At 30.7% G+C, this 57,671-nt stretch carries 51 protein-coding genes, 1 other RNA gene and 3 pseudogenes (2 of these 55 cut by a window edge); 44 read left to right on the top strand and 11 right to left on the bottom strand.

From position 1 onward, the window contains the following. The 6 genes from EP747_RS04815 to ssrS all read left to right on the top strand — a co-directional run. Positions 1 to 793: the 3' portion of a carboxypeptidase M32 gene (locus EP747_RS04815; protein WP_129688749.1), read on the top strand. Its footprint begins 737 nt before the window's first position; only the last 793 of its 1,530 coding nucleotides appear in the window; the start codon falls outside the window, past its left edge; its stop codon occupies positions 791 to 793. A 294-nt stretch (positions 794 to 1,087) separates the two neighbouring features. Continuing rightward, complete coding sequence (locus EP747_RS04820; protein WP_129688750.1) at positions 1,088 to 2,179, top strand: type III polyketide synthase; 1,092 nt, start codon at positions 1,088 to 1,090, stop codon at positions 2,177 to 2,179. Continuing rightward, positions 2,179 to 2,682 carry an isoprenylcysteine carboxyl methyltransferase family protein gene (locus EP747_RS04825; protein WP_235832744.1) on the top strand — a complete coding sequence of 168 codons (504 nt, stop codon included), beginning with the start codon at positions 2,179 to 2,181 and terminating at the stop codon, positions 2,680 to 2,682. The genes EP747_RS04820 and EP747_RS04825 overlap by 1 nt, the downstream gene beginning before the upstream one ends. A gap of 288 nt (positions 2,683 to 2,970) precedes the next feature. Next, complete coding sequence (locus EP747_RS04830) at positions 2,971 to 6,567, top strand: dynamin family protein (RefSeq protein ID WP_129688752.1); 3,597 nt, start codon at positions 2,971 to 2,973, stop codon at positions 6,565 to 6,567. 21 nt (positions 6,568 to 6,588) lie between these two features. Beyond that, a complete protein-coding gene (locus tag EP747_RS04835; RefSeq protein WP_235832745.1) occupies positions 6,589 to 7,425 on the top strand; it encodes a sulfurtransferase in 837 nt (278 codons plus the stop codon). A gap of 46 nt (positions 7,426 to 7,471) precedes the next feature. Then, positions 7,472 to 7,654: non-coding RNA, 6S RNA (ssrS, locus tag EP747_RS04840), on the top strand. 6 nt (positions 7,655 to 7,660) lie between these two features. Here ssrS and EP747_RS04845 read toward each other — a convergent pair. Then, complete coding sequence (locus EP747_RS04845; RefSeq protein ID WP_165346844.1) at positions 7,661 to 8,596, bottom strand: DMT family transporter; 936 nt, start codon at positions 8,594 to 8,596, stop codon at positions 7,661 to 7,663. Between the two features lie 16 nt (positions 8,597 to 8,612). Then, entirely contained in the window at positions 8,613 to 8,993 is a 381-nt protein-coding gene (locus tag EP747_RS04850) for a reverse transcriptase-like protein (RefSeq protein WP_129688754.1), read from the bottom strand. Positions 8,994 to 9,126: 133 nt separating this feature from the next. Here EP747_RS04850 and EP747_RS04855 point away from each other — a divergent pair, with 133 nt between their 5' ends. Then, positions 9,127 to 9,783 carry a reverse transcriptase-like protein gene (locus EP747_RS04855; protein WP_129688755.1) on the top strand — a complete coding sequence of 219 codons (657 nt, stop codon included), beginning with the start codon at positions 9,127 to 9,129 and terminating at the stop codon, positions 9,781 to 9,783. Positions 9,784 to 9,800: 17 nt separating this feature from the next. Further along, the gene (locus tag EP747_RS04860) at positions 9,801 to 9,986 is read left to right on the top strand and encodes a zinc-finger domain-containing protein (protein WP_069031958.1); all 186 of its coding nucleotides are present in this window, start codon (positions 9,801 to 9,803) and stop codon (positions 9,984 to 9,986) included. A 584-nt stretch (positions 9,987 to 10,570) separates the two neighbouring features. Here the strand turns inward: EP747_RS04860 and EP747_RS04865 are convergent. Both EP747_RS04865 and cspD read right to left on the bottom strand, forming a co-directional pair. Further along, a complete protein-coding gene (locus EP747_RS04865) occupies positions 10,571 to 10,816 on the bottom strand; it encodes a DUF2564 family protein (protein ID WP_129688756.1) in 246 nt (81 codons plus the stop codon). A 163-nt stretch (positions 10,817 to 10,979) separates the two neighbouring features. Then, the gene (gene cspD, locus EP747_RS04870) at positions 10,980 to 11,177 is read right to left on the bottom strand and encodes a cold-shock protein CspD (RefSeq protein WP_056466512.1); all 198 of its coding nucleotides are present in this window, start codon (positions 11,175 to 11,177) and stop codon (positions 10,980 to 10,982) included. 303 nt (positions 11,178 to 11,480) lie between these two features. Here cspD and EP747_RS04875 point away from each other — a divergent pair, with 303 nt between their 5' ends. The 4 genes from EP747_RS04875 to EP747_RS04890 all read left to right on the top strand — a co-directional run bounded on the left by EP747_RS04875 (position 11,481) and on the right by EP747_RS04890 (position 15,015). Next, on the top strand, positions 11,481 to 11,705 hold the full coding sequence (locus EP747_RS04875) for a hypothetical protein (RefSeq protein ID WP_129688757.1): 225 nt from the start codon (positions 11,481 to 11,483) through the stop codon (positions 11,703 to 11,705). Between the two features lie 164 nt (positions 11,706 to 11,869). Next, complete coding sequence (locus EP747_RS04880; RefSeq protein WP_129688758.1) at positions 11,870 to 14,035, top strand: DNA topoisomerase III; 2,166 nt, start codon at positions 11,870 to 11,872, stop codon at positions 14,033 to 14,035. A gap of 81 nt (positions 14,036 to 14,116) precedes the next feature. Continuing rightward, positions 14,117 to 14,494, top strand: coding sequence for a hypothetical protein (locus EP747_RS04885; protein ID WP_129688759.1), 378 nt, complete (start codon positions 14,117 to 14,119; stop codon positions 14,492 to 14,494). Positions 14,495 to 14,646: 152 nt separating this feature from the next. Continuing rightward, positions 14,647 to 15,015 (top strand): DUF3979 family protein, encoded by a 369-nt coding sequence (locus EP747_RS04890; protein WP_165346846.1) that lies wholly within the window; start codon positions 14,647 to 14,649, stop codon positions 15,013 to 15,015. On the opposite strand, the gene EP747_RS04895 is transcribed toward EP747_RS04890, so the two are convergent. Continuing rightward, entirely contained in the window at positions 15,012 to 16,061 is a 1,050-nt protein-coding gene (locus tag EP747_RS04895) for a hypothetical protein (protein ID WP_129688761.1), read from the bottom strand. The genes EP747_RS04890 and EP747_RS04895 overlap by 4 nt on opposite strands. A 198-nt stretch (positions 16,062 to 16,259) precedes the next feature. Between EP747_RS04895 and EP747_RS04900 the strand changes: the two genes are divergently transcribed. Beyond that, a complete protein-coding gene (locus tag EP747_RS04900) occupies positions 16,260 to 17,543 on the top strand; it encodes an MDR family MFS transporter (RefSeq protein ID WP_129688762.1) in 1,284 nt (427 codons plus the stop codon). A 47-nt stretch (positions 17,544 to 17,590) separates the two neighbouring features. Here EP747_RS04900 and EP747_RS04905 read toward each other — a convergent pair whose 3' ends face one another. After that, a complete protein-coding gene (locus EP747_RS04905) occupies positions 17,591 to 18,529 on the bottom strand; it encodes a metal ABC transporter substrate-binding protein (RefSeq protein WP_235832746.1) in 939 nt (312 codons plus the stop codon). 317 nt (positions 18,530 to 18,846) lie between these two features. After that, positions 18,847 to 19,581 (bottom strand): CDP-diacylglycerol--serine O-phosphatidyltransferase, encoded by a 735-nt coding sequence (gene pssA, locus EP747_RS04910; RefSeq protein ID WP_129688763.1) that lies wholly within the window; start codon positions 19,579 to 19,581, stop codon positions 18,847 to 18,849. Positions 19,582 to 19,967: 386 nt separating this feature from the next. Here pssA and EP747_RS04915 point away from each other — a divergent pair, with 386 nt between their 5' ends. Next, the gene (locus EP747_RS04915; RefSeq protein WP_129688764.1) at positions 19,968 to 21,599 is read left to right on the top strand and encodes a peptide ABC transporter substrate-binding protein; all 1,632 of its coding nucleotides are present in this window, start codon (positions 19,968 to 19,970) and stop codon (positions 21,597 to 21,599) included. A gap of 138 nt (positions 21,600 to 21,737) precedes the next feature. Here the strand turns inward: EP747_RS04915 and EP747_RS24145 are convergent, their stop codons facing one another. Beyond that, positions 21,738 to 21,893: a hypothetical protein gene (locus EP747_RS24145; RefSeq protein WP_165346848.1), complete on the bottom strand. Its 156-nt coding sequence runs from the start codon at positions 21,891 to 21,893 to the stop codon at positions 21,738 to 21,740. A gap of 670 nt (positions 21,894 to 22,563) precedes the next feature. Between EP747_RS24145 and EP747_RS04920 the strand changes: the two genes are divergently transcribed. The 10 genes from EP747_RS04920 (at position 22,564) to EP747_RS04965 (ending at position 31,621) form a co-directional block, all read left to right on the top strand. Then, the gene (locus EP747_RS04920; RefSeq protein ID WP_129688765.1) at positions 22,564 to 24,198 is read left to right on the top strand and encodes a peptide ABC transporter substrate-binding protein; all 1,635 of its coding nucleotides are present in this window, start codon (positions 22,564 to 22,566) and stop codon (positions 24,196 to 24,198) included. A gap of 158 nt (positions 24,199 to 24,356) precedes the next feature. Continuing rightward, positions 24,357 to 24,959: a DedA family protein gene (locus tag EP747_RS04925; RefSeq protein WP_235832762.1), complete on the top strand. Its 603-nt coding sequence runs from the start codon at positions 24,357 to 24,359 to the stop codon at positions 24,957 to 24,959. Positions 24,960 to 25,028: 69 nt separating this feature from the next. Then, on the top strand, positions 25,029 to 25,214 hold the full coding sequence (locus tag EP747_RS04930; RefSeq protein ID WP_129688766.1) for a hypothetical protein: 186 nt from the start codon (positions 25,029 to 25,031) through the stop codon (positions 25,212 to 25,214). Between the two features lie 187 nt (positions 25,215 to 25,401). Then, positions 25,402 to 26,343, top strand: coding sequence for a magnesium transporter CorA family protein (locus tag EP747_RS04935; protein ID WP_129688767.1), 942 nt, complete (start codon positions 25,402 to 25,404; stop codon positions 26,341 to 26,343). Positions 26,344 to 26,412: 69 nt separating this feature from the next. Further along, positions 26,413 to 27,294 carry a permease gene (locus tag EP747_RS04940; RefSeq protein ID WP_129688768.1) on the top strand — a complete coding sequence of 294 codons (882 nt, stop codon included), beginning with the start codon at positions 26,413 to 26,415 and terminating at the stop codon, positions 27,292 to 27,294. 12 nt (positions 27,295 to 27,306) lie between these two features. Further along, positions 27,307 to 28,203, top strand: a complete 897-nt coding sequence (locus EP747_RS04945; protein ID WP_129688769.1) for a TIGR03943 family putative permease subunit — start codon at positions 27,307 to 27,309, stop codon at positions 28,201 to 28,203. A gap of 217 nt (positions 28,204 to 28,420) precedes the next feature. Beyond that, positions 28,421 to 28,771, top strand: coding sequence for a hypothetical protein (locus tag EP747_RS04950; protein WP_129688770.1), 351 nt, complete (start codon positions 28,421 to 28,423; stop codon positions 28,769 to 28,771). 246 nt (positions 28,772 to 29,017) lie between these two features. Further along, positions 29,018 to 30,145: a stage II sporulation protein P gene (spoIIP, locus tag EP747_RS04955; RefSeq protein ID WP_235832747.1), complete on the top strand. Its 1,128-nt coding sequence runs from the start codon at positions 29,018 to 29,020 to the stop codon at positions 30,143 to 30,145. A 176-nt stretch (positions 30,146 to 30,321) separates the two neighbouring features. Then, a complete protein-coding gene (locus EP747_RS04960) occupies positions 30,322 to 30,705 on the top strand; it encodes a DUF3888 domain-containing protein (protein ID WP_129688771.1) in 384 nt (127 codons plus the stop codon). Positions 30,706 to 30,850: 145 nt separating this feature from the next. Beyond that, positions 30,851 to 31,621 carry an oxalate:formate antiporter gene (locus EP747_RS04965; protein WP_129688772.1) on the top strand — a complete coding sequence of 257 codons (771 nt, stop codon included), beginning with the start codon at positions 30,851 to 30,853 and terminating at the stop codon, positions 31,619 to 31,621. Between the two features lie 131 nt (positions 31,622 to 31,752). Here the strand turns inward: EP747_RS04965 and EP747_RS04970 are convergent, their stop codons facing one another. After that, complete coding sequence (locus tag EP747_RS04970; protein ID WP_097979382.1) at positions 31,753 to 32,106, bottom strand: permease; 354 nt, start codon at positions 32,104 to 32,106, stop codon at positions 31,753 to 31,755. A gap of 183 nt (positions 32,107 to 32,289) precedes the next feature. Between EP747_RS04970 and EP747_RS04975 the strand changes: the two are divergent. From EP747_RS04975 to EP747_RS04995, 5 genes and pseudogenes are all read left to right on the top strand, one after another. After that, positions 32,290 to 33,970, top strand: a pseudogene (locus EP747_RS04975) (formate--tetrahydrofolate ligase). 105 nt (positions 33,971 to 34,075) lie between these two features. After that, complete coding sequence (locus EP747_RS04980) at positions 34,076 to 36,310, top strand: ABC transporter ATP-binding protein (protein WP_129688773.1); 2,235 nt, start codon at positions 34,076 to 34,078, stop codon at positions 36,308 to 36,310. Beyond that, the gene (locus EP747_RS04985) at positions 36,307 to 38,181 is read left to right on the top strand and encodes an ABC transporter ATP-binding protein (RefSeq protein ID WP_129688774.1); all 1,875 of its coding nucleotides are present in this window, start codon (positions 36,307 to 36,309) and stop codon (positions 38,179 to 38,181) included. Before EP747_RS04980 ends, EP747_RS04985 begins: the two co-directional genes overlap by 4 nt. A 125-nt stretch (positions 38,182 to 38,306) precedes the next feature. Next, complete coding sequence (locus tag EP747_RS04990; protein ID WP_129688775.1) at positions 38,307 to 38,834, top strand: hypothetical protein; 528 nt, start codon at positions 38,307 to 38,309, stop codon at positions 38,832 to 38,834. Beyond that, a complete protein-coding gene (locus tag EP747_RS04995; protein ID WP_129688776.1) occupies positions 38,835 to 40,067 on the top strand; it encodes a DEAD/DEAH box helicase in 1,233 nt (410 codons plus the stop codon). A gap of 581 nt (positions 40,068 to 40,648) precedes the next feature. Here EP747_RS04995 and EP747_RS05005 read toward each other — a convergent pair. Then, complete coding sequence (locus EP747_RS05005) at positions 40,649 to 41,593, bottom strand: MBL fold metallo-hydrolase (RefSeq protein WP_129688777.1); 945 nt, start codon at positions 41,591 to 41,593, stop codon at positions 40,649 to 40,651. A 168-nt stretch (positions 41,594 to 41,761) separates the two neighbouring features. Here EP747_RS05005 and EP747_RS05010 point away from each other — a divergent pair, with 168 nt between their 5' ends. After that, positions 41,762 to 42,244 carry a glutathione peroxidase gene (locus tag EP747_RS05010; RefSeq protein WP_129688778.1) on the top strand — a complete coding sequence of 161 codons (483 nt, stop codon included), beginning with the start codon at positions 41,762 to 41,764 and terminating at the stop codon, positions 42,242 to 42,244. 160 nt (positions 42,245 to 42,404) lie between these two features. Here EP747_RS05010 and EP747_RS05015 read toward each other — a convergent pair whose 3' ends face one another. Beyond that, positions 42,405 to 44,633 carry an alpha-galactosidase gene (locus tag EP747_RS05015; protein ID WP_129688779.1) on the bottom strand — a complete coding sequence of 743 codons (2,229 nt, stop codon included), beginning with the start codon at positions 44,631 to 44,633 and terminating at the stop codon, positions 42,405 to 42,407. 340 nt (positions 44,634 to 44,973) lie between these two features. On the opposite strand from EP747_RS05015, the gene EP747_RS05020 reads away from it, so the two are divergent. The 14 genes and pseudogenes from EP747_RS05020 to EP747_RS05085 all read left to right on the top strand — a co-directional run. After that, positions 44,974 to 46,659 carry a DUF6044 family protein gene (locus EP747_RS05020; protein ID WP_129688780.1) on the top strand — a complete coding sequence of 562 codons (1,686 nt, stop codon included), beginning with the start codon at positions 44,974 to 44,976 and terminating at the stop codon, positions 46,657 to 46,659. A 25-nt stretch (positions 46,660 to 46,684) separates the two neighbouring features. Beyond that, positions 46,685 to 47,668 carry a glycosyltransferase family 2 protein gene (locus EP747_RS05025; RefSeq protein ID WP_129688781.1) on the top strand — a complete coding sequence of 328 codons (984 nt, stop codon included), beginning with the start codon at positions 46,685 to 46,687 and terminating at the stop codon, positions 47,666 to 47,668. Next, complete coding sequence (locus EP747_RS05030; protein ID WP_129688782.1) at positions 47,665 to 48,096, top strand: GtrA family protein; 432 nt, start codon at positions 47,665 to 47,667, stop codon at positions 48,094 to 48,096. Before EP747_RS05025 ends, EP747_RS05030 begins: the two co-directional genes overlap by 4 nt. 5 nt (positions 48,097 to 48,101) lie before the next feature. Further along, on the top strand, positions 48,102 to 49,112 hold the full coding sequence (galE, locus tag EP747_RS05035; protein WP_129688783.1) for a UDP-glucose 4-epimerase GalE: 1,011 nt from the start codon (positions 48,102 to 48,104) through the stop codon (positions 49,110 to 49,112). 669 nt (positions 49,113 to 49,781) lie between these two features. Next, positions 49,782 to 50,429, top strand: a complete 648-nt coding sequence (locus EP747_RS05040) for an HD domain-containing protein (RefSeq protein WP_129688784.1) — start codon at positions 49,782 to 49,784, stop codon at positions 50,427 to 50,429. Beyond that, complete coding sequence (locus tag EP747_RS05045; RefSeq protein WP_129688785.1) at positions 50,426 to 52,315, top strand: ABC-F family ATP-binding cassette domain-containing protein; 1,890 nt, start codon at positions 50,426 to 50,428, stop codon at positions 52,313 to 52,315. Before EP747_RS05040 ends, EP747_RS05045 begins: the two co-directional genes overlap by 4 nt. A gap of 164 nt (positions 52,316 to 52,479) precedes the next feature. Continuing rightward, positions 52,480 to 52,869, top strand: coding sequence for a single-stranded DNA-binding protein (locus EP747_RS05050; RefSeq protein ID WP_165346850.1), 390 nt, complete (start codon positions 52,480 to 52,482; stop codon positions 52,867 to 52,869). 55 nt (positions 52,870 to 52,924) lie between these two features. After that, a complete protein-coding gene (locus tag EP747_RS05055; protein WP_129688787.1) occupies positions 52,925 to 54,079 on the top strand; it encodes a conserved virulence factor C family protein in 1,155 nt (384 codons plus the stop codon). Further along, positions 54,079 to 54,507, top strand: coding sequence for a BrxA/BrxB family bacilliredoxin (locus EP747_RS05060; protein ID WP_129688788.1), 429 nt, complete (start codon positions 54,079 to 54,081; stop codon positions 54,505 to 54,507). Before EP747_RS05055 ends, EP747_RS05060 begins: the two co-directional genes overlap by 1 nt. 41 nt (positions 54,508 to 54,548) lie before the next feature. Beyond that, on the top strand, positions 54,549 to 55,358 hold the full coding sequence (locus EP747_RS05065) for a class I SAM-dependent methyltransferase (protein WP_129688789.1): 810 nt from the start codon (positions 54,549 to 54,551) through the stop codon (positions 55,356 to 55,358). Between the two features lie 9 nt (positions 55,359 to 55,367). Beyond that, a pseudogene (gene thyA / locus EP747_RS05070) lies at positions 55,368 to 55,865 on the top strand (thymidylate synthase); the annotation flags it as partial. Between the two features lie 293 nt (positions 55,866 to 56,158). Then, a pseudogene (thyA, locus tag EP747_RS05075) lies at positions 56,159 to 56,455 on the top strand (thymidylate synthase); the annotation flags it as partial. After that, positions 56,452 to 56,934 carry a dihydrofolate reductase gene (locus EP747_RS05080; protein ID WP_129688790.1) on the top strand — a complete coding sequence of 161 codons (483 nt, stop codon included), beginning with the start codon at positions 56,452 to 56,454 and terminating at the stop codon, positions 56,932 to 56,934. The pseudogene thyA (EP747_RS05075) and the gene EP747_RS05080, both read left to right, overlap by 4 nt. Before the next feature lie 110 nt (positions 56,935 to 57,044). Then, positions 57,045 to 57,671 carry the 5' portion of an FMN-dependent NADH-azoreductase gene (locus EP747_RS05085; RefSeq protein ID WP_129688791.1) on the top strand. It continues 30 nt past the right edge of the window, so the window shows 627 of its 657 coding nt (coding positions 1–627); its start codon is at positions 57,045 to 57,047; its stop codon lies beyond the right edge, outside the window.

Here is a 57,671-nt window from a genome sequence, read left to right on the forward strand (position 1 = left end):
TGTTCGAGTAACAACGAAATATCATGAAAATAATTTTGAAAAAGCCATTTTTAGTACAATTCATGAATGTGGTCATGCACTATATGAGCAAAACATATCCAAAGATTTAGAAGGTTTACCGATCGCTCAAGGAGCGTCCTTAGGTATTCATGAATCTCAGTCACTTTTATATGAAAAGATTATTGGTCAAAGCTATGAATTCTGGAAATCAAATTATCCAAAGTTAAAAGAGCAACTTAATGGAGTGTTAGATAATGTTACTTTAGATGAATTTTATAAAGTGATAAATAATAGTAAGCCTTCATTTATTCGTATTGAAGCTGATGAATTAACTTATCCTTTACACGTAATGATTCGTTATGAAATTGAAAAGGATTTATTAGACAGCAAAATTCAAGTTACTGATCTTCCTTCAATTTGGAATCAAAAAATGGAGGAGTATCTAGGGATAATTCCTGAAACTGATCGAGAAGGTGTTTTACAGGACGTACATTGGTCAATGGGGCATTTTGGATACTTTCCAACTTATGCATTAGGTGCAATGTATGCTGCCCAAATTAAAGCAACAATGGAAACAGAATTACCAAATTTTAATGAATTAGTTGAAACGAATGATTTTCAAACAATTCTTGATTGGTTAAAAGTGAATATTCATCAATATGGTGCAATGAAGGAACCGCAACAAATTTTGAAAGATGTTACTGGTGAAGAATTAAATGTGAAATATTTTGTTGATTATTTAGAATCAAAATATACAAAATTGTATGAGTTGGAAGAAGTAAATAAATCATAATAGTGAATTAGAAGGGTTTATTTTTAGAATCGTTTTAATGGAAATAATTGCGAATGTAGATTTGAGTAAAATGAGATATACTAAAACTGCACAACAGAAAGAAAACTCCTTTGAAACGCTTAGACAATTCTTATTATTTGTTCATGGTCCATGAATGAATAGTGAATTGTCTTTTTTTGTTTAAAAATTTTGTTGCTAAAGTGTCATTTTATTTCCACTCCAGGATTTTTCATATATTAAAGAATAATTTTCCAATTTTATACAAAAAGTAAGGACTATAAGGAGTGGGAAATTATGCCTTTAATTTTATCTGTTGGGAAAGCTGTACCAAAATATAAAATCGATCAGGAAAATGTAGTACCTTTTATTCGAGATCTTTTTTTGAAAAGATACCCTTCAATCGATCGCTTATTATCTGTATTTCAAAATGGTGAGATTCAAAGTCGATATATTTCTAAAGAGCTTTCTTGGTATAGTGAAGAGCATAGCTTTGAGCAAAAAAATCAGGCTTACACTGAAATCTCGATTGAATTATCAATAGAAGCTATTAAAAATTGTTTGACAAGTAATGAATTTTTATCTTCAGAAGTTCAATATGAAAACATTGATGGAATTATTTTTGTCTCTTCAACTGGTATTTCCACCCCTACAATTGATGCTCATATAGCAAATATCCTGCCATTTAATTCTTCAATTAAAAGAATACCTATATGGGGCTTAGGATGTGCAGGTGGTGCTAGTGGTATTTCTAGAGCATTTGATTATTGTAAAGCCCATCCAAAGTCAAATATTTTACTAGTTGCAGTTGAATTATGCAGTTTAACATTTCAAAAAGAAGATCTTTCCAAAAGTAATATAATAGGAACTTCATTATTTGCTGATGGAGCAGCAGCGGTTCTAGTTATTGGCGATGAGAGTGATTTGAAAAATCGAACGATACATAAATCTTTACCGTCAATTGAACAAACTAATTCAACTCTAATGCCAAATTCACTAGACGTAATGGGATGGGATGTTCGGAATGATGGTTTATTTGTCATTTTTTCAAGAGATATACCATCGATCGTTAAAAGTTGGTTACAACCAATTGTTTCAAATTTTTTAATGGAAAATGAACTAACAATAAGAGATATAACTCACTTCATTGCTCATCCTGGTGGGAAAAAAGTATTGGATGCATATATCGAATCTTTAGATCTTTCCGAAGCGAATATCGGAATTTCCTTAAATATTTTAAAATCATATGGAAATATGTCATCTTGTACTGTTTTATTTGTGTTATGTGAGTTTATGAAGTTAGGAAAAACGAATGAGTACGGTCTTCTTTGTGCTTTAGGACCAGGATTTAGTTCAGAGTTATCATTGTTAAAGTGGGTAGAATGCTAATGTTAAAGATTATTTTTTTATTCATCATCATACAAAGAGTGATTGAGCTAGGTATAGCAAAGAATAATGAAAAAAAATTAAAGATGCGGGGTGCACTTGAATTTGGCCAAGAGCATTATAAATTTTTTATCATCTTACATAGCATGTTTTTTATTTCAATTCTAATTGAGAATTATTTCATTCAATATATAGAAAATGGATTTTTTACATTTCTCCTAATCGTTTTTATCATATTACAATTAGCAAGGGTATGGGTTATTTCAACGTTAGGGGAAAGATGGAATACAAAAATTATTATTTTACCTAATGAAAGATTAGTAAAACGTGGGTTTTATAAATATATCAAGCATCCAAATTACATAATCGTTACAATTGAATTATTAGTAATACCAATTATGTTTCATGCGTATATTACAACTGTAATCTTTTCTGTTTGTAATTTAATTTTATTAAAAGTAAGAATCCGAGAGGAAAATAAAGCGCTTTTACAATCAATCGAATAGTTATTGACAAATGGAAAATAACTGATTATGATTAATGTAGAATGAAAATCATTATCAACTTCGAAAGGTTGTGCGTCAAATGGTTCTTGGATTTGTGTCAGCTACAATTCTTTTATACTTTTTATTAACTAAATATGTACTTAAACAAGTTCAAAACTAGGTGATGTTACCTAGTTTTTTTTATTTTATATGCATATGCCTATACATTCTTCTTCCAAATTAATATATATGGGGATAAAATAATGCTAGGGAAATTATTTGAGTATGAAATGAAATGGGGAAATCACGTTGCAAAACACTAAGATTAACAGAGGGGAATTACTGAATAAGGTTTCTTCAGGTATCAATTTACTTTCTGAACAAGGAAATTCGAAGGAATTATTTCAATTAAAAAAATTAGCATACAAAATACAAAATATGGAAAGTTATTACGTATTTTGTGGACATTTTTCTGCTGGTAAGTCATCTTTACTTAATGATCTTTTACAAGTAGAAAAACTACCTACAAGCCCAATTCCTACAAGTGCAAACGTTGTAAAATTAAAAAATGGCGAAAGTAAAATGTTAATTACCCTTAAAGATGGTGAAATGTACCAGATTCAAGAGGATATTCAAGTAGATGAACTAAAAAAGTTAGCTTCTGATAGTGGTTCAATTATTGAGCTTGAGTGGGCACAAGAAATATTTAAAATTCCAGCTGGATCAGTTTTAATTGATACTCCAGGAATTGATTCAACAGATATGGATCATTTAGAAGCGACAAATTCAGTCATTCATCTAGCGGATAGTATTTTTTATTTAATGGATTATCAACATGTTCATTCGAAAACAAATATCGATTTTATTCATAATTTAGTTGAAAAAAATAATAAAGTTTGTTTAGTTATTACATGTATTGATAAACACGATGAAACAGAATTAACGTTCGAACAGTTTAAACATGGTGTAATTGGAAACTTGAAAAAACAAGGATTAGGTAACTTACAAGTTTTTTATATTTCTACAAGAGAAAAATCTGTAGATAATAACGAATATATCCAGTTCATTAATTATTTAAATGATTTATACAGTCATCAAGATGTAGTGCAAATTGAAAATGACTATGCAAGCTTTTTAACAATTATGAACGAACAAATACAACAACTTGAGAACGATTACATTGATCTCGATCAAAATGCTGATGAGATTAGATCGGAATATAATTCTTTAAATAATGAAATTGAAGTTATTGAAACATCAGTTTCTTCATTTGAGGAAAATTGTTTGCAGTCTACACAACATGTTCTTACTAATTCTAACATTACACCATTTGAGATGAGAGAATTAGCATCAAAATATTTAGAATCAGAAAAAGCATTGCAAAATAAAGGATTATTTCAATCAAGAAAAAAACTTGAAAATGCTGTACATGAATCTAAAAGTCAATTTATTCACAAAGTACAAGAATTAACAAATAAACAAATTGAGTATTTTGTAAAAGAAGCAGCAATTCGAACTGTAAAACAAATTGAAAATAATAAAATTGATAGCAGTGACTTTGATAAAATCTTAGAGCCTAATTTGAGTGAAGAGGTAATTTGTCCAAAGCCATCCCATTTGATTGATACAGGTGGAAATTATTTATTACAGTATACGAAGGAAGTAAGTGAAGGAATTAAGGCGGTATATCGTAAAAGTATTTCTGAATTTATTTACACACTTTCTAAGGAACTTAAGGTACAAAATGAATCAACTATTCTAAAATTAAAAAATCAAAAGAATGATTTGCAATCAAAAATTGATGGATTTGATGAATTAGAGTTTAATAATCAAAAAATTTCACATATGGTTTCGGAAATTAAGACGATTTTAAATAATCATCAAGAATTAAATCAAGAGCTAGCGGAAATTAAGCCTACTTTAATATCAGTAAGTGAATTAATTAATCATAAAATTTTAACTGTTCAAGCACCGGAAATAAAAGAAGAACTTATTACTGACATTGAACAAACTAATTCCAAAAAGTATTCAAATGAAGAAATTCAAGCTAAATATGAAGTCGCTGATTTTATATTAAACGAATTAACTTCAAATAAATTTATCCAGCGTAAAATCGGTATTCTAAAAGAAAAAAGAGAACAAATAAAATCAAACGAATATACAATTGCATTATTTGGAGCGTTTAGTTCTGGTAAAACATCATATATAAATACTTTACTAGGCGATCGTGTATTACCTGTTTCTCCACACCCAACAACAGCGGCAATTTGTAAGATTAAACGATCGACAGTTGAATCTGGTAATAAAAAAGCTGATGTGAGTTATAAATCAGAGGAATCTTTAAAAGAAGAGTTTCTTGATTTCTTCAAAAAATGGGGTGTGGAAGCAAATGAAAAAGAGTGGTTTAGTACACTTCAAAATTTAATTAAGAAACAAAAGGATAAAATCCCTACTGATGCTTTCGTATATGCAGAAAGCGTATGTCAAAATTATGAAGAAATGAGAAGTTTACTAGGTACAATTAAGCGATATGACTTAAGTGAGTATGTAAGTGTTATAAGTGAAGAAAATAGAGCATGTTTTGTAAAAGAAAGTACAGTTTATTTCGATTGTGAGATCACGTTAAGCGGGATTGTATTAGTGGATACGCCAGGGGGAAATAGTATCCATTCAAGACATACTGAACTAGCATTCGACTATTTGAAAAAAGCTGATTTAATTTTATATGTTGCACATTATCAACATGCCTTTACACGTCAAGATGAGTCTTTCTTAATGCAAATCGGACGAATGAGAGAAAGCTTTGATAGTGATAAAGTTTACTTTGTGCTAAATGCTTCAGATTTGGCAAAGGATCAAAACGAAATTGTAATCGTGCAAAATTTCTTTATTAACCAATTAACGAAACTAGGAGTTCGTTTCCCATCTGTTTTTGCTATTTCAAGTATGCTTCAGATGAAGGGCTATGGTGATTCAGAGTTAAACTTAGAAATCCAGAATAATTATAAGAAATTAAATACAAAAATCCAAAATTTCTTCCAATTTGAAATTGCGAATGAAGTCTTTAAAACATTTATTAATGACCTATTAACAATTGAAAAAATCTTACGTGATACGATTAATCGATTTGAAAGAATAAAACGTGAAAAAGATCAATTCTTCAACGAACTTGAGCATATTCAGAAAAAAGTTAAAGAAGCGATTAGAAATGCAGAACCGACTAATTTACCAAGAGCATTTATGAAAGAAAACGAGCAATTAATTTTCTTTATCGAAAAGCGTATCGAATTAAGGATGCGAGATTTATTCCCTTATTTCTTTAATCCAAGTATTTTCAATAATACAACGAAAAATATTAAACAATTATTTGTAACTAAAATTCGTGAATTTATTTATGAAGTATTGGAAGAGATTTTAAAGGAATTAAGAGTAACAGGATTTAGATTAGAGAAGTTTTTAACGAATGAAATATTAATGTCGCAAGATCGAGTAATTGATGAAATACATTCTATTCAATCTGAATTTATCGTTCAAAAAAGCGAAATTAATGAGATCTTACCTGTTTCGATAAAAAATCCTGATCAATTTATTAATGTAGATCGATTTGAAAGTTTAAAGAATTACTTTAAAAATCCAAAAAGCTTTTTTGTTGAAAACATGAAAGAAACTATGATTGATGAATGCATTAACGAATTGAGAACACCATTAAAAGAGTATTTAGCAAATATGAATAGCTTATTTGCAGAGCATTATCACATTCAATATGTTGAAGCATTAAATTCTGTATTGCAAAACTGCAGCAATCAAATCGAAAATGATGTTCAACAAACAATTAAAGCAACTGAAAACTTAAATGAAGTAGTAGTAGATGAAAAAGTATTAAACTTATTTAAAAAATTAATTTAATATGAGGGTGGACAATTAAAATTGAAAAATATTATTGATGTAAACATTGCAAAAAAATTGCGCTTAAATAAAAATGTTGTATTTTTAGATTGTCGATTTCAATTGTCAAATCCTGAATATGGTTTAAGTGAGTATCAGAAAAATCATATTCCGCTTTCGCGTTATGTTGATTTAAATAATGATTTATCTAGTCCGGTACAAAAGCATGGAGGCAGACATCCGTTTCCTAACTTAAATGATTTTGGAAATCTTTTAGGGGAACTAGGGATCGATCATGATACGATTGTAATTTGTTATGACGATGGTACGAATGATAATGCTTCAAGATGTTGGTTTTTATGTAATTTAGTAGGGCATCAGTTTACTTTTGTTTTAAATGGTGGTTATAAAAAATGGTTGGAAAACGATTTTGAAGTAACTACTAAAATTGAAGAAGTAATACCTAAAAAATTCGAGATTAAAGTACAAGAGTATATGATTAGTTCGATGGATGAAGTTAAGAAGAATAGTAAAAATGAGGATTTCAATTTAATTGATTCTAGAGAATCTATTCGATATATTGGCGAATTTGAACCAATTGACCGAATTGCTGGCCACATACCTGGAGCAAAAAATTCATTTTGGAAAGATGTTTTAAATGAAACAGGGGAATTTAAAACAAAAGAAGAATTACAATCTCTCTTTAAACCATTTAAAAATGACAATGAAACTGTTGTTTATTGTGGTTCAGGTGTCACTGGTTGTGTTAATTATTTAGGATTAGTTGAAGCTGGGTATACGAATGTAAAACTCTATCCAGGAAGTTTTAGTGACTGGATTTCTTATGAAGAAAATATTGTGAGTAAGAAAAAATTATAAGTTGCAAAATAGTTTTAGTTGGTATAGAATGAGATTACAAATTAAACAAAACCTGCTGTGTGCGTTGTCAGTTTATGTCTTAAACCAATGATTTGTATACCGGAAGACCGATATTTAAGTAACAACATCGTGCCTACATATAGGAGGATGAGCGTTACTTGTGAGGACATCCACCTTGGAGTTCGGTTTACTTAGACATAAAAGGAATAACGGCATTTGCGGGGAAAAAAACCATTCACATTTTGTGAATGGTTTTTTCTTCTTTATATAATTGTTTTATACTTTTCTTCTTTCTAAGTTGAATTACGATTGTAGAAATTAATATTAAGCTGCAACCGAATAAACCGATTTCTTGTAGTCTTTCTCCACCATAATAATATCCAGTAATCGCTGCAAAAACTGGCTCAGTTGCGAGAATAATTCCTACTTCTGTCGCACTTATTGTACGTTGGGCAAACATTTGGATAAAGAAAGCTGCTGCGGTACAAAAAATTGCAGTAAATAGTATCGAATAAACAAAAAATTTATTTGTCCACAATTCTTGATTGAAAATGACCTGCCAATCTTCAAAGATTAAAGCAAATGTCCAAGAGGTTAAACCTACAAAAGTTATTTGTACAGTTGCTAGTTGTAGTGAATTATAACTAGGTGAGTAGATCGTTGAATAAATAATATGAAGAGCAAACGCAATCGCACTGAAAAAGGAAATAATATCACCAAAATTAAACTTGGAATTTGTTGAGAGAGTTAATAAAAATAATCCGATGAATGCAATAATTGCACATAAATTTTCCCGTAAAGTAGGTTTTTTCTTATATTTAAAGAATAAAAGAAAAGGAACAATCGCTACACTAATACCTATTATAAAACCCGATTTGGATATAGAAGTGTAATGTAATCCAAATGTTTGAAATACAAAACCTAGAAATAAAAATAATCCTATAACGATTCCAGGGAAAATAAAACCCGCTTTTCCGCGATATCTTTTCTTATTTTTTTGATTTAATAAAGTTTGAACTGTAAATAATACAATTGCTGCTACAATAAATCGTAATGCATTAAAAGTAAATGGTTGGACAAACTTAAGTGTTTCTTTAACAATGAAAAGCGAAGAACCCCAAATGAAGGACACAAAGAGTAAAGAAGAAAATGCGATTAATTTATTTTTCATATCGTCCATTCCTTTTTTATTTTATGGCTTTTCGAGCAAGTTCATCAGCAACCTTATTTGCGCTTGATGGAATCCATTTAATAAAGAAAAGATCAAGTTGATTAATCAACTTAATTGATTTCTCTAATAAAGGAATAAACAAATCGTTTTTCGAATATTTCTTATCAATACTTTCTTCAACGATTTTTGAATCTGTACGGAATGAAACAATTGTTAAATTATTTTTGACACAATAATCTAACGCAAGTAGCAATGCTTGAAACTCAGCTTCATGATTAGACATCGTATCTAATGGAATACTTAAAAAAACAGGTTCTTTAATTCCTTTTATGAAAATACCTGCACCTGAGGGGCCAGGATTTCCTTTGGAAGCTCCGTCAATATAAACTTCAATCATAGTAAACCTCCAACACTTATATAAGTACCATTTTAGTATATATTCAAAAAAATGAAAACTTAAAATATGAAATGAAGTAATTTATATTCAACCATAGGCTATTCTAAAATAAACAATCGAAGAGGTGTGTCGGATGAAGCTAAAGATCAGTTGGAAGTATCAAACCAAAAAGAAATATCAAATTACACTTGAAACTGAATGGTTAGAAATAAAAGAAGCACTACTTTTAGCGGAAGATTTTGAAAGTACAGGTAGAACAAGAGAAATCATCTTTTTAGATCAATTCGACACAGAGTGGACTAAAAAACAAGTAATAAAGTACTTAAAAGAACTCGAAGAAGAACCACATAATATTTCAATTTTTTTTGACGGTGGATTTGATCTATCAACATCTATATCAGGAATAGGTGTATGCTTATACTTTAGTCAAAATGGTAAAAACTATCGAAAAAGGTTTAATGAAAAATTAGATGGGTTATTGACAAATAATGAAGCCGAATTTGCTGCTATTGAAAATGCAATCCTACTATTAGAGGAAATGAATATTACCGGACAAACGATTATAATTAAAGGAGATTCACAAGTTGTCATTAATCAATTAAATGGAGATTGGCCTTGTTATGAAGAACAACATGAACGATTTATAAATCGAATTGAAAGAAAATGTAAAAACTTAAAATTAACTTTACAATTAGAACTTATTAAACGTAATGATAATAAAGAAGCCCATAATCTAGCAACGCAAGCACTTAAAGGGAATAAGATAATAAGTACGATTGAAGTTACATGAAGAGGTGAAATGAAAGTATGGAACGTAAAGAAATCTTGGATGAAATAGATACTTTAATAAAGACTTATTGTGATGGCTGTTTTGTCTATAAACATTTTAGAAAAGACCATAGCCAAAAATTTGCTCAATCATTTTGTATTAATAAATGCACAATTGGAGAAAAAATAAAAACGATCGGTAAGCAATTAACTTCTGACTGTTAACTCTAAAACATTAAAAGTAAACTAACAAAAAAAACTAACAAAAAAAGAACCAGAACCCCAATACCTAAGTAACTACCTAATAATTAATGTTTACGTAGTTTTACTATTAAATATTGACTACGTTTTAATTCAAAAAAAAAGAAGGTACTAATGACAGTACCTTCTTTTTCATGCTGTTGAAAAACAACCTTGTCAAATAATTACCAAATTTTCGTAAAGGAGTTTAGTGAGGTTGATTTCCACTACGGGATGCTCGCTTTCCATGGGGCGAGACCTGAGCCTCCTCGTCACGTTCGTTCCTGTGGGGTCTCAGCCTTCCCGCATATCCCATAGGAGTCGAGCATCCCTCCATTCCAATCAACTTTTTCATCAAAAAAATGGTTACACTAAAAACCTAATTTAATATCCTTTACTTAGAGTACCATAAAAGCTTGCTAATCAGTTTGTAGGTGAATTAAGATCGAACATAAATTATTATAATAATCATTTGAACTTGTTTTTCTAAAAATTAGCTCTTAAATATTTTTATTTCAACACTATGAAAAAGAAGGTACTAATGAAAGTACCTTCTTTTTCATTATATCTTATATCTGAGCTTCTCTTATTTGTTGCTCAACTTGCATTAAGTCTTCTTCTTGTTTCTTTAAAAATTCATCATCTAAATCAGTAGCAAGGTTCTTCATTTTTTCAAGCTGTTCTCTTGCTTGATTAACTGCAGTTGTTGCATCTGTTAATTGTTGCTCGTCCATGCTCATTGTTGCATAGCCTACAAGCTTTTGAGCAGCTTTAACTTTCATTTCTACATCCTCAAAATTATTAAAGTTCGACATAAACACCCTCCTTATTTCACTTCATAGTATTCCCAAATAAAATAGGAATCATGAAAAGCGAGAGGATTTTTTTGTTTAAGATCACTGAATAATTTTTATTATGAGCTCTTAGAAAAAATAAAAAAGGACTGATAAATCAGTCCTTTATGTAGTCAAGTTTATTTTATAGCTTTACTACGTTAGCAGCTTGAGGTCCACGGTTACCTTCAACAATGTCAAAAGAAACTTCAGCACCTTCTTCTAAAGATTTGAATCCGTCAGTTTGGATTGCTGAGAAATGTACGAATACATCGTCTCCACCTTCAACTTCGATGAATCCGAAACCTTTTTCATTGTTGAACCATTTTACTTTTCCTTGCATTTTTCTTTTCCTCCTAAAACATTGCACATGAAGCGCGAAAGAATTTCCATTTATTAATAATTTTAATAATAAATGTTGAAATTAATATACAACTATTAAGAATATAAGTCAAGTAAGCGCTTAATATCAAAATATACATTCAATTGACTTAAAAATTTCATAAATAAAATAAAAATTAAAATCTATTTGTGAAATTATTCACAAATAGAAAAGTACATGATATACTACAACCATAGTAAGTGATTTAAATTACTATTAAGAATCAATCTTGATTTCACTTCAAAAAGAGACGGAGAGATGAAAATGATTCATTGTGAATGGATTGACTTTAAAATTGAAAATGACTTAATAACAGAGGAAAAATTTGAAGAAATGATGAATGATACATTTCAAGCAATGATGGTTGATGAAAATAACTTTCCTCAATATATTTGGACAGCTAACTATGTTGTCATTGTAACAAAACGAATTAAAATATTAGAAGAAGTAGAATATATTCAAATACCACGTAATCCAGGATGTAGTTAAAGCTTCTAACCAAGAAGAGAAGAAAGGCAGTTCAAGAGAATGAATTCTTTTGGCACTGCCTTTTTCTGTTTCTTCCTGCTTTCCCTACCATTACATAAGTTATATAATAACTATATCTAATAAATAAAGTGATTCAAAAATTAGTTTAAATTGTGAGGAAGAAAATGAAATTAATTATTGCCGAAAAGCCTGATCAAGGTTTAAAGCTTGCAGCCCCTTTTAAGTTCCAAAAGAAAAAAGGGTTCTTAGTCATTCAACCTAACGAGTTTTTTCCAAAAGGTGCTTATTTAACTTGGGCTATTGGGCATTTATGTGAGTTATTATCACCTGAAGAATATGATGAAAAATGGAAAAAGTGGTCATTAAATACTTTACCAATTATACCTAATCGCTTTGGACATAAAGTATCAAAAGGAAAATGGGATCAATTTTCAATTATAAAGAATTTAGTCCACCTAGATGAAGTTAATGAAATAATTCTTGCAGGTGACTGTGAACGTGAAGGAGAACATATCGTTCGCCTTATTTTAAATTTAGCTGGAAATAAAAAACCAATGAGAAGGCTTTGGATTTCGTCATTAACAGAAAATGCCGTTAAAAAAGGATTTAGTCAACTATTGGATGAAAGTGAAACAAAAAGCTTATTCTTTGAGGCGTATAGCCGAGCATGTGCTGATTGGTTAGTTGGAATGAATGCATCAAGAGTATATTCATTACATTTACAAAAAAAAGGAATCCAGGATGTATTTTCTTTAGGAAGAGTTCAAACACCAACATTAGCTCTTATTGTCAAAAGAGAACTTGAGATTGAAAGTTTTAATTCCGAACCTTATTGGGAGGTTTTTGCTACATTTCAGTTTGATAAGCAAAAGTTTTTTGGGAAATGGCATAACGAATCAGAATCTAAAATTATGTCAAAGGAATTAGCTGAAAAAATTGCTGGCTTTTGTGAAAATAAAAACGTAAAAATTACTGATATTGAGCAAGAAAGAAAAGAGTTTCAATCACCTTTTCTATATAATTTATCGGCACTCCAAGCTGATGCAAACAGTAAATATAAATTTTCACCACAAAAAACACTCGAGATTGCACAAAAGCTTTATGTCAAAGGGAATATTTCATACCCACGTTCGGACTCAAGTTTTATTACGAAAGAAGAAGCAATGATGCTCCCAGATATATTGAAGAAATTTGAAAATATTGAGCAATTTTCAAAATTTTTTCCTCTGCCAAATCAATCTATATTAAATAATAGTCGTTTCGTTAATGAGAAAAAGGTCACTGATCACTATGCAATTATTCCTACTGAGCAAGTACCAAATATCCATAAAATGAATGATGAGGAATTGAAAATTTATGAACTAATTGTAAATCGTTTAATTAGTGCACATTATCCTAATTCAATTTTTGACTATACAACAATTCATACATTAGTAGACGGGCGAGCGACTTTTATTTCAAAAGGGAAAACAATGGTTCAAGAAGGTTGGCGTAAAGTCATTTTCGAAAAATCAAAAGAAAAAAATACAGAAGAACAAAATCTACCCGTTGTTGAAACTGGGCAAGAAGGAATTGTTAAAAAAGTAGAGGTAAAAGAAAAGAAAACTCAAGCACCTAAAAGATATACAGAAGGACAATTAATAACATTAATGAAATCTGCCGGAAAACATATTGATAATCCGGAATTAACGAAAATACTAAATAAAACTGAAGGATTAGGTACAGAGGCAACAAGGGCTGGTATTATAGGTACTTTAAAAAATAGAAAATATATTGAAGTTAAGAAAAATCAAGTATTCGCGACGGATAAAGGAAAGCTTATTATTTATGCTCTGGGGGAAAATATTTTAACATCACCTGATATGACTGCAAAATGGGAGCAGAGATTAGGTGAAATTGGAGAAGGAAAAGCAAGTAGTCTTGAGTTTATGGAACAAACCAAAAAATTAACTGAAAAAATAATTCTTGATGCATATGAAAATGAGAAGATATGGAATTTTTCTGAGTTTAAAATTGAAGAGATGCAAAATTCAAAGTTTGGTCCGAAGAAAAAATCATCTAGTGTTGGAAAATGCATTAAATGCGATGGTAAAATGATTGATAAAGGATCATTTTATGGGTGTGATCAATTCCAAAAAACAAAATGTGATGTTACAATTTCAAAAAAAATATTAGGAAAAACAATTACTAAGGCGTTAATGAAGCAATTATTAAACGGTGAGACTACAGAAGTTATAAAAGGATTTTCAAAGGATGGCAAAGAATTTGAAGCTTCTTTAAAATTTAATGAATCAGGGAAGATTATGTTTATTCAAAATTCCATTAAATAAAGTGAGACGTAATGTAATTTAACTAGTCAATTCTATTTTTTATTGCATATACTTATATACAATGATAATAGGAGGATTAAAGTGAAGGAATTCTATAGCAATGAACAAGTTTTTCTAACTGGTGGAATTGTTCCTTCCGTTTATTCATTATGTATAGATTGTAATCGGAAAATTGTACATGTTCTTGACTTGGATCGAGTAGGCACCAGGCCGGTATGTGTATCATTTTCTAACAGTTTTGCAGAGAATATTTTTGAACAAATAAGCTTATCAACGTTAGGAAGTTACTTAGAATACCAATACTTAATTTATACTACAGAAGGTATTGTAACAAAATGGAAAAATAACGAACTGGTAGCGTTAACTAATTTAGATGAATGTAAACCGGAATTCATTAGTTTAATGAAAGAAAGAAGAAATACATGGGCTAAATATAAAGCTTTATACAATCGAAAATAAATAAAAAGGATTACTCTTTGTTATAAGGGTAATCCTTTTTCAATTTGTGAATAAATTCCGCCTAAACAAGATCTTTTGAACCTGCATATTCCTGTCTTTTCATGTCTTTATTTGTTAAACTATCAACATATCATAAATTAGAAGGTGACAAAATGATTTGTTTTTTAGAAAATACCTTTCAAATAAAATTAGAAAAAAATGATAAAGGTGATTATCCGATTATTGTGACTGACGAAGGAATCTTTAGTGAGATGTGTCTGAAAGATAAACCAAGCACGTATGTTAAGTTTGTTATAAATGAATACGATGAGTTAACGATTGATTGGTATATCGAAAATGAGAATCGCTTCTCAGTAAAAAGCCTACAAATTCATCAAATGATATTAATAAACGATCCTGATGAGAATTCAATTCAATTTGTATTAGAACGTTGGCAAAGTAGGATGTTTAAGATTCAATGGAAGCCAAAGTTACACATTGAATTTGGATTATATTATGAAGTTTGCGATGATTGCGATTAAGATGATTTTTTAGGTTTTAGTAAGGTTAGGATTACAAGAAAACTAATCCAACCGATAAGTGGATAAAGGAATGTTAGTAATGGTCCATAGCCAATAATGCTAATAAACAGGCAGCATATTAATAATAAGATAACGACAAGATTTGTATTTAATCGTATATATGAATTAATTTGTCTTGACATTCCATATATGTTTCCAACTAATGTGGTAAAAATTTCAGCTAATATAACCATTAGGAAAAAGTAATAGAAAATTGGATGGATTTTTTTGATTACTTCAACCATAGGAATTTCATATTGTTGAAAATTAGTTACACCTGAAACGTTCAGATGAATTAGTAATAAAATAGTGCCTAATATTAAACCGCCTAATACTCCGCCTTGAATAATTGAAGACTTTTCTTTACACTCAGAACCAATAGGAACTAAAACAGCCTGGGCTAATGCCATATTTAAACAAACATAGGTTATTGGTTTTGTAAACACTGTATAGTTAAGCGTATTAATAGAAGGTAAAATATGATCTAATGTTATTTCATGCATTGTAAATGGTAAATGTGAGTTGATGAAAACAGCGACGATAAAAGCACACATAATTGGGACTACTGTATTATTTAGACTGAATAAACCACTTGTCCCTTTTCTTAAAACGATAAAAGTCAAAATGATAAAAAATAATGAACCGATAAAAGAATCAAAATGTAAGTAATTTTTAAATACAGCTCCAGCACCAGACAACATGACACTTGTAACGCCAATTAAAACAAAGAATAATAGCCCATTAATAATATTTCCTCCGATTTCTCCAAATAATAGTACATTAAATTGCTGAGCAGAATTTAATTTATATGTATGAGCAATTGTCATAATTTTAGTTCCAAACCAACAAAATAATATAGTGGCAAAAAGAATCCCCATTGCACCATATACCCCATTAATTGAAAAGAACTCTACAATTTCTTTACCCGTAGCAAAACCTGCTCCAATAACAGTTCCGACATATGTAAAGGCTATATTACGAGCTTCTTTACTAAAGTTGAATTTCATAGGAAGTCCTCCTAAATGTAGTACTAAATTGTATGATGCATTTTAGGGAAATAGACATGCTCCCTTAGTAAAAGTTTATAAACTGATCAAAATGCATTTATTCTTATACATTTCTTAGAAGAAGGAAGTACCAGATAAAATTCAATTTACGCATTTTTTTAATTATGATAAAGTGAGAAGGTTAGGGGGACGGACATCATGAATATACTTAAATGGAATTTTAATATGAAGATCAGGCTTGTTGCTGAGTTTTTCTTCGGATTATTCTTTTGGATGTATTTACCATTTTTAGCAATTTATTTTGCTGAAGAATTAGGTAAAGTGACAGCAGGGATCTTACTTATGTGCTCTCAAGCTGTTGGAGTATTTGCAAATTTAATCGGTGGATATTTGGCTGATACGTATGGCCGAAAAAGAATGATGGTTATATCAGCTTTTATACAAGCTGGAGGAATGATATTGCTAACAATTGCAAATTCACCAATTTTAAATTCTCCATGGCTAACTTTTTTAGGGTTTGCAATTATTAGTGTCACAGGAATGCTATATAATCCAGCAAGTTCGGCTATGGTAGCAGATACAGTTGAAGATAAAGATGAAAGAAACTTAGTCTTCGCTGTTTTTTATACGATGATAAATATTAATGTTGTGATCGGGCCAATTATAGGTGGGATTTTATTTTTTAAAGCAAGATTTTTATTATTTGCTACATCCTCATTGATCTTTCTAATTGTCGCATTTATGATTCTACTATTAATAAAGGAGTCATTACCAAACTCTGTAAGACAAGAAAAAGAAGCTTCTATCTCAAAAGTTTTAATTAAACAAGTAAAGAATTATCGTATTATTTTTACTGATAAGGTTTTTTTCTTATTTGTTGCAGCTGGTATATTAATCTCTCAAACTTTTACTCAATTAGATTTATTACTAGCGGTTTATATAAAAGAAAGTATTCCCGTTCAAACATTATTTAGTTTTGGCGAGTTTACTTTAAAGACAAATAGTGAAACATTATTTAGCTGGGTCATAGCCGAAAACGGTTTAATTGTCGCATTATTTACAGTTTTAATAACGAAATTTGCAAATAAATTTAATGAAAGATTTTTATTTTTTGCATCATCTGTTTGTTATGCTTTATCTATGTTATTGTTTGGATTCACGCTATCAGCCTATGTTATTTTTATTGCAATGGCACTCTTTACTTTAGGTGAGATATTAGTTGTAGGAAATCAGAACTCGTTTATTGCAAAAATTGCTCCTGAAAATCAACGTGGACAGTATTTTGCAGCAGCAGGTTTAAGATGGTCACTTGGACGAACTATTGCACCATTAACGATTCCACTAGCTGGGCTGATTGGATATAAATGGACATTTAGTATAATTACACTACTAGCTTTGATCGGAGCTTATTTATTTGAAGTGATGTTTAAAGAGATCAAGAGAAAATCTGAACGGATTTCTGATAATATGAAGGTAGGATAAATAGTAGTAAAAAGAGGACCCAAAAAATTGGGTCCTCTTTTTAACGGTTATTTATTATTTAATGTCTTATCTAGCGTGTCTATATTTTCTTGCATTAAGTCGAAATAATCTTTATGATTCTTTAAATCATCTTCTGAAATAGTTGCTAGGTGGTTAAGTCTTAAGATTTCAGCGTGAGTTTCATTTTTTACAACAGATGCTACTTTTGGTGTAGCAAACGTTTCGAACAAAATATATTTGACATGATGTTCTTTAACAAAATCAACAACTTTCTTTAAATCCTTCTGTGATGGCTCTTGAGAAGGGGAAAGTCCTGTGATTGGGATTTGTTCAATTCCGTAATGTTGTTCCAAATATCCATAAGCTGCATGTGAAACGACAATATCCTTACGTGCAGAATGTAAAACTAAATTTCTTAATTCATTATCAAGTTCATCAAATTGATTTTCAATTTTATCAAAATTTGCTTCGAAGTACTGTTTGTTTTTTGGCATTAATTTAATTAATTCATCCTTAATATTTTGAGCTTCAATTTTTGCTCGCGATGGATCTAACCAAACGTGTGGGTCAACGTCATGATGGTCTTCATCTTCCTCAATTTCTTCTTCGTTTGACTTTATTAATTCTATATTTTTAGTTGCTTCTAAGATCGCAACATTATTATTTTTAAGTGTATCTTTGATTTTATCTGCAAAAGGTTCCATACCTGCACCATTGTAAACAAATAAATCTGAGTTTGCGATTTTTACAATTTGTTTAGAAGTTGGTTCAAAATCATGAGTATCAACACCAGTAGGGTATATGGAATGAACATCAACGTATTTACCACCAATTTTTTCAGCAAAATCTTGTAAGGGATAAATGGTTGTATAAATCGTCAGTTTATTTTTGTTTTTAGTACTTTGCTGATGCGTGTCTTTATTGCAAGCTGACAGAACTGCACTTGTTAATAGCAAAGTCGTAATTGCTAATTTTTTAAATTTCATTTTTTTCTCTCCCTAAAAAATTTAATCATTTTAGTATTTTGTAATGAGGTTGTTAATAAACGAAAAAGGTTAAAATATTTTAATTAATTCGTAATCATTCCTTTTTATGTTTTAAAAAAAATGTAAGATAATTTTTATCTAACAATTAGGTACAAAAATATATATATAATATTCAAAATCGTAATAAATACGATTTAATCCTTTGTCATTATAGAACAGTAATTATTAATGTGCAAGAAAAATGAGATTTAAAAGGATTATTATATAAAAAAAAGTATGCTTTGATGAAAAAACAATGCATCAAAACATACTTTTTATTAAGACTTTCTTTTTAAACGAAATTTACGAGGTTTCTTATTTTCATCACTAGATTGCTTCTTTTTACTTTTGAAAAATTGAAAGAAAATAAAGAAGATGTAAAGCGGAATTGCTATATAAATAAAGAATGGCCACTGTTCTTTTTTAGCATGCCATACAAGATATAATGCGTATCCTAAAAAAATCGTAATAATTGTAGCATACTTAGGGATCGGAATATCTTTAAAACTTGGAATTTTAATTCTACTAACCATTAAGAATGCTAATGCAACAAAAACTGTAATGATGACAATTTGTGGTATTCGACTTCCAAATAATGTTAAAAAGGCAACAAGACCACCAGCTGCTGTAATTGGTACCCCAGTAAAATATTTTAATGATGTTGAAATTGGTGTTACATTAAATCGTGCTAATCTATATGCGCCAAACAGTGGGAATAAACCAGCAATTGCAAGACCAAAGATACCTTCAGTTGAAAATTGTGTACAAAATACCAAATAGGAAGGTGCAACTCCAAAAGTAACTATATCAGCTAAAGAGTCTAGTTCTTTTCCTAATTGTGATTGGACACCTAAAACTCTAGCAACTCGACCGTCCATACTATCGAGCATCATTCCTATTAAAATAAGAATTGCTGCATTTCTAAATTCTCCTTTAGCTGCAAAACCGATCGATAGAAATCCACAATATAAATTCCCTAGAGTAAATAGGTTTGGGATACTTTTTCTTATCATAAATTCACTTCCTAAAATTGATATAAAAAAATAGATATGTTCAAATTGATAAGATATATTATAACCCAAAATTTAGTAAGAATGGAAACTAATAATTAAGTTCATAAAATGTTTGTAGAATCGACATAAAAATTATAAAAAATTGCATTTTTTTGTATCAAAAAAATATGTGAATAGTAATACAATCATTTTGAACTACACTAAATTTAATAAAAAGTATGAAAATTGAACTAAGATTTATAGAAATTTTAACAAAAAAAATTAAATATTAAAAAAATACTTTTTTTTCTGAAAAGTTTGTAGTATATTGAAAAAGTAATAAGTGATTTTTCAGAAAAATAAGTAAATTACACAATGAATAATCACTAATATATGGAGGTGCTCTAATGAAGCGTAGATTAGCAACAACTGTTTCAAGTTTATTGGTACTAAGTACAGTACTAGCAGCTTGTGGCAAAGACACAGAAAAAACAGCAACTAACTCACAGAAGGATAAGAAGCAAACGTTAAGGTTAACTACAACTACTGAGATTCCTTCAATGGATTCAGCAAAAACTACTGATTCAATGTCATTTGAAGTTTTAGACAACGTAAATGAAGGTTTACTTCGTTTAGGAGAGGGTGACGAAGTAGTAGATGGAGTTGCTAAGAAAGATTCGGTTGAAGTTAGTAAAGATGGTTTAACATATACATTCCATTTACGTGATACACAATGGTCAAATGGTGAGCCAGTAACTGCTAATGATTTCGTTTATGGTTGGCAACGTGCTGTAGATCCAAAAACTGCATCTGAATATTCATTCATTTTATACTATGTGAAAAATGCTGAAGCAATTTTCAATGGAAAAATGCCAAAAGACCAATTAGGTGTGAAAGCACTAGATGATAAAACTTTACAAGTAACGCTAGAACAACCAACTCCTTATTTCTTACAATTAACTACTTTTGGAACATACTTACCAGAAAACCAAAAGTGGGTTGAGTCTAAAGGAGATCAATATGGTTTAGAAGCAAATACTCAATTATATAATGGTCCATTTACTTTAAGTGAGTGGAAGCATGAGCAAAGCTTTACATTAAAGAAGAACCCAAAATATTGGGACAAGGACTCAGTTAAATTAGATGAAATCAAATATAATGTAGTTAAAGATACTTCAGCTGCAGTTAACTTATATGAAAACGGTGATATTGATAAAGTAATGCTTGATTCTGAGTACGTTGATAAATATAAAAATGACCCTGAATACAAAACTCAATTAGATGCTCGTTTAATATTCTTCCGTTTCAATGAAAAACTACCAATTTTTAAAAATGCTAAAGCTCGTAAAGCATTTGACTTAGCATACGATAAATCAGCTATTACATCTTCTATCTTAAATGATGGTTCTAAACCTGCATACTGGTTAGTACCTTCTGAGTGGGTAAAAGGACCAGATTCAAAAGATTTCCGTGATCATAATGGTGACTTTAACAAATATAACGTCGAAGAAGCTAAAAAATTATGGGCTGAAGCTAAAAAAGAACTTGGTAAAGATACATTTGAGCTGAAAATGCTTTCTTATGATGATACAACTCGCAAAAAAGCTGCTGAGTATATCGCTGGTGAGCTTGAGAAGAACTTACCTGGTTTAAAAATTACTGTAGCTCCACAACCGTTTGAAATTAAACTTGATAACGAGAAAAAATTAGACTACGACTTCTCATTCTCAGGTTGGGGTCCAGACTATCCAGATCCAATGACATTTATTGATATGTTCATATCTAACAGTCCATTCAATGAAATGGCATACAATAATCCAAAATATGATGAACTTGTAAGTGCTGCTAAGAAAGAAGCAGACCCACAAAAACGCTGGGATGATATGATAGCAGCTGAAAAAGTAATTATGGATGAAGCTGGTATTTCACCAATTTACCAACGCGGCCGTGCATATTTAGAAAAAGATTCAGTTAAAGGTATTATTGCGCACAAATTTGGCGGAGATTTCTCTTACAAATGGGCATCTAACGAAAACTAATAGTATTAACAAAAAGAGAAGGGATCACCCTTCTCTTTTTTCAGAGTGTTGAAATATTGTAGTCAACATTGAAAAATACTAACATTAAATGAATTTATATAAAAAAATAATCTATTTATTATTGTTTTATCTTTCATCTTATTGATTAACAAGTGATTTTGGTTGATAGATAAATGTTTTAACTAACTTGCAAAAAATAAAATATCTTCTTTTTTGACGATCAATATTTGTAAAGATGTGTAAGTCATTACCATAAGTTACAATTTGATTTGTAAAGGATAATTCATTGTTCAATTGACTACTCTATTGTTTTTAAGATTATTATTTTTTATAAAGAACTTGATTGGAACGAAAGGGTGCCAGGCTCCTATGGGAGAAGCGGGAAGGCTAAAGACCCCACAGGCGACGCCGAGGAGGCTCAAGAATCTCGCCCCATGGAAAGCGAGCGCACTGTAGTGGAAATCAATATTTCACAACTTACTTATCAATAATCAATCCACAATTTAATTGACAACTCATGGTTTTAATTTCTTTTTTTATGTATAAGAGAAAGTGTAAAAGTAAATGTTAAAAGGTGTCCAGATGATCACTTTTTAGCTGGATACTGTTTTATTTTTTTGTTTGCAGGAAAAAAATTAAATTTAAAACTGATTTTTTTGAAACTTTTTAAAAAAAATATACATATTTGTCCAACTTTAAACATTTATTGAAATTGGGGCAATTATTAATAGTTTTGATTTAATATGCAAAAAAATACTTCAAAACGTAGTTTTTATTACAAAAAAGTAAAGATTTATTTAAATTTATTAATTTTTTTGAAAAAAATGTCGATTTTTTGTTGATATTTTCTAAAAAGTATGTAAAATAAAAAGTAAGAAGGTTATTAACTATTCGAACAATATAAATTGTTTGAATATTTTAATAGTTTTTAAGTCTAATTGTTTAATTTTGGGGAGGCAATCTAATGAAAAAGAAGGTATCGTATTTTCTATCTTTATCTGTTGCTGTGAGTATGCTTTTAACTGCATGTAACTCAGACAAAACAAATGAAGGTAAAAAAGAAACAGCAAAAGCAAAACCACAAGTATTGAACTTACTAGGCGGAGCTGAACTGCCAGGTTTAGATTCTAGTACTACTACAGATGCTGAATCTTTCAACGTTTTAGGTAACGTTATGGAAGGCTTAAACACATTAGGTAAAGATGATGCAGTACAACCTGGTATTGCAGAATCTTTTGATAAATCAGCTGATGGTTTAACTTATACATTCCACTTACGTGATGCAAAATGGTCTAATGGTGACCCTGTAACTGCTGGAGACTTCGTTTACGGTTGGAAACGTGCAGCAGATCCTAAAAATGCTTCTGAGTATGCGTTCATGATGAATGTATTACAAAACGGTGAAGATGTTACTACAGGTAAAAAACCAGTAGATCAATTAGGAGTTAAAGCAGTTGATGATAAAACTTTAGAAGTTACATTAGCTAAAGCAATTCCATATTTTGATTCTTTAGTAACATTCCCAACATTCTTACCACTAAATCAAAAGTATGTTGAATCTCAAGGTAAAAATTACGCTTTAGAAGCTGGTAACTTAATCTTCAATGGTCCATTTGAATTATCAGAGTGGAAACATGATGAGAGCTACAAGTTAGTTAAAAACCCTGATTACTATGATGCTAAAGACGTAAAATTAAAAGAAATCAACTTTAAAATCGTAAAAGATCCACAAACTGCTGTAAACTTATATGAGTCTGGTGAAGTTGACCGTGCTGGTTTAACTGCTGAGTTTGTTGACAAATATAAATCTAGCCCTGACTATGGAACAACTAAAGAGCCAACTGTATTCTTCTTACGTGTAAACGAATCGAAAAATCCAGCTCTTAAAAACGTTAACATCCGTAAAGCTTTAAATGAAGCATTTGACCGTGAAGCAATCACAAGCGTAATCTTAAATAACGGTTCAGTACCTTTATACGGTTTAGCTCCAAGTAACTTCTTAGATGCTAACGGTAAAGACTTCCGTGATGCTTCTGGACAACTTGTAAAATACGATCCAGCTGATGCGAAAACATTATGGGAACAAGGCTTAAAAGAAATCGGTAAGAAAGATGTTTCAATCGAATTATTAGGTTCTGATACTGAAACTAACAAAAAAATCAGTGAGTACCTACAAGGTGAATTCACTAAAAACTTACCAGGTTTAAAAATTAACATTAAATCAGTTCCATTTGCACAACAATTAGATTTAAACTCTAAGAAAGATTACGACATCTCATTCGGTGGATGGGGTCCAGACTACAAAGACCCAATGACATACTTCGATATGTGGACTAGTACAAGCCCATTCAACCAAATGGGATTCTCAAACAAAGAGTATGATAACTTAATCTCACAAGCTGGTGGAGAGTTCTTATTAGATCCAGCTAAGCGTTCTGATGCATTCTTACAAGCAGAGAAAATCTTAGTTCAAGACAATGCAGCAATTCTTCCAATTTACCAACGTGCTATTGCATACGTTATGAAGCCAAAAGTAACTGGATTAATTGAGCATGCATTTGGTGCTGACTACACTTACAAAAACATTGAAATTAAATAATTAAGAATTAATAAAAGGCTGTTCGATAGTCAGGTCACTGACTTGGACAGCCTTTTTTTATATGAAATAAGTTACTTTCAACCGAGTATTTCTTTATTTTGACATATTTTATCTTCCTATGTATTATCATTGTAGTACAAGTTGTTTTCGAGAGGGGGATCCTATTGACAAATATCATACATAATATATTAGAATTTTTTGCATCATTAGGATATTTAGGAGTAGCTTTAGGATTAATGATAGAAGTTATTCCGAGTGAGATTGTTTTAGCATATGCTGGTTATCTTGTAGCCGGAGGGCATATAAATTTTGTAGGTGCTTTAGTAGCAGGAGTGATAGGGGGAACTATTGCGCAATTGTTTTTATATTGGTTAGGTTATTATGGTGGCCGCCCTATCATTGAAAAATATGGTAAATATATTCTAATTAATAAGCATCACCTTGATTTAGCAGAAAAATGGTTTTCAAAATATGGTGTAGGAGTAGTATTTACGGCTCGCTTTATTCCAGTTGTTAGACATGCGATTTCGATTCCAGCGGGTTTAGCAAAAATGCCAATAAGTAAATTTACACTTTATACACTTCTTGCAATCATTCCTTGGTCTATACTATTTATTAAAATAGGTGAGAAATTAGGTAAAAACTGGGAAACTGCTAAAGAGGTTTTAGCTCCATATACCCCAATGTTAATCATTATCGCGATCGCCCTATTTGTTGTATATTTTTTAATAAAAAAATTAGTGGCAAAAGGTAGAAAATAAAATAAATATGATTTGTTTTACATGATATTACATATAATATGATAAATTTCAATTGGAAGGATGAATTTTATGTATTCTATGTCGTATGATGCATTAAAATCTGATCTATCAAATACTCTTTCAAATGTTCAAAATCAATTGACTACGGAAGATTATTCATTACATACAAAAGAGCAATTACAAAGTCAGTTAGAAGTTTATCAATACATTGATGAATTAAGTGATATGCATTATTTTTATAAAAGCGGATACTAAGAAATAGGTCACTTTAAGTGGCCTTTTTCTTTATTTGTGAATAGTATAAATGCTCACTAAAATAGCCACGCAAAAGCGCTTGATTATTAGAAAATGGACTTTCTTTTTAATAAAGGTTGAAACATATATAAATGTTTCGTATGCTATTATTGTGTAGTTTTTGTTTTAGAATTAGAGGTGAATTAAGATGCTAAATTTTTATCTTTCAGATGTACAAGGGAAACTAAATCAAGTCGATGTTATTGAGAAAGGTTGTTGGATCAATGCGATCAATCCAACAGAACAAGAAATTCAATATCTAGTTCAAAAATTAGACTTAGATTTAGATTTTATCAAAGACCCACTTGATGATGAAGAACGTTCAAGGATAGAGGTTGAAGGGGAACACACTCTAATTATTGTTGATATTCCAATTGTAGCTCATGATGATAATGGGCACACAATTTTTGATACAATACCAATCGGGATGATTATTTCATCTAGCACTTTTGTGACAATCTGTTTAAGTGAAAATCCAATCTTTGAACGATTTATTTACCAAAAAGTAAAAGGATTTTTTACTTTTAAAAAGACTAGATTTGCACTTCAACTATTGCATACGACATCATCATATTATTTACGTTATCTTAAACAAATTAATCGCAAAACAAATGAAATTGAAGCTGAATTACATCAATCTACGAGAAATCAAGAGTTATTTACTATGCTGAACCTTGAAAAAAGTCTTGTTTATTTTACTACTTCACTTAAATCGAATAAAATCGTCATGCAAAAAATTCTTAAAGGGAATATTTTAAAAATGTATGAAGATGATGAAGATTTATTAGAAGATGTAATTATCGAAAATAAACAGGCAATAGAGATGGCAGAAGTTTATAGTAATATCTTAAGTGGAATGATGAATACATTTGCTTCAGTTATCTCGAATAATTTAAATATTGTAATGAAATTTTTAACTTCTATTACAATTATTTTATCAATCCCAACAATGGTTTCAAGTTTTTATGGGATGAACGTTGATAATATACCATTAGCAAAAATACCACATGCGTTTCCAATCGTAATTGGTATATCTGCAATTTTATCAACAACAATTGCACTAATATTTTGGAAAAAAAGGTACTTTTAACTCACAAAGCCGCCGGTCATTCGGAGGTTTTGTGAGTTTTCATTTTTAAAAGTACATGGGAGAGAGATTATGAGTACGAATTTTTATCATTCGTTTTTACAAATGAATACGATCTTTATTTCGATTGTAGTCGAAGCATTACCATTTATTTTAATTGGTGTTTTTATTTCGGGGATCATTCAAATATTTATTACTGAAGAAATGTTATATAAATTAATACCAAAGAATAGATATAAAGCAGTATTAGTAGCTATTTTATTGGGATTTATTTTCCCAGGTTGTGAGTGCGGAATTGTACCAATTGTAAGTAGGTTGATAAAAAAAGGTGTGCCACACTATGTAGCGGTCGCGTTCATGTTAACAGGGCCGATCATTAACCCAATTGTACTGTTTGCTACATTTATTGCATTTGGTAATAATATTGAAATGGTTATTTATCGTGCTGGAGCCGCTATGATAATTGCTTATATAATTGGAATTGTATTATCATATTTAAAAATTGAGAATCCATTAAAACACGATTTAGTTACAATTCCAGTTGATCATTCAATTCCTGCTAGGAAAAAATTATGGAGTGTTTGTGTACATGCTATAGAAGAATTTTTCTCTATGGGTAAGTTTTTAATTTTAGGCGCATTTATTGCTGCATTCGTACAAACATTTATTCCAACTTCAACGTTAATGCATATAGGTAATGGACAAGTTGCTAGTATTCTAGTAATGATGGCATTAGCCTTTATTTTATCTCTTTGTTCTGAGGCTGATGCATTCGTAGCATCTTCATTTCAAAGTACGTTTTCTTTAAACTCAATTGTTGCGTTTATGGTTATTGGTCCAATGATCGATATAAAAAATACATTAATGTTATTCCAACATTTCAAAAGTAGATATGTATTCATTATTATTGGATTAGTTATTGTATTAACGTTTTTCACAACATTATTCATTTAAGGGAGAATCAATATGGCAAGAGCATATGTACTATTAGGATTTACCTTCTTTTTAATGCAATTGCATATTAAAGGTACGATCTCAAAATATATTAATATGAAATACTCTTATTTATCTCTGACAGCTGGGATATTATTTGCATTTCTAACTTTAATTCAAGTAATTCATACTTTAAGAACGAGTCATGATGAAGATGAACAGCATACCCACGATCATGACCACGACCATAGCCACCATCATGATCATAGTTGTGATCATACTTGTGTACATGGACATGTTCATAAAGAAGCAAAAGGTTTTAAAAAGTTTTTAAATGGCTTAGTTTTCATCTTTCCATTGTTTACAGGTATATTTTTACCAGTTGCAACATTGGACTCTACAATTGTACAAGCAAAAGGGTTTCATTTCCCCGTTTCAGAACCGGGTAATAATGATCCTTTTATGCAAAGGCAGTATTTAAAGCCTGATTTAAGTATTTACTATGGGCAAGAAGGATATCAAAAATTAATTAAACAAGAATCCAAAGAATATATTAATAAAAAAAGCATTGTCCTAAATGATTATGACTTTCTTAAAGGTATGGAAGTTTTATATGATGAGCCTGGAAAATATTTAGGTAAGCAATTAACTTATAAAGGCTTTATTTATCATGAAAAAGGATTAAAGAAAAATCAGGTTTTCTTATTTAGATTTGGAATTATTCACTGTGTTGCCGATTCCGGTGTATATGGAGTGCTAATTGATTTGCCTGATGGACAAACATTGAAAAATGATCAATGGATTGAAGCAACTGGTAATATACAACAAATGTACTATCAACCATTTAAAGTAAACATTCCTTATTTAGACGTCACAAAAATTAAGGAAATTCAACCACCAAAAGACGAGTATGTATACCGTAACAAATAAAATGAGCCTAATTGGCTCATTTTTTTTTACTTTTAGGATAAACAACTAACTATTTCTTATATAAATGACCATTTTTAAAATTTCATTTACCGAACTTGCATTAAAAATAGAAAAATAATATAAAAAACTTGTTCATATCTAGACATGTACACATTCAATATCTAAATTTCTACGTATGTTATAAATGTACAATAAATAATTATAGAGGTGTTCTTAAATGTGGGGATTTTGTGGTTGCAATCGTAGAAGAGAAAGAGAAGAAGTATCTCCAGCAAGAGATATGAGAGAGTTTGTTGAAGTTCGTAAACCATGTAAAGACTGTCATAAAGAAGATGACAGAGTAATGGCTGAAATGATGAATGAGATGAAAGAGATGCAAGAGATGAATGAAGTTGAACCTGCTATGACTGAGCGCAGAGGCTGTGGATGTGGAAGAAACAGAAGAAGATCAAATAACAATACTATGGTATCACCTGCAGAAACGTCATTCTGTCAAAGACAACTAGAAGCAGCAAGAAATGGTTGCATTGTGAATCCGTTAACTAACTTCAGTCGTTGCACTAGATAATTTAAGATTCAGAAACTTACTTGATATTTACAATATACGAACTTTTTTTCCGGAGGTGTCTTGAGACATCTCTTTTTTTATTTTTCATTTCTATTTCAAATATATCCATATCGGTAAGCTAATATTCTGGAGCAAAAGCAAAAATTTATTTCAAAAGTAAAAACACAATTTCGTTTTTAAATGATTTAATAATTTTTTCATTCTATTTTATAGGGCTTGTACATACGTTTTAGTAGAGGTGATTTAATGAGACAATCAATATATATAAAATCTATTAATCTTAAACGTGTAACGGCAAGTGTCTTTGTAGGCATTGTCTTATTATTTTTGTTAGCTAGTTTATTTGTGACATCAATGAAAAATACTAAATCATATTATGTACATCAATGGTTCGAAAAAATGAGCTATGAAGGATTTATTAAAGCGTTTGAATATGAAAATGGTCATTTTAAGTTAGGTGACGATGCCAATAAAAATGGACAACCTATCGGTAATATTCTTTTTTCATTTATTACCAATATTAGACTGTACGATCCAAAAAGTTTATTAGTACATGAAATATCAAGTATGACAAAATTCGAAAATAATATCTTAGTTGCTGGAGAAGGAATTGATTTTACGAATCTTCCAATAGAATCAAGCTTAACACTCGACGAAATTAACCAAGATCCAACTGTTAAAGATCCAGTGAATGAACCAATAAAAAATCCAACAAATCCACCATCAAAAACTACAAATGGAAAAGATGTCTTTTTTATTTACCACACACATAGCTGGGAATCATTTTTACCTTTAATCCCAGGTGCAAAATCGCCAAATCAAGCTTCTTCTCCAAAAGTAAATGTAAGCTTATTAGGTGAACGATTGAAAAAAAATTTAGAAGCAAATGGAATCGGTGCGATTGACGATAAAACAAATATTGGAGCTGAATTAACGAAAAGAAATTGGAATTGGGGAAGTTCATATAAAATGTCAAGATTGGTTGTACAAGATGCGATTAATCAAGATAAAGATTTAAATTATCTTATTGACATACATCGTGATGATCAAAGAAAAAATGTGACAACTACTGAGATTAATGGTCAAAAATATGCAAAGCTATACTTTATAGTTGGTGTAGAAAACAAAAATTATAGAAAGAACTTAGCGTTAGCTAAAGATATAAATAGTGAAATTATGAAATTTAACAAAGGTTTAACAAGAGGAATATTTAGTAAAAACTATAAACAAGGAAATGGCGTTTATAACCAAGATTTATCACCAAACTCAATATTAATCGAAGTAGGAGGAGTCGATAATACATTACCTGAACTTTATAGAACAATCGACTTGCTCTCAGATATCTTGAGCAAATACTATTGGGATCATCAATAGTGTAGTTAAAAAATAAAAAGAAGACCGAGAAAAGAAAAAACTTTTCATGGTCTTTTTTTTATTTTTCCTTAAAGTTTCTATGCCTAGTTCATTTAAACTCTCTTTCATAACCATCAGTAAATTGTAAAGAATAGATACTAAGTAATTTGTTAAAACCTTAAAATGGAGGATTAGATATGAAAAGAGGATTTATAATCATACTATTAATGTGCATAATTGCGACATCAAAACCGGCATATGCATTTGCAGTTCAAAATGAAGTATTAGAGGACGCGGTGTTATCAATCTTATTTCCTAGTATAAATAACCGCTTATATAAAATGTTCGGTCCTGGAGAACAATATAATTGTGCGACAATAACAAATATAAAAAAGAAATATAATGGTACATACGTATTCGGAGCAACAATTCAATTAATTGCATATAAACAAGATCAGCAACCACCTTACACTCTTGTTAAATTTAATTTTTCAAATGATGACGGAGAATGGAGTATTCGCTCCGTGACAAAAGAACCAATTCAAACAAAAACGACTTCTTTATGTAGACCTCCTGTATAACATTATTATTGAGGTAGTGCATGCGCGATTTTGGTAAAAAATGTAAAAAAATATTAGGTAAAAAGAATTAAATTTATCATTTTTGATGATAAATTTAGTATAAAGTATGATATGATAAAGAAAAAAATTAAAGGTGGCAATATCGTTGGCGGGAATTGATTCAATAAAGGAGATTATCTATATTTATGGTGATAACCATAATCATTGCTTTATAACATCAGGTATAAATTATAAAGAATTTGTTCAAGGACTTCCTTTTCCTCTTCAAAACATTCTTTTGCTAAAACACGATATTCAATGGTCCGAATTTAATTTAAATTCCTCTTTTTATTATGTTGAAAGAGAATATATTAATCAATTTATATTAGAGCATAGTGAACATGATGACCTTTGTTGGATCGATTTTGAAGAATTAGCAGATTTAGATGAGCTAGAGCCTAAAGAAATTGCAGAATTACTGTATCTTGCTCACAAAAAAGAACCATTACAAAAACCTTTTGTACCAAGATTAAACAATTCATTTGCATACATGAACATAAGTGATGGAATGTATCAAAAGGTTTATTATAAACGAACTAATGACTTTATTTTTATGCTATGTAATGTCATATCATATAAAATTACACAACTTCAGAGAAGAAGTTTAAATATATTTAATCGTTCAAAACAAATTAATCCAATCAATATTAAATTAATGTTGACTTTATACCCTTTAATGGAAGATGGATTAATCATTGATTTAAGTGAGAGAGTCGAAAATAGAAAGGTAATTGAAATCCCTATTTTCCGAGTTGATTTTTATTCTGGCGTAGATGAAATTTTAGAAAATGTCGAAGAGTATCGTGAACTCACAAATCATATTGCAAATTTAACTTATTCAAAAAAAGATGACGAATGGTCTGTAGTTCAAGTTTAAGAAAGATGATGAACAATGGAGTAAGTGAACGTTTGCGGGGGAAGTTAAATTGGCCTTTTAGGTCCTTTCAGTTTGTAGATGAATTCTGAAAGGACCTAAAAGGTCTTTTTTTGCTTTTCCTCAATTTATTTCTAAAGTATTGCACTTAAGACAATTAATAAATTATAGAAAATAGTTACAATAACCGAAAATAATCCAAATCCAATTGCTGTATATCCTAAAGTGGAATGACCTTTAGTTACAGAGTATATTCCAAGTGCAATTCCTACGATTCCAAATAAAACAGGCATTAAAAATAACGAAAATAGTGAAAAAAATAGAGCTACGTATCCAATTACAATTCCAGAGGCATGAGATTTATCTGAAGTTGTTTCCGAATAAAACACATTCCTTGTGGGATAAAACTCTGCACTATATTCTTCATTTTGATCCTTTGGTAAATTGTGATTACGTTTATGTTCTTTATGCTTTTTATGACGATACATATAATTACACTCCTTTCTTTTAATGCCTTACCTTTAGTATGTAACTTTGAATTCCATTGATAAGTAGAAAGTATTAGTAATTTTGAATGATATGATTAAAGAATTTTGAATTTTTAAAAATGAAATTTTTGTAAAATTGTGCTATAATTTTGATTATAATGAAGTGCAATTGGAGATGATTGAATGAGTCAAGTTAAGTCAGATTTAGAAATTGCTTTTGAATCAGAAATGAAAAAAATAACCGAAATTGCAGATAATTTAAATCTTTTTGATGAAGAAGTTGAAAACTATGGGCATTATAAAGCTAAATTGTCATTATCAATTTTAGACCGATTAAAAAAAAAATGAAGATGGTAAATTAATCTTAGTTACTTCAATCAATCCAACTCCTGCTGGTGAAGGTAAATCAACGGTAACTGTTGGACTTGCACAAGCTTTCCACAAAATTGGCAAAAATGCAATCGTTGCATTGCGTGAACCTTCTTTAGGGCCAACAATGGGAGTAAAAGGCGGTGCAACTGGAGGAGGCTATTCTCAAGTTTTACCGATGGATGATATTAATTTGCATTTTAACGGTGATATCCATGCCATTACTACGACGAATAATGCTTTAGCAGCATTTATTGATAATCATATCCATCAAGGAAATGAACTTGAAATTGATGTGCGTAGAATTACTTGGAAGAGAGTAGTCGATTTAAATGATCGTGCTTTAAGAAATGTCGTTGTAGGTTTAGGTGGTCCATCTGGAGGAGTACCAAGAGAAGATGGATTTGATATAACTGTTGCTTCTGAAATTATGGCAGTTCTTTGTTTAGCGACATCAATTCAAGACTTAAAAGAAAGACTTAAACGAATTGTCGTTGCCTATACAATACATAAAACTCCAGTAACTGTTGGAGATTTAAAAGTTGAAGGAGCTCTAGCATTATTACTTAAAGACGCAATTAAACCAAATCTTGTTCAAACCATTGAACACACTCCAGCAATTATTCATGGTGGTCCATTTGCTAATATTGCTCATGGTTGTAACAGTGTTATTGCAACTAAAATGGCTATGAAATTAGGGGAATATGTTGTAACAGAAGCTGGTTTTGGTGCAGATTTAGGAGCAGAAAAATTCTTAAATATCAAAACTAGAGCCTTAGGTGTTACACCTGATGCAGTCGTAATTGTTGCTACAATTAGAGCATTAAAAATGCATGGTGGAGTAAATAAAAATGAATTGACTAATGAAAACGCTTTAGCAGTTAAAGATGGGATTCAAAACCTAGAAAAGCATGTAGAAACAGTTCGCAAATTTAATGTGCCTGTTGTTGTAGCAATTAATAAATTTATTTCTGACTCAGAGGAAGAAATAAGTGTATTAAAACAATGGGGACAAGATAACGGCATTAAGATCGTTTTAACAGAAGTTTGGGAACATGGTGGTAAAGGTGGCGTAGAGCTGGCTGAATCACTTGTTAGTATGTTAAAAAATCCTAAGGAAAAATTTAATTATTTATATGAATTATCTGATTCAATTGAAAATAAAATAGAAAAAATTGCAAAAGAAGTTTATGGCGCAGACGGAGTGAATATTTCTCCTAAAGCCAAAAAACAAATTTTGGAATTTAATGAAAATGGTTGGGGCAACCTACCAATTTGTATGGCAAAATCTCAATATTCTTTATCAGATCAACCAAGTTTAGTTGGAAGACCTTCTGGTTTTAAAGTAGAAATAAGAGAACTTAAAGCATCAATTGGTGCAGGTTTTATAGTTGCACTAACAGGTAACGTAATGACTATGCCAGGTTTACCGAAAAAACCGGCTGCATTAAATATGGACGTGGATGAACTTGGCCGTCCAAAAGGATTGTTTTAATTAACTTAATAACATACTGAAAAGATACTCGCATTTGATGCGAGTTTTTTCAGTATGAGTTACTGTTACGGAGTAAAAATACATCACAATAGGGGAGATGCTCATTTGATTAAGTTAGCTAAATATTTAAAAGCATTTAGTACAAGTATAGTTTTAGCTATATTATTCTTATTTGGTCAGGCCATGTGTGATTTGAACTTACCTAACTTTATGTCCGAAATCGTAAACAATGGTATTCAGCAAAATGGTATATTACATGTCGCTCCAGATGCAATTAGTCAAAAAGGTATGAAACTAATGACTACCTTTATGACAGATAAAGAAAAAGAAATTGTAATGACAAATTATGAATTAATATCTACAACTGATAAAAACTCCAAAGGAAAAACATACATAAGTATTTACAAAAAGGCAGATCAGAACATATACGTAAAGAAAAATTTTAAAAAAAATGTAGAAAAACAACTTGATCAATTATTTGGTGCTTCTACTTGGACTCTAATTAATATAATCCAAGAAGAATCTACTGGAAAAGTCAGTCATGCACAAACTAGTAGTACGCCACGTTCAAATAAGATTAATTTAACAAAACTATATGAGTTGCAACCAATGTTTGATAAACTTTCCAAAAATGTGATAATACATGCGCATAATAAAGCTATTTCATCGGATAAAACCTTACTAACTCAAAGTGGTATTATGATGACGAAAGCATTTTATACTGAATTAGGGGTTAATTTACATAAAATAGGAAGTTTATATATCGTTAAAATTGGTTTAATTATGATTGCGATCGCTTTACTTGGAGGAATAGCAACAGTCTTAGTCAGCTTTTTGTCCTCGAAGATTGCATCAGGTGTTGCTAGGAATTTACGTAAAGATGTTTTCAAAAAAATTGAAAGCTTTTCAAACAATGAATTTGATAAATTTTCAACGGCATCTCTGATTACAAGATGTACAAATGATGTAATGCAAATTCAAACTCTTTTAATGATGGGGATACGCATGCTCTGTTATGCGCCAATTATGGGAATTGGCGGAATCATAATGGCGATCAATAAATCTGCTTCGATGAGCTGGATTATTGCATTAGCTGTTATCGTTCTACTTTCTTTAATTATGCTAATCATGACAGTTGCTATTCCAAAGTTTAAATTAATTCAAAAGCTAATAGATAAGTTAAATCTAGTTTCAAGAGAAAATTTAACGGGATTGATGGTGATTAGAGCTTTTGGAAATGCTTCACATGAAAAAATGCGATTCCAAGAGGTAAACAGCGAATTAACGAAAACTAATTTATTTGTCAATCGAATTATGACAATGATGATGCCTTCAATGATGTTGATTATGAATGGTTCATCACTGTTAATTATTTGGGTAGGTGCACATCAAATTGCTAAATCTGATATGCAAGTAGGTGATATGATCGCATTTATGCAATATGCAATGCAAATCATCACAGCATTTTTAATGATTTCAATCATGTTTATCCTTGTTCCTAGAGCTGCTGTTTCTGCTACACGTATTTCAGAAGTATTGTCTACTGAAGTATCAATTATCGATCCAGAGTTTCATAAAAACTTTGAAGCAGAGAAAAAAGGATTTGTTGAATTTAAAAATGTTTGTTTCCGATATGAAGGTGCTGAAAATGATGTACTTAATAATATTTCATTTGTTGTAAAGCCAGGACAAACAACTGCCATTATTGGTCCAACCGGTTCGGGGAAAACAACAATTGCAAATTTAATATTACGTTTTTATGATGTTACCAAAGGGGAAGTCTTAGTTGATGGTGTAGATCTAAGGGAAGTAAAGCAAAAGGATTTACGCACTAAAATAGGGTATGTACCTCAAAAAGGACTATTACTAACAGGGACAATTGCTTCTAATTTAAAATATGGAAATAAAAATATTTCTGATGAAGAAATGGAAAGAGTAGCCCAAATTGCTCAGGCTAGTGAATTTATCTCTCAAAAAGAAGGGGGATTTAATGCTGAAATTTCTCAAGGTGGAGATAATGTTTCAGGTGGTCAAAAACAAAGGATTTCGATCGCTCGGGCTTTAGCAAGAAAACCCGAAATTCTTATCTTTGACGATAGTTTCTCTGCGCTTGATTTTAAGACGGATTTTGCGCTAAGAAAAGCATTAAATGAAGATATAGAATCGACTACGATGATCATAATTGCCCAACGTGTAAATACGATCATGAATGCAGAGCATATTGTTGTTTTAGATAATGGCAGGATTGTAGGCAAAGGAACTCATAAAGAACTTCTGAAAAATTGCCCAGAATACTTAGAAATTGCTTCATCGCAGTTATCCAAGGAGGAATTAGCATGAGCAATTCTAATAAAAATACATTTCAAAATCAGGGCGGGGGTCGCGGGCCCGGTCAAATGTTTGGAAGAAATATTCCAATGGCACCAGGTCAAAAAGCGAAAGATTTGAAAGGTTCGTTGGCAAAATTGATGAGTTATTTAGGAGCGCACAAAAAGACAATCATTTTTGTTTTTATACTAGCAATTGTTTCAACTGTATTTACAATACTAGGACCAAAAATTCTTGGGAAAGCGACAGATGAAATTTTTTCTGGTGTCATGAAACAAATTAGCGGTAGTGGAAAAATTAACTTTGGAAAAATAAGTGTAATTGGTTTATGGTTAATCGGTTTATATTTATTAAGCTCACTTTTTGCATATTTTCAAGGCTATGTAATGAGTGGTGTTACGATGAAGGTAACTTATAAGCTTCGAAGTGATATAAATGATAAAATTCATAAATTATCTTTAAGCTATTTTGATCAAACTAGTCACGGTGAAGTTCTTTCTAGAATAACAAATGATGTTGATACAATTAATCAAACATTAAACCAAAGTTTAACGCAAATAATTACCTCGATTACCTCGATTATTGGTATAACAATTATGATGATTTCGATTAGCTGGCAACTCACTTTAGTAGCGCTATGTATATTACCTCTTTCTTTGGTATTTGTCATGATGATCGTAAAAAAATCTCAAAAACATTTTATTAACCAGCAAAGATATTTAGGAAAAGTAAATGGACATGTAGAAGAAATGTTAGGAAATCATGTTTTAGTAAAAGCATTTAGTGGTGAAGATGAATCTACAAGAGCTTTTAGTGAGTATAATGATGAGTTATATAAATCGGCGTGGAGAGCGAATTTTCTATCAGGACTTATGATTCCGATCACTGCTTTTATTGGAAACATTGGCTACGTTGCTATTTGTATATTAGGTGGATATTTTACTGCAAATGGATCAATGACAGTTGGAGGAATTCAAGCTTTCATTCAGTATGTCCGTTCATTTACGCAGCCAATTTCACAAATTGCTAATATTTCAAATATACTTCAACAAACAGCAGCTGCCGCAGAAAGAGTATTTGAATTTTTAGAAGAGAAAGAAGAAGTACCTGAAGTAACAAATGCCTTATCAATTAAACACAATGAAGTTACAAGTGATGTTCGTTTTAATCATGTGGCTTTTGGTTATACACCTGAAAAAATAATTATTCATGATTTTAATTTAGTCGTTAAACCTGGCCAAAAAATTGCAATTGTTGGGCCAACAGGAGCTGGTAAATCAACAATTGTAAATTTAATAATGCGGTTTTACGATGTTAATAGTGGGGAAATCACAATCGGTGGACATAACATAAAGAATTTTAAAAGGGATGAACTTAGAGCATTATTTGGAATGGTTCTACAAGATACTTGGCTATTTAATGGTACAATTGCAGATAATATCCGTTTTGGAAGACTTAATGCATCGGATGAAGAAGTTAAAAATGCCTCTATTTCTGCTCAATCTGATCACTTTATTAGAGCTTTGCCAGATGGATACAATATGGTTCTTAACGAAGAGGTGAATAATATTTCGCAAGGTCAAAAGCAGTTAATCACGATTGCTCGAGCAATTTTGGCAGATCCTGAAATATTAATTTTAGATGAAGCAACAAGTAGTGTTGATACGAGAACTGAGGCACTCATTCAAAAAGCAATGGACAATTTAATGATAGGAAGAACAAGTTTTGTGATTGCGCATCGCCTTTCGACTATTCGAAATGCAGATTTGATTCTTTGTATGAAGGATGGCGATATTATTGAACAAGGTACGCATGATGAGTTAATGGAAAAAGAAGGTTTCTACGCAAATCTTTATAATAGCCAATTTGAGATAATTAAATAAAAATTGATCCGATAAAATTGAAGCAAGTGGATTTTATCGGATTATTTTTTGTGTGGTTTGTTTATTATGATACATAATAGAAAATAAGCGAACTCAGGAATCTATAGATTAAAGGAGTTTATATAATGTTTGATCCGACCGCTTTTGATAATATGAAGGTTGTAATAGAAGGGCTCATATATGACAAAGATTTAGATGGAGAATATGAAATCATTGATCGAAATGACTTTGTTAATCTTTCCAAAATGGATCGGTTATTCTCAATTCAATTTAAAAAATTAAACAAGTCGACTAAGACAACAAGTTGCACATTTTCAATGAGTACAACAGCTAGTGATTTATATAATGAATTAATTAATGGAAATACTGAAGTAGGATGTTATATTGAAATTGAATTTTCCTTTCCTAAACCATTAGAAATCGAAATCATTCAAAGAAGTCTACTTTTATTTCAAAATAAGACAGATGAGCAATTCACTCCAATTTATAACATTAAACACTCTATTTTAGATAAAAATATCATTGAATCGTCAGTAAACATAAAATTTCAAAATAAAATGACTGAAGATGACTTCGATCTAATAGAAGAATTGGTACATATTACAGAAATAATGTTACAATGGTACGATGAGCAAATATTAAAGGAGATTTAAATGGAACATTTTCAATTAGCAGAACAAACAATCTTAAAAATAAAAGCAAATAATATTACGAAATGGACAGCAGTTCAAGAAGAAGCAATCCCAGCAATTTTAGATGGGAACGATGTCATAGCGCAATCTCCGACAGGTACTGGTAAGACTCTTGCATATGTTTTACCTTTGATTAATAAGGTTGATGAAATGGAAGAAAATCCTCAAATTATTATCATGGCTCCAACTCGTGAACTTGTAATGCAAATTTTTCAGGTTGTTCAAGACTATACACAAAATACGAATATAAAGGCAACTTCAATTGTTGGTGGAGCTGATATTAAACGTCAGATCGAAAAATTAAAACAGAAACCTAAAATTATCGTTGGTTCACCGGGTCGAATTTCACAATTAATTAAACAGAAAAAATTAAAAATGCATTGTGTTAAGACAATTGTTTTTGATGAAGTAGATGAATTATTAAAAACAGATGATCAAAAAGATTTACCGCAAATTGTCAAAGCAACGATGAAAGATCGCCAACTAATATTTTTATCTGCAACAATAACACCGGGGGCAATGCAATTTGCAAAAGAAACAAGTTCAAATCTAAAAGAAATTTCGATTGAACAAAGCTTGGAAGGAAATATAATTCATGGGTTTATTCCTTGTGAAGAAAGAGAGAAGTTAGAATTACTTCGAAGAATTGGATCTGTTCCAAATATGAAAGCAATCGTATTTAGTAATGAGCCATTTAAACTTGAAGGATTCGCTTCTAAATTAAATTTTAGAGGAATTAAAACAGCGGTACTACATTCAAAACTAGGGAAAATGGAAAGAAGCCGAGTGTTAAAAGATCTTCAAATTGGTAAAACTACTTTACTATTTTCTACAGACGTAGCAGCACGAGGAATTGATTTACAAGAGTTACCATATGTCATAACACTTGATGTACCAGAAAAAGTTGAACAATATACTCATCGAAGTGGCCGTGTAGGAAGAATGGGTAAACAAGGTACTGTCATAAATCTGGTAACACCTCGAGAGAAAAAGAATCTATTTAGCTTAAGAGGAACGCAAAAATTGTTTTTTGAACATTTAATGGTTTCACATGGTGAAATACAAAAAGTCGAAATGAAAGAAAAACAACTGAATGAAAATGAATCAAATGAAAAAAGAACGAAACCAGTTTCAAATCAAAATAAAAAAACTGTTTCAAGCAAAAATAAACCAATGAAAAAAATTAAAAAATAAATAAAACTTCAGCCAAATGGCTGAAGTTTTTTAAAGTGTTGAAATATATTGTAGTCAATTTTGAATAATAAGAACATTTATCAATTTCAATGAAAAAATAGTATATTTTATATTGATCTAACTGCCATCTTATTGATAGACAAGTGTTTTTTTGTTGATGTTTAACTAACTTGCAAAAATTAAACTTAATTAATGTTATTATAATTACAAATATCATTTTTTGATAATGAATATTTGTAAAGTTGTGTAAGTCGTCTGTAACATATCACTTAAATTTGATTAATAAAGGGCTATTCATTCGTTCAATCAACTATTCTTTTGTTCCTAAGATTATTATTTTTTTATAAAGAACTTGATTGGAACGAAAGGGTGCTCGACTCCTATGGGAGAAGCGGGAAGGCTGAGACCCCGCAGGCGGCGCCGAGGAGGCTCAGGTCTCGCCCCATGGAAAGCGAGCACCCTGTAGTGGAAATCAATATCACACAATTTACTTATCAGTGATAAATTCTTATAATTAATTGACAAATTTCTTTTTCAACAGCTTGAAAAACTTCAGCCAAATGACTGAAGTTTTTATTTTGTTAATTTTGACCCATTGCCAGTACTAATCCCATAGATGAAACTTCCAAATCTAACTTAATAATCTGGAAAACTGGGTGACTCTCATCTATATTCTTATTTTGAAGATCTTGCTTTACTTCATTGTATAATGCTGCTGACAGAATCTTGCTTTTCTCATAAAAAGGTTTTTCTTTATTTTCTTCAATCGTGGTAGCAGTTAGTTTTATAAAACGATCTAAATATAGTTTTAAAGACTCATATACGAAATTTGTATCTCTAGTTAATCCAAAATGACCGAAGCAAATAGCGGCTGGATTATACTCTTGAATTTTTCTAGATGAACTTAGCGTTGCTTCGTATGAAAATTGATTAGGTGATGTCGATGGTAAAATAAATGTACCCATTTCCTGTTGAAGCTGTGGATAATAAATTCCTAATGTATCTCCTGTATACATAAATTTACTAGAAGAATCGAAAATTGAAATATGATGATTAGCATGACCTGGAGTATGTAAAAATGTTAGTTTACGATTTTTACCAATAACAAGCTCCTCACCATCGGCTACCTGATAAATTTTAGTAGAGTCAATTGGAAGAATTGGGTTAAACAAACGATCAAAATCATCACCATAAACTTGTTTTGCACTCACAATTAATTTTGTCGGATCTTCTAAATGCCTTGCTCCCTTTGGATGTACAAAAAGAGTTGCATTAGGACATTTTTCCATTAGTAAGCCAGCGCCACCTGAATGATCTAAATGAATATGTGTTACGATAACATTTTTAATTCTGTCTAATGAAATTTGTAGCTCTTTTAAACCTTTTATTAAATACTCATGGGAAGGACTTGCACTTGTTTCAATGATTGTAACTTCTTCATCTAAAATAATATAGCTACCCGTTCGTTCCTGAAACGATAAATCATATAAATCAATTAAATATGTATTAAAGCCTAAATCTTGCATACTCTTACCTCCATTCATTAGTTAAAAAGGTGAAGAAATTAGTTTAATTAAACTATAATTTAAATACTAATAGGTTTGAAGGTTTTTTTCAAAATATAGTAATTAGAATAGACTTTTTGATGGAAAATAATTACTATTAACATTATAAGGAAGTAGGAGGAATGTGAAATGAGTATTTATGATTTTGAAGTAAAAGATAGCAAGGGCGAAGATGTATCTCTTTCGAATTATAAAGACAAAGTGATGATTGTTGTAAATACTGCAAGTGCATGTGGATATACTCCTCAATATAAAGATTTACAAGCATTATATGAAGAATATAAAGAAGATGGATTAGAAATTCTTGGTTTTCCATGTAATCAATTTATGAATCAGGAACCAGGTTCAAATGAAGAAATTCAAAGTTTTTGTGAATTGAATTTTGGTGTAACCTTCCCTGTTTTTGGAAAAATAGATGTAAATGGTGACAAAGCAGATCCACTATTTAAATATTTAAGCTCAAAAGCTCCTGGTATTATGGGGTTAAAATCAATAAAATGGAATTTTACTAAATTTATTATTGATAAAAATGGTGAAGTTATTGAACGATTTGCTCCTCAAACAAATCCTCAAGAGATGAGATCAACAATTGAGAAATTATTGAAAGCTTAAGAACCTTCTTTAATGTTGAATGGTTATAGACCATATAAAAACGCTTGTGTTTATCGCACATCTGCAAGTTTTGCTAAACGAAAAGACAAGCGTTTTGATAGGTCAATAATTCAATTTTTTTGAACTTTTTCATTGGACATTAAGGACGGGTTTCGTTCATTTAATCAGAACAAACAAGATGAAAGATGCAAGATTGGAAATCACCTGCTCGTTTTGCAATTTTTTTATTCGCACCATTATATTCGAGTGGTAAGGGGACTCCATTTTCCATTAATTCGTTTCCATAAAAAGTGAGATTCGTATTGTTTAGTAAATATTTCCTATTTGGATTTAAACCTTTCAGTTTTAAAGTCTGGTACTTCATTGGATTTGGGCTTGCTAATATCTTGTACCAACCTATAATGGCTTCATTTTTGCTTTTACTTACTACCATCCAAGCTACTTCGTTTTCCTTAAAAGGATCAAGTAACCGATAAAAATCTCCTTTTATAATTAATGATCGGTGCTGTTTGTAAAATTGTATTTGCGATTTAATTTCTGATTTTTCTTTTTCAGTAAGTATCAAAGGATTTAATTCATAACCAAATGTTCCAAAGAATGCGACATTGGCTCTAATTGATAATGGGGTATAACGAAATGTTTGATGATTTGGTGATGCTGATACATGTGATCCGATGCTAGAAATTGGGTATGGTAGTGAGGTACCGTATTGAATTTTTAATCGTTCAATTGGATCTGTATTATCACTAGCCCATGCTTGGGGTGCATAAAACAATAAACCAGGATCAAATCGACCACCACCGCCAGCACATGATTCAAATAACACATTTGGAAAATCACTTACTAGTCGTTCATATAATTCATACACACCTAAAATATACCGATGAAAAAATTCATCTTGCTGATCATTAGCTAACTTCTTAGAATAAGCCTCAGTAATATTTCGATTCATATCCCATTTTATATAGTCTAATTGTGTATTTTTTATAACATCTGCCATTTTTTTATAAATGTGATCGACAACTTCCTTTCTCGAGAAATCTAATACTAGTTGATGCCTTCCTAAAGAAACTTGTCGATTAGGTGTACGAATAATCCAATCAGGATGATTTTTAAATAAATTACTATTTTGACTAACCATTTCGGGCTCAAACCAAAGACCAAATTTTAAACCTAACTCTTTAATTTTATTTGCAAAACTATTTATTCCTTTAGGGAATTTTTCAGTATTTGAATACCAATCTCCTAGAGAACTAGTAGCATTATTTCTTTTACCAAACCATCCATCATCTAATACAAATAATTCAATCCCAAGCTGCTTTGCTTCTCTTGCGATTTGAAGTAAGGATTCTTCATTAAAATTGAAATAAGTGGCTTCCCAATTGTTTATTAATATAGGTCGTTCATTATTTTTCCACTTTCCACGAATTAGGTTGTTTCGATATAAATCGTGATAAGCTTGACTCATTCCGTTCATTCCTTGACCAGAATACACCATCACTACTTCAGGGGATTGAAAGTGTTCGTTTTCAGATAGTTTCCAGGTAAAACGAAACGGATGTATTCCTATCGTAATTCGAGTCATATCGTAATGATCAACTTCAGCTTGAGCAATGAAATTTGAGCTATAAACTAAATTAAAACCAAATACTTCACCATGATTTTCTGTAGTTTCTTTTCTTCTAAAGGCAAGAAATGGGTTATGTTGATGTGAACTTGAACCACGTAAACTAGATATGCCTTGTGTACCCATCACTAATTGACGTTCATTTAAATGTCTCTCCCTAGACCAAGCGCCACTTAGTTGAATCATAATGAAATCAAAATCAGGAAAATCAATGGATGCACTCATAAAACGTTCTAAATAAAAAGGTTCCGAACCTTGGTTACAAATATAAGCACTTCTAGTAATAACAGATAAATCTTTAAAAATTGTATAGCATAAGACTAATTCAGCTTTAAGTGTTGGGTCCTCTAGCACAATCTGAATCGTTTCAGCATCCTCTTCATTCTCTGTATAAGTGGCAGGTAAACCGCATAAAGCTGGTTTCCCTTTTGTAATTGAATAATATTTATAAATAAAGTTAGTTATATGGCTGCCGTTTAACTGACGAATACTTATTGCCGGTTCACGATAGTCTGAAGTGCCATATACTGGATATTCCTGTCTGATCGTTTCAAGACTAATCGATCGATCAGCATAATAATAAGAAGTATATGTTGTAGAAGAATTGTCATTTTGGATATGAGTAAAATTTGAATGTATGTCAATCGCTTTTCCAAAATACAAAGACCCAAGATGACCATTTTTCATGACATAAAATACATAACTAATTCTTCCGTTTGTTAGATGAAACTTTTTTTGTTCGTCATCCACAAAAATCAACATGATTACACCTCTAGTACATGATTTAATTACTTCTAAAAACTTTTTATACTATTAAAGAAATTAACCTAATCAAATTTTTATGCACATTATAAAATTAATATTTTTTACTAATTTAAAAGAATAGGGAAAATTTAAATGAAATTTTAGTGTAATTTTCATCTGATTTTCAGAAAAGAATTTTAATATTAATTGAACATATAATTAAACGTCTATTAAACGAAATATTTATCATTAATTATAGAAGTGAGATAGAGAGGAAGGATAAAACACAAAGAAATAGGGAGGGAAATATAAAGTCAGTAATCTAAAAACTATATATAAACAAAGTGGTGTAATAAATATGAAATTATTTAAAAAATTAAGTCAGGAAAAAAAACATTTAATGATTGCAACAATTTTAATGATCATTTATGTTTCTCCACTTTTCATATTAGGAGAAAATGCTCATATAAGAGTACATGATAATTTAGATTCAAATATTGCATGGTATAAAACACTTAGAAATTCAGGGCAATTATTTGGTAAATTAAATTCCACAATCCCGCAGATTATTAATGGATTGCCAAGAAATGCTTATGGAACGGAATTTAGTGGTATACAGTGGCTAAATAATCTCTTTCCGCTTATGCTAGCTTATTCTATAGGACAGACAATAACTAGGGTTTTCGCGTTTCTTGGGATGTATATCTTGTTAAAAAAGCATTTTATAACATCAAAGGAAAATTACCTTATTAGAGTATATGTATCACTTGCATTTGCACTAACACCATTTTGGCCATCTGGAATGATAAGTACATTAGGAATGCCACTAGCACTTTGGGCGTTTCTAAATATAAGAATTGGAAAGTATTCCTGGAAAGACTGGATTACTCTTATTTTATTACCCTTCTATTCTAGTTTTGTATTAGGATTCTTTTTCTTTTTAGTATTTATGGGATTGCTATGGTTAAGAGATGTATTTGTAAAAAAGAAAATCAATCTAGTGTTCTTTTTAAGTATTTTATTAATGACTTTAATGTATTTAGCAATAGAATATCGCCTTGTATTCTCACTAGTCATTCCATCTGAACCAACGAGTAGAAATGAGTTTTTAAGTTCTACATTGGGTTTTTGGCATACGATTCGATTAGTGATTAAGAATTATTTTTTAGGACATACCCATGTTCTAACACTTCACACGCTAGTCATTGTCCCTTTATCTTTTATTGTATTCTGGACTTTAAGAAATAAAAAAAGAGGAAGTATTGAAAAAAGGTTTCTATACTTATTTATTCTTAATTTTTTATTATCCGTTTGGTACGCCTTTTGGTTTTATAAAGGATGGAAGTCAGTAAAAGAACAATTTCAGCTTTTAAATACGTTTAATTTCGCTAGATTTCATTTTTTAAGACCTTTAATAATCTATTTAATGTTTGCTGTTGGAGCCTATCTTCTTTGGTTAAAGGGAAAAGGTTGGCAAAAGTTTGTGAAAATTTGTTTAGTAGTTCAAGTAATCGTAATGTTTTGTGCTAATGACGAGATTGTATATCGAGTATGGGGGAAACCATCTTTTAAACAATTTTATGCTGTAAATCAATTTAATGAAATCTCAAAATATATTGGAAAACCTAAAAATAGTTATCGGGTTGCAAGTATAGGCATTCACCCTGCGATTGCTCAGTATAATGGTTTTTACACACTCGATACCTATAATAATTTTTATTCGTTAAAGTATAAGCACCAATTTAGAAAAATAATTGCACCTGAACTTGAAAAAAGCCCATTACTTGAAAATTACTTCGACCATTGGGGTGGAAGATGCTATCTATTTGTAGCTGAACTTGGTAAAAATTATGAATTTAAAAAAGACTCGAACGTAAAAATCCATCATTTACAACTAAATATTAATGAATTTAAAAAGTTGGGTGGGGAATATATTTTTGCAGCTGTCCCGATTGAAAATGCTAATAGTAATGGTCTTAGATTGAAGAAGATTTTTAATGATTATAATTCAGCATGGCGCATCTATCTATATGAAGTAAAATAACCACTTGAAAAGGACGTGATTATACATGATACCTTTATTAACGATTGTTGTACCCTGTTACAATGAACAGGAAGTTTTTGAAGAAACAGCCTATCAACTCACTTACTTAATTGAAGAATTAATTTATGATTCACTTATTTCAGATGATAGCAAAATACTATTTGTAGATGATGGAAGTAAGGATCGAACATGGGAATTAATAGAAAATGAAAGTAAAGATAATCTATTTGTTAAAGGTTTAAAGCTTGCTAAAAATGTAGGGCATCAAAACGCACTGATTGCTGGGCTTGAAATTGCAAACAAGCTATCCGATTGTGTAGTTTCAATCGATGCGGATTTACAAGATGACATTAATGTAATACGTAAATTTGTAGAAAAATATTTAGAGGGTTTTGATATTGTCTACGGCGTTCGAGACAGTAGAGAAACAGATACTTTTTTTAAGCGTTCAACAGCACTTGGATTCTATCGATTTATGGGGAAAATAGGGATAAATCTAGTTCCTAATCATGCTGATTTCCGATTAATGAGTAAACGGGCATTAGATGAATTATTCAAATATAAAGAAACAAATTTATTCTTAAGGGGACTAGTACCTCTTGTAGGTTTTCCTTCAACTAAAGTCTATTACGACCGAAAAGAAAGGTTTGCAGGAGAATCAAAGTATCCACTAAAAAAGATGCTATCTTTTGCTTTCGACGGGATCACATCATTTAGTATAGCTCCGATTAGATTTGTATCACTGTTGGGGTTTTTATCCATCATATTTAGTTTGATAGCAGGTGGCTATGCAATAGTTCAACATTTATTAGGAAATACGGTTAGTGGATGGCCATCATTAATGGTTTCAATTTGGTTTGTAGGTGGAGTTCAATTAATAGGGATTGGAATGATCGGTGAGTATATTGGAAAGATTTATCACGAAGTTAAAAATCGGCCTAGATATGCTATTGAAACAGATTTATATACAATGATTGATTCTGAACTAATAAATAATAGTCAAAGATGAATAAGACATTTATCCGTTTTATTGCAGTAGGATTTGCAAATACAGCTGTAGGTTTATCATTCATTTATTTACTACTTCATTTATTTGGTTTTTCTTATTGGATTTCAACATTTATTGGAAATTCAATAGGAGCATGTATAAGTTATATATTAAATCGGAATTTTACATTTAAAAGCCAAGGCTCTGTTAAAAAAAGTATTCCAATGTTTATCATTGTCATTTTATCCTGTTATTTTATAGCGTTTAATCTTGGTGATAAAATAATTGATTACATTTTAAATTTACAGGATTTTATATCTCTAAATTTTAAAAATGACTTAGCTGTTTTATTTAGTTCTGGGTTATATACGATTTTAAATTATTTTGGTCAAAAATTGCTTGTTTTTAAAAATATAACTAAAAAACAACTTGAAAACGAAAGAATGTGATCAAAATGAATATTTTAGTACTTGGCGGAGCTGGTTATATAGGCTCGCATGCAGTATACATGCTGATTGAAAATGGCGTAAATGTAATAATTGTTGATAATTTGCAGACAGGAAACATAGGAGCGATTCATTCACAAGCCATTTTTTATAATGGAGATATTCGAGATAAGGACTTTTTAAGGGCAGTATTCTCAAATGAAAAGATTGATGGTGTGTTACATTTTGCAGCAAATAGTCTAGTTGGTGAATCAATGGAAAAACCGTTGGAGTATTTTAGCAATAATGTATTTGGCACACATGTTCTATTAGAAGTGATGAATGAGTTTAATGTTAAATATATCGTATTTTCATCTTCAGCTGCTGTATATGGTGAACCTAAAATAGTACCTATCTCAGAAGACTTCAGTACAGATCCAGCGAACACATATGGTGAAACAAAATTAATGATGGAAAAGATGATGAAATGGAGTAGTTTAGCATATGGTATAAATTATGTTTCACTAAGATATTTTAATGTAGCTGGAGCAAAAAGTTCAGCCGAAATTGGAGAAGATCATTTTCCAGAGACTCATTTAATTCCATTGATTTTACAAGTTGCTTTAAATCAAAGAAAAGAGATTACTATTTTTGGTGATGATTATAACACACCAGACGGGACGTGTATTAGAGACTATATTCATGTTGAAGATTTGGTGTATGCTCATTTATTAGCACTTAACTACCTTTTTAATGGTGGAAAAAGTGATATTTTTAACCTTGGAAATAATAAAGGGTATTCAGTATTACAAATTGTTGAAGCAGTTCGTCGAATAACAAAGCACCCAATACCATATAAATTCAGTTCTAGAAGAGAAGGAGATCCAAGTATTTTAGTTGCTTCTTCAGAGAAAGCTAAAAAAGTTTTAGGATGGACAGTACAGCATGAAGACATTGATCTGATTATTAAAGATGCTTGGAAATGGCATAAAACTAACCCTAATGGATATAAGAACAAATATACTACTCAATATATTTAAATATAAAATCATAATTTGTAGAATTTATCTACTATTGAAACCTTCACCTTAAGTAAAGGTTTCAGAGTGTAGAAATATATTTTAGTCAATATTGAAAAATACAAACATTAAATGAATTACTATGAATAAGTAGTCTATTTATTATTGTTTTATCTGACATCTTAATGATAAACAAGTGATTTTGGTTGATATCTAAATGTTTTAACTAACTTGCAAAAATTAAAATATCTTCTTTTTTGACAATCAATATTTGTAAAGATTTGTAAGTCGTCATCATAAGTTACAATTATTAAAGGGTAATTCATTCGTTCAATTGAATAGTCTATTGTTTTTTAAGATTATTATTTTTATAAAGAGTTTGATTGGAACGAAAGGGGGCTCGACTCCTATGGGAGAAGCGGGAAGGCTGAGACCCCGCAGGCGGCGCCGAGGAGGCTCAGGTCTCGCCCCATGGAAAGCGAGCACCCTGTAGTGGAAATCAATATGACACAACTTACTTATCAATGATGAATCCAACTAATTAAATGACAAATTCTGTATTTAACAGCATGAAACCTTCACCCTTAGTGAAGGTTTTTTCGTAAATTTAATTCCCACATAAACCTATTAATGTTTTACGGTGATAGAAAAATGATATAATATCACTAGTCGATTTATGGAGGTACGAGTATGAATCAGCAGGAAATCATATTACAATTAGAAAATTATGTTCGAAATCTTCATCAAGGTGATAGTTCTGGACATGACTGGTATCATATTGACCGGGTTAGAAACTTAGCTGTACATATTGCTCAAAAAGAAAATGCAAATCAATTCATCGTAGAATGTGCTGCATTAGTACACGATGTAATAGATGATAAATTACATGATGATCTTGAAGCTCAGAAAACTCAATTAGAATCAGTTTTAAATGAATTATTAAATAGTAATAAAGACGTAAACGCAATCATGTACATAATTGAAAATATCTCCTATAAAGGAGGGAATGGGGTTATTCCAACCTCTTTAGAAGGTAAAATTGTACAAGATGCTGATCGCTTGGATGCAATTGGAGCAATTGGTGTTGCAAGAACGTTTGCATACGGAGGTAAAAAAGGTCGTAGTATGTTTAACCCAGAGTTTAAAATAAGAGAAAACATGACGATCGAAGAATATAGAAGTGATAAAAGTTCTTCGTTACATCACTTCTATGAAAAAATATTAAAACTAAAAGACTTAATGAATACAAATACAGCATTAGCATTGGCAGAAGAAAGACATCTATTTGTAGAAAAATTCATCGATGAATTTATGAAAGAGTGGAATTTTAAAATATGAAGATTTTAAGTGTAGAGAATTTAATTAAAACTTATGGGGAAAAAACTTTATTCGATAAAATTTCATTTACCGTAAGCGAAGGACAGAAAATTGGATTATTAGGTATAAATGGAACTGGTAAATCAAGTTTATTAAAAATTATTGCTGGTGTCGAGTCAGCTGATGATGGAAAAATTACGACTCCAAAGGATTATGTTATAAGTTATTTGCCTCAACATGAAGACTTTGATAAAAAGCAAACGATTCTTGAAGCAGTATTTGAAAGTGATGATAAAGTAATGGTTTTAGTAAAATCATATGAAAAAACTTTACAAGCACTTGGAGAAGATCCATCTAATCAAGGATTACAAAATGAATTACTTAAATTACAAGCTGAAATGGATTCATTAAATGGTTGGGATTTAGAAGCAAATGCAAAGACAATTTTATCGAAATTAGGTTTATCAAATTTAAATTTAGATGTTTCATTACTTTCAGGTGGTCAGAAGAAACGAGTAGCCTTAGCAAAAGCATTAATACATCCAAGTGATTTATTAATTTTAGATGAGCCTACGAACCATTTGGACTATGAATGTATCGTATTTTTACAAGAATACATAAAAAGACTGCAAAACGCAGTATTATTTGTAACACATGATCGTTATTTTTTAGATGAAGTTACTACAGCATTATTGGAACTATCAAATAGTAATATCTATCGTTATGAAGGAAACTATCAGTATTATATTGAACAAAGAGCTGCTCGAGAAGAGCAAGAGGCAGCTACTAATGAAAAAAGAAACAATTTATTTAGAAGAGAATTAGCTTGGATGCGTAGAGGGGCAAAAGCTAGAACGACTAAGCAAAAAGCTCGTATTCAACGATTTGATGACCTTTCGGGTAAACTCAACAATCAAGAAAAAGCGGAATTAGAGATGAACTTTCAACAAACTCGTTTAGGTAAAAAAGTTGTTGAGTTTATAAATGTTAATAAGTCTTATAGCGAGAAAAAGATATTAGATAATTTTAATTTACTTTTACTACAAACTGATCGAATTGGCATAATTGGTGAAAACGGTGCGGGTAAGACAACTTTATTGAAAATGCTTGTTGGAGAAGAACAAGTTGATTCTGGTGAAATTGAAATTGGACAAACAGTTAAAGTAGCATACTATACTCAAATACAAGAAAATGTGAATCCAACTATGAGAATGATTGATTATATTAAGGAAGAAGCAGAAGTCATTCATACACCAGATGGAAAAACAATTTCAGCTTCACAAATGCTTGAAACATTCTTATTTCCTACTCAATCGCACGGGGTACACTTGGGAAAACTTTCAGGTGGCGAGAAAAGAAGATTATATTTATTAAGACTCTTAATGACTGCTCCAAATTTATTATTACTTGATGAGCCGACAAACGATTTAGATATTGATACTTTAACGGTTTTAGAAGACTATATTGAGAATTTTAGTGGAGTAGTAGTTACTGTATCACATGATCGCTATTTCTTAGATAAAGTTACAAATAAATTATTAATTTTCGAAGGCGAAGGAAAAGTTTCATCTACATTAGAAAGCTATACGGATTATTTAGAACGACAATCTATCGAAAAACGTGAAGTCGAAGTTGTAAAAGAGATAATTGAAAAACCAGTTTATCAAAAAGAACAAAAGAAAAAGCGTTTAACTTATCAGGAACAAAAAGAATGGGATCATATTGAATCAGATATCGAAAAACTGGAGAATGAGATTGAGCAACTAAATGAAAAATTACAAGGTGTAGGCTCTAATTTTGATGAAGCTTATAAACTTTCTAAAGAAATTGAGGAGAAAGAAGCTCAATTAGAACAGAAAATGGAGCGTTGGTCAGTTTTAAGTGATTTAGTTGAAAGTTTAAAGTAGATTATTAATTTTGAGTTTTGGATTATGATGTCATTTTACTAATCAAGTTTTTTTAACTCATAATGAATTTTTTAAAATAAAAGTTTGCTTAAAATACTATTTTCCTTTTTTTACGAACTTACAATAATTTTGTATTGTAGAAAAAAATAAAGGAGATGGTAATAATGATAAACAATGTTGTATTAGTAGGAAGATTAACGAAAGAGCCCATTTTACAAACTACACCGAATGGAAGGAAAACAACTTTTATTAATATTGCTACGAATGTTTATTCAGATTATCTGAAAAAAACTAGAACGAATTATGTTTCAGTAAAATTATGGGGCCCTATTGCTGAATATGCTACTAAAAAAGCAAAAAAAGGGATGGAAGTATCTATTGAAGGTGTTATAAAAACTTCAAGTTATGTAAAGGAATCTGAAAAACCTATTTATGTGACGGAAATAATAGTTGAGAAATTTCACCTTTTTACTCGTCGATCTGAAGAGTTAACTCACAACGCAGTCGAATCTAGTACAAATGACTTTGAAGAATTTGTTAAGGCGTTACAATAGTGAGTTTTTCCTCTTTTTGATAGAATGGACTAAATAACCAGAAGAGGAGATTAAGATGAAAATTAAGTCAATCGAACCAACACCGAGTCCTAATACAATGAAAGTGTTATTAGATGAGGAATTGCCATCAGGTAGTAGAAATCATTATTCTATTGATAATATTGACAAGGCACCAAAAATAATTCAAGAAATATTAGGAATAGAAGGAATCAAAAGTGTCTATCATGTAGCTGATTTCATTGCCATTGATCGTAAGTCAAATGCAAATTGGCAAACCATTTTGCTTCAAGTCAGAAATGTATTTGGTGAAGAAGTAAATGATGAAGCTACAAATGAAACGATAATTGATAATCATTTTGGCGAGGTACAAGTATTTGTTCAAATGTATCATAATATACCAATGCAGTTGAAATTAATTGTAAATGGTGAAGAACAAAGAGCAGCTTTACCTCCATTCTATAAAGAAGCAATTATGAAACTAACAACCTCTGCATCAAATGTTGTATTTGAAAGACAGTGGATTGATTATGGAATTCGTTATGGTGAATTAGCAACAATTGAGAAAGAAATTATTGATGAATTAACGGCTACTCACACTGAAAACGATATAAAGAATATCGTGAACGAAGTGATGACGAATGATGCATCTAATGCTGAGAAAAAAGAAGTTCCTAAATTTGAACCATTTACTGCAGATATTTTTGAAGAAAAAGATTGGAAAAAAAGGTATGCGAGATTTGTAAAAATAGATCCTACAATTGAAGATTTACCTTTACTTGAGATCGCATTAAAAGATGAACATGTTTCAATAAGAAGATTAGCTACAGCTTATTTAGGTATGTTAAAATCAGAATTAGTGTTACCTTATTTATATGAGGCTTTAAAGGATAAGGCAGTCGGTGTAAGACGAATTGCTGGAGATTGTCTATCAGACTTAGGATTTGAAGAAGCCATGCCAGCTATGATTGAAGCATTAAAAGATCCTAGCAAATTAGTTAGATGGCGTGCAGCAATGTTTCTTTTTGAACTAGGTGATGAAAGTGCAATTCCGGCATTAAAAGCTGCATTAGAAGACCCAGAATTCGAAGTGAAATTACAAGTTCAGCTTGCTTTGCATCGAATTGAGAATGGTGAGGAAGCACTTGGTTCAGTTTGGAAACAAATGACTGAGCGTAATAAATTAGAAAATGATAAAGGAGAAACAAACTAATGAATGCATATGATGAGTACATGAAAGGGATCGTAAAGCCAATGAGAGAGGAATTAACTTCAAATGGTTTTACAGAATTAACTACTGGGGAACAAGTCGAGTCATTTATGAATGAATTAAATGATACTGCTTTTTTTGTAATCAATTCAGTTTGTGGTTGTGCTGCTGGACTTGCTAGACCTTCTGCAGTTCAAGCTGTTAATGAATCAGAGAAAAAACCTGCAAATGTTATGACAGTATTTGCTGGACAAGATAAGGAAGCTACTGCAACTTTAAGAGAATATTTAGCTGACTTCCCACCATCTTCACCTTCAATGGCAGTATTTAAAGGTAAAGAGGTAGTTGGATTTATTCCTCGTGAACAAATCGAAGGTTCAACTCCTGAAGATATTAAAGCAAGAATTCAATCGATATTCGCACAAATGTAAAAAGAGGATTTTTCCTCTTTTTTTCTTAATTAAGGAGACATATGATAATTACAACTTGTTTAAGACCAGATGTTTATTTAGAAAAGGAAGCTGAAATAATTGCTTCAGACTTAAATGGACAATTAATTCTCCGAAAAGAATTTAGCATTGAAGAAATCTACGATAAATTTAAAAAACCTATACTTGTTTTAGGCAAAAATAGATTAGAATGGTTTGAGGATGATCAAGCAATTCCATATTTTTTTCACCCGAACTCCTCAGTTTTTAGAATTAGAAGATTGATGAAGGGTGAACATGATCCATTTTGTGACGCTTGTTTATTAACAAAAGGTGATTCTCTACTTGATTGTACACTTGGAATGGCTTCAGATAGTATTGTTGCAAGTTACGTTGTAGGTGAAGAAGGTAAAGTTTTAGGATTAGAGAAAAACCAAATTATTGCTTACCTAACTAAGAAGGGTTTAAAAACAAATAAACAGAACATTAAAGATTGGTCGAGTATCATTAACAAAATTGAAGTGAAAAATATAGATTATAAAACTTATTTGAAGACACTTCCAGATCAATCTTTTGATATCGTTTATTTTGATCCGATGTTTGAAAAAAATATCGAAGCCTCTTCGGGTATTGCAGCATTGAAAAATTTAGCATCATATGATGACCTAACATATGAAGTAATCAACGAAGCTAAGCGTGTTGCCAAGAAAAGAGTAGTGTTGAAAGATCATTTTAGAAGTGAAAGATTTAAAAAATATGGATTTAATCAATTAATTCGAAAATCATCAGAATTTCATTTTGGTTATATTGAAATTCATGAAGAAGATCATTATGAATTAACAATACATAATTAGGAGGTCAATATGAAGCAATACTTAGATTTATGTAAACACGTATTAGACAATGGCATGACAAAAACAGACCGCACTGGAACAGGAACAATTAGTACTTTCGGTTATCAAATGCGATTTAATCTTCAAGATGGCTTTCCTTTAGTAACAACAAAGAAAGTTCATTTAAAATCAATTATTCATGAATTATTATGGTTTTTAAAAGGCGACACTAATATTCAATATTTAAAAGAAAATGGTGTTCGTATTTGGAATGAGTGGGCAGATGAAAATGGTAATTTAGGTCCAGTTTATGGCGAACAATGGAGATCATGGAAAGCAGCTGATGGCTCTACTATTGATCAAATTACTGATGTAATTAACCAAATAAAAACAAACCCAGATTCTAGAAGATTGATTGTTTCTGCTTGGAATGTTGGAGAACTTGATAAGATGGCATTAGCACCTTGTCATTGTTTTTTCCAATTTTATGTGAATGATGGAAAACTTTCTTGTCAGCTTTATCAGCGTTAATTCTGAGCGCCTTTACAGAGTAATCTGTATCGAAAACCTTGCTAAACGGGGAAACTCTTAAATTAAGACAATCCCGTGCTAAATTTATTCTTTGTAAAATTTCATAATTACAAATACAAAGAATAATAAATGCCTAACGACTATCCAAATATGGAGTAGGGTGCAAGTGATTGGCACCCGAAATGCAAGGGACCTTATAAGAGGTCGTGATATAGTCTCATCTGCATGGTGACATGCAGCAGTTCTTTTTAAGGACGGGCCAAGTGTAACGAACTTGGTTGAAGATTTTGTCAGCTGACATTTTCCTAGGAGTTCCATTTAATATCGCATCTTATGCACTATTAACAATGATGATTGCTCAAGTATGTGATTTAGAATTAGGTGATTTTGTACATACATTTGGTGATGCACATATCTATACAAATCATCTTGAACAAATAAATTTACAACTAACTAGAGAGCCACATAAATTACCAAAAATGAAGCTAAATGCTGAAATTAAAAACATTTTTGAATTTAAATATGAGGATTTTACATTAGAAGATTATGAATGCCATCCTGCAATCAAAGGGGTAGTAAGTGTATGATTGCTGCATTAGTTGCGATGTCAGAAAACAATGTGATCGGCTTAAATAATAAGATGCCTTGGCATCTTCCACAAGAGCTTGCTTATTTTAAGAAAGTAACTACTGGGTATACAATTATTATGGGAAGAAAAACCTTTGATTCGATTGGTAGACCACTTCCAAACCGTGAAAATATCGTTGTGACAAGACAAAAGGATTTTCATGCAGAAGGCGTTACAGTCATTAATGATGTTATAAGTTATGTTGAAGAAAATAAAAATAAAGATTTATTTATTATTGGTGGGGCGGAAATTTTTAATTTAACATTCCCATATTTAGATACTCTTTATATTACTGAAATTGAACATAACTTTGAAGGCGACACTTTCTTCCCAAATTTTTCAAAGGAAGAATGGAATGTTAAATCTGTATCTGATGTACAAGTCGATGAAAAATCAAAAATTAAATTTAGATATTTTGTTTATGAAAAAAATTGTTGACATCTTGAATTAGAGATATTATTATGAGGTTAAGGGATTTGATTATCCCTTAATTTTTAAAAATAAATCTCGAATTAAAGATAAACGAAACTGAGAGGAAGATGTTTAAGATGAAAAAATTACTTTATATTACTGCAAATCCAAATGCAATTGAAAATTCATTTGGTCTATCTGTAGGGGAAGCATTTATTAATGAATACAAAAAAGCAAATCCTGAAAATGAAGTTGTTCATTTTGATTTATTTAAAGAAAATGTTCCTATGTTAGATGGAAATGTATTTGATGCGTGGGGCAAATTAGGAAACGGTACTGCTTTTGAAGAATTAAGTGCTGATCAACAAGCTACTTTAGCTGCTATGAATCGTAACTTAGAAATTTTCACTCAAGCTGATGAGTATGTATTTGTTACACCATTCTGGAACTTTAGTTTCCCATCAGTTGTAAAAAACTTTATTGATAATATCTCAATTGCTGGCAAAACATTTAAATATACTGAAAATGGTCCAGTTGGTTTACTTGAGAATAAAAAGGCATTACACATTCAAGCTAGCGGTGGCGTTTATTCAGAAGGTCCTGCAGCTGGAATTAACTTCTCTAGCCCATACTTAACAAGTATCTTAAACTTTGTAGGTGTTACTGATGTAACTACATTATTCGTAGAAGGTATGGCTGCAATGCCAGATAAAGCACAAGAAATTAAAGCAAATGCAATTGAAAAAGCAAAAGTTCTTGCTGCA

Source organism: Gottfriedia acidiceleris (assembly GCF_004138285.1).
Lineage (GTDB): Bacteria > Bacillota > Bacilli > Bacillales > Bacillaceae_G > Gottfriedia > Gottfriedia acidiceleris_A.

Coding starts and splice junctions, on each gene's coding strand:
- EP747_RS04820 (WP_129688750.1), top strand. CDS start 1,088: ATGCCTTTAATTTTATCTGTTGGGAAAGCTGTACCAAAATATAAAATC.
- EP747_RS04825 (WP_235832744.1), top strand. CDS start 2,179: ATGTTAAAGATTATTTTTTTATTCATCATCATACAAAGAGTGATTGAG.
- EP747_RS04845 (WP_165346844.1), bottom strand. CDS start 8,596: ATGAAAAATAAATTAATCGCATTTTCTTCTTTACTCTTTGTGTCCTTC.
- EP747_RS04850 (WP_129688754.1), bottom strand. CDS start 8,993: ATGATTGAAGTTTATATTGACGGAGCTTCCAAAGGAAATCCTGGCCCC.
- EP747_RS04855 (WP_129688755.1), top strand. CDS start 9,127: ATGAAGCTAAAGATCAGTTGGAAGTATCAAACCAAAAAGAAATATCAA.
- EP747_RS04860 (WP_069031958.1), top strand. CDS start 9,801: ATGGAACGTAAAGAAATCTTGGATGAAATAGATACTTTAATAAAGACT.
- EP747_RS04865 (WP_129688756.1), bottom strand. CDS start 10,816: ATGTCGAACTTTAATAATTTTGAGGATGTAGAAATGAAAGTTAAAGCT.
- cspD (WP_056466512.1), bottom strand. CDS start 11,177: ATGCAAGGAAAAGTAAAATGGTTCAACAATGAAAAAGGTTTCGGATTC.
- EP747_RS04875 (WP_129688757.1), top strand. CDS start 11,481: ATGATTCATTGTGAATGGATTGACTTTAAAATTGAAAATGACTTAATA.
- EP747_RS04880 (WP_129688758.1), top strand. CDS start 11,870: ATGAAATTAATTATTGCCGAAAAGCCTGATCAAGGTTTAAAGCTTGCA.
- EP747_RS04890 (WP_165346846.1), top strand. CDS start 14,647: ATGATTTGTTTTTTAGAAAATACCTTTCAAATAAAATTAGAAAAAAAT.
- EP747_RS04895 (WP_129688761.1), bottom strand. CDS start 16,061: ATGAAATTCAACTTTAGTAAAGAAGCTCGTAATATAGCCTTTACATAT.
- EP747_RS04900 (WP_129688762.1), top strand. CDS start 16,260: ATGAATATACTTAAATGGAATTTTAATATGAAGATCAGGCTTGTTGCT.
- EP747_RS04905 (WP_235832746.1), bottom strand. CDS start 18,529: ATGAAATTTAAAAAATTAGCAATTACGACTTTGCTATTAACAAGTGCA.
- pssA (WP_129688763.1), bottom strand. CDS start 19,581: ATGATAAGAAAAAGTATCCCAAACCTATTTACTCTAGGGAATTTATAT.
- EP747_RS04915 (WP_129688764.1), top strand. CDS start 19,968: ATGAAGCGTAGATTAGCAACAACTGTTTCAAGTTTATTGGTACTAAGT.
- EP747_RS04920 (WP_129688765.1), top strand. CDS start 22,564: ATGAAAAAGAAGGTATCGTATTTTCTATCTTTATCTGTTGCTGTGAGT.
- EP747_RS04930 (WP_129688766.1), top strand. CDS start 25,029: ATGTATTCTATGTCGTATGATGCATTAAAATCTGATCTATCAAATACT.
- EP747_RS04935 (WP_129688767.1), top strand. CDS start 25,402: ATGCTAAATTTTTATCTTTCAGATGTACAAGGGAAACTAAATCAAGTC.
- EP747_RS04940 (WP_129688768.1), top strand. CDS start 26,413: ATGAGTACGAATTTTTATCATTCGTTTTTACAAATGAATACGATCTTT.
- EP747_RS04945 (WP_129688769.1), top strand. CDS start 27,307: ATGGCAAGAGCATATGTACTATTAGGATTTACCTTCTTTTTAATGCAA.
- EP747_RS04950 (WP_129688770.1), top strand. CDS start 28,421: ATGTGGGGATTTTGTGGTTGCAATCGTAGAAGAGAAAGAGAAGAAGTA.
- spoIIP (WP_235832747.1), top strand. CDS start 29,018: ATGAGACAATCAATATATATAAAATCTATTAATCTTAAACGTGTAACG.
- EP747_RS04960 (WP_129688771.1), top strand. CDS start 30,322: ATGAAAAGAGGATTTATAATCATACTATTAATGTGCATAATTGCGACA.
- EP747_RS04970 (WP_097979382.1), bottom strand. CDS start 32,106: ATGTATCGTCATAAAAAGCATAAAGAACATAAACGTAATCACAATTTA.
- EP747_RS04985 (WP_129688774.1), top strand. CDS start 36,307: ATGAGCAATTCTAATAAAAATACATTTCAAAATCAGGGCGGGGGTCGC.
- EP747_RS04990 (WP_129688775.1), top strand. CDS start 38,307: ATGTTTGATCCGACCGCTTTTGATAATATGAAGGTTGTAATAGAAGGG.
- EP747_RS04995 (WP_129688776.1), top strand. CDS start 38,835: ATGGAACATTTTCAATTAGCAGAACAAACAATCTTAAAAATAAAAGCA.
- EP747_RS05005 (WP_129688777.1), bottom strand. CDS start 41,593: ATGCAAGATTTAGGCTTTAATACATATTTAATTGATTTATATGATTTA.
- EP747_RS05010 (WP_129688778.1), top strand. CDS start 41,762: ATGAGTATTTATGATTTTGAAGTAAAAGATAGCAAGGGCGAAGATGTA.
- EP747_RS05015 (WP_129688779.1), bottom strand. CDS start 44,633: ATGTTGATTTTTGTGGATGACGAACAAAAAAAGTTTCATCTAACAAAC.
- EP747_RS05020 (WP_129688780.1), top strand. CDS start 44,974: ATGAAATTATTTAAAAAATTAAGTCAGGAAAAAAAACATTTAATGATT.
- EP747_RS05025 (WP_129688781.1), top strand. CDS start 46,685: ATGATACCTTTATTAACGATTGTTGTACCCTGTTACAATGAACAGGAA.
- EP747_RS05030 (WP_129688782.1), top strand. CDS start 47,665: ATGAATAAGACATTTATCCGTTTTATTGCAGTAGGATTTGCAAATACA.
- galE (WP_129688783.1), top strand. CDS start 48,102: ATGAATATTTTAGTACTTGGCGGAGCTGGTTATATAGGCTCGCATGCA.
- EP747_RS05040 (WP_129688784.1), top strand. CDS start 49,782: ATGAATCAGCAGGAAATCATATTACAATTAGAAAATTATGTTCGAAAT.
- EP747_RS05045 (WP_129688785.1), top strand. CDS start 50,426: ATGAAGATTTTAAGTGTAGAGAATTTAATTAAAACTTATGGGGAAAAA.
- EP747_RS05050 (WP_165346850.1), top strand. CDS start 52,480: ATGATAAACAATGTTGTATTAGTAGGAAGATTAACGAAAGAGCCCATT.
- EP747_RS05055 (WP_129688787.1), top strand. CDS start 52,925: ATGAAAATTAAGTCAATCGAACCAACACCGAGTCCTAATACAATGAAA.
- EP747_RS05060 (WP_129688788.1), top strand. CDS start 54,079: ATGAATGCATATGATGAGTACATGAAAGGGATCGTAAAGCCAATGAGA.
- EP747_RS05065 (WP_129688789.1), top strand. CDS start 54,549: ATGATAATTACAACTTGTTTAAGACCAGATGTTTATTTAGAAAAGGAA.
- EP747_RS05080 (WP_129688790.1), top strand. CDS start 56,452: ATGATTGCTGCATTAGTTGCGATGTCAGAAAACAATGTGATCGGCTTA.